45 protein-coding genes, 1 tRNA gene, 2 pseudogenes and 1 riboswitch (2 of these 49 running past the window's edge) are annotated in these 57671 nt (G+C 66.2%); of the genes and pseudogenes, 17 read left to right on the plus strand and 31 right to left on the minus strand.

The genetic code is table 11. From position 1 onward, the window contains the following. On the plus strand, positions 1 to 1415 hold the 3' portion of the coding sequence (locus tag Q9Q95_RS19435) for an ATP-binding protein (protein WP_306098813.1). The gene continues 562 nt to the left of window position 1, outside the view; 1415 of the gene's 1977 nt are visible here — the last part of the coding sequence; its start codon lies beyond the left edge, outside the window; it ends in the stop codon at positions 1413 to 1415. 3 nt (positions 1416 to 1418) lie between these two features. On the opposite strand, the gene Q9Q95_RS19440 is transcribed toward Q9Q95_RS19435, so the two are convergent. From Q9Q95_RS19440 to rplU, 4 genes are all read right to left on the minus strand, one after another. Next, entirely contained in the window at positions 1419 to 2003 is a 585-nt protein-coding gene (locus Q9Q95_RS19440) for a TetR/AcrR family transcriptional regulator (protein WP_306098814.1), read from the minus strand. A gap of 131 nt (positions 2004 to 2134) precedes the next feature. Further along, the gene (locus tag Q9Q95_RS19445) at positions 2135 to 2692 is read right to left on the minus strand and encodes a GNAT family N-acetyltransferase (protein ID WP_306098815.1); all 558 of its coding nucleotides are present in this window, start codon (positions 2690 to 2692) and stop codon (positions 2135 to 2137) included. 173 nt (positions 2693 to 2865) lie between these two features. After that, a complete protein-coding gene (gene rpmA, locus Q9Q95_RS19450) occupies positions 2866 to 3135 on the minus strand; it encodes a 50S ribosomal protein L27 (RefSeq protein WP_056614164.1) in 270 nt (89 codons plus the stop codon). A gap of 24 nt (positions 3136 to 3159) precedes the next feature. Further along, positions 3160 to 3540, minus strand: coding sequence for a 50S ribosomal protein L21 (gene rplU, locus Q9Q95_RS19455; protein ID WP_306098816.1), 381 nt, complete (start codon positions 3538 to 3540; stop codon positions 3160 to 3162). Positions 3541 to 3802: 262 nt separating this feature from the next. On the opposite strand from rplU, the gene Q9Q95_RS19460 reads away from it, so the two are divergent. Beyond that, a complete protein-coding gene (locus tag Q9Q95_RS19460; RefSeq protein WP_306098817.1) occupies positions 3803 to 6388 on the plus strand; it encodes a TonB-dependent siderophore receptor in 2586 nt (861 codons plus the stop codon). Between the two features lie 174 nt (positions 6389 to 6562). Here the strand turns inward: Q9Q95_RS19460 and hspQ are convergent, their stop codons facing one another. Then, complete coding sequence (gene hspQ / locus Q9Q95_RS19465; RefSeq protein ID WP_371876813.1) at positions 6563 to 6943, minus strand: heat shock protein HspQ; 381 nt, start codon at positions 6941 to 6943, stop codon at positions 6563 to 6565. Positions 6944 to 7078: 135 nt separating this feature from the next. Here hspQ and Q9Q95_RS19470 point away from each other — a divergent pair. Continuing rightward, positions 7079 to 7168 (plus strand) — tRNA-Ser (locus Q9Q95_RS19470). Positions 7169 to 7488: 320 nt separating this feature from the next. Then, a pseudogene (locus tag Q9Q95_RS21240) lies at positions 7489 to 7569 on the plus strand (hypothetical protein); the annotation flags it as partial. Between the two features lie 178 nt (positions 7570 to 7747). Here the strand turns inward: Q9Q95_RS21240 and kduI are convergent. The 4 genes from kduI to Q9Q95_RS19490 form a co-directional block, all read right to left on the minus strand. Beyond that, positions 7748 to 8590, minus strand: a complete 843-nt coding sequence (gene kduI, locus Q9Q95_RS19475; RefSeq protein ID WP_306098819.1) for a 5-dehydro-4-deoxy-D-glucuronate isomerase — start codon at positions 8588 to 8590, stop codon at positions 7748 to 7750. A gap of 106 nt (positions 8591 to 8696) precedes the next feature. Next, a complete protein-coding gene (locus tag Q9Q95_RS19480; RefSeq protein WP_306098820.1) occupies positions 8697 to 10853 on the minus strand; it encodes a hypothetical protein in 2157 nt (718 codons plus the stop codon). 90 nt (positions 10854 to 10943) lie between these two features. Further along, on the minus strand, positions 10944 to 13700 hold the full coding sequence (locus Q9Q95_RS19485; protein ID WP_306098821.1) for a TonB-dependent receptor: 2757 nt from the start codon (positions 13698 to 13700) through the stop codon (positions 10944 to 10946). 103 nt (positions 13701 to 13803) lie between these two features. Further along, positions 13804 to 14178 (minus strand): hypothetical protein, encoded by a 375-nt coding sequence (locus Q9Q95_RS19490; protein ID WP_306098822.1) that lies wholly within the window; start codon positions 14176 to 14178, stop codon positions 13804 to 13806. Positions 14179 to 14302: 124 nt separating this feature from the next. Between Q9Q95_RS19490 and Q9Q95_RS19495 the strand changes: the two genes are divergently transcribed. Further along, positions 14303 to 14701, plus strand: a complete 399-nt coding sequence (locus Q9Q95_RS19495) for an FtsX-like permease family protein (protein ID WP_306098823.1) — start codon at positions 14303 to 14305, stop codon at positions 14699 to 14701. Between the two features lie 85 nt (positions 14702 to 14786). Here Q9Q95_RS19495 and Q9Q95_RS19500 read toward each other — a convergent pair whose 3' ends face one another. Further along, positions 14787 to 15029, minus strand: a complete 243-nt coding sequence (locus Q9Q95_RS19500; RefSeq protein WP_306098824.1) for a hypothetical protein — start codon at positions 15027 to 15029, stop codon at positions 14787 to 14789. Between the two features lie 2 nt (positions 15030 to 15031). After that, entirely contained in the window at positions 15032 to 16711 is a 1680-nt protein-coding gene (locus Q9Q95_RS19505) for a chloride channel protein (RefSeq protein ID WP_306098825.1), read from the minus strand. 136 nt (positions 16712 to 16847) lie between these two features. Between Q9Q95_RS19505 and Q9Q95_RS19510 the strand changes: the two genes are divergently transcribed. Then, positions 16848 to 17258 carry a MarR family winged helix-turn-helix transcriptional regulator gene (locus Q9Q95_RS19510; protein WP_306098826.1) on the plus strand — a complete coding sequence of 137 codons (411 nt, stop codon included), beginning with the start codon at positions 16848 to 16850 and terminating at the stop codon, positions 17256 to 17258. A gap of 57 nt (positions 17259 to 17315) precedes the next feature. Continuing rightward, positions 17316 to 17852, plus strand: a complete 537-nt coding sequence (locus Q9Q95_RS19515) for a hypothetical protein (protein ID WP_306098827.1) — start codon at positions 17316 to 17318, stop codon at positions 17850 to 17852. 268 nt (positions 17853 to 18120) lie between these two features. Here the strand turns inward: Q9Q95_RS19515 and Q9Q95_RS21245 are convergent, their stop codons facing one another. The 6 genes and pseudogenes from Q9Q95_RS21245 to Q9Q95_RS19540 all read right to left on the minus strand — a co-directional run bounded on the left by Q9Q95_RS21245 (position 18121) and on the right by Q9Q95_RS19540 (position 31116). Next, the gene (locus Q9Q95_RS21245) at positions 18121 to 19572 is read right to left on the minus strand and encodes an autotransporter outer membrane beta-barrel domain-containing protein (RefSeq protein ID WP_371876815.1); all 1452 of its coding nucleotides are present in this window, start codon (positions 19570 to 19572) and stop codon (positions 18121 to 18123) included. Positions 19573 to 19992: 420 nt separating this feature from the next. After that, positions 19993 to 23901: pseudogene (locus tag Q9Q95_RS19520) on the minus strand (beta strand repeat-containing protein); the annotation flags it as partial. Positions 23902 to 24081: 180 nt separating this feature from the next. Next, positions 24082 to 25596 (minus strand): winged helix-turn-helix domain-containing protein, encoded by a 1515-nt coding sequence (locus Q9Q95_RS19525; protein ID WP_306098829.1) that lies wholly within the window; start codon positions 25594 to 25596, stop codon positions 24082 to 24084. A 534-nt stretch (positions 25597 to 26130) separates the two neighbouring features. Beyond that, on the minus strand, positions 26131 to 28824 hold the full coding sequence (locus tag Q9Q95_RS19530; protein WP_306098830.1) for a TonB-dependent receptor: 2694 nt from the start codon (positions 28822 to 28824) through the stop codon (positions 26131 to 26133). Positions 28825 to 28954: 130 nt separating this feature from the next. After that, the gene (locus tag Q9Q95_RS19535; RefSeq protein WP_306098831.1) at positions 28955 to 30046 is read right to left on the minus strand and encodes an ABC transporter ATP-binding protein; all 1092 of its coding nucleotides are present in this window, start codon (positions 30044 to 30046) and stop codon (positions 28955 to 28957) included. Then, positions 30043 to 31116 carry a LacI family DNA-binding transcriptional regulator gene (locus Q9Q95_RS19540; protein ID WP_306098832.1) on the minus strand — a complete coding sequence of 358 codons (1074 nt, stop codon included), beginning with the start codon at positions 31114 to 31116 and terminating at the stop codon, positions 30043 to 30045. The genes Q9Q95_RS19535 and Q9Q95_RS19540 overlap by 4 nt, the downstream gene beginning before the upstream one ends. 131 nt (positions 31117 to 31247) lie before the next feature. On the opposite strand from Q9Q95_RS19540, the gene Q9Q95_RS19545 reads away from it, so the two are divergent. Genes Q9Q95_RS19545 through Q9Q95_RS19565 form a run of 5 tightly spaced genes read left to right on the plus strand, consistent with a single transcriptional unit; the run spans position 31248 to position 36640 of the window. Further along, positions 31248 to 32564, plus strand: coding sequence for a hypothetical protein (locus Q9Q95_RS19545; RefSeq protein WP_306098833.1), 1317 nt, complete (start codon positions 31248 to 31250; stop codon positions 32562 to 32564). Next, the gene (locus tag Q9Q95_RS19550; protein ID WP_306098834.1) at positions 32561 to 33835 is read left to right on the plus strand and encodes an ABC transporter substrate-binding protein; all 1275 of its coding nucleotides are present in this window, start codon (positions 32561 to 32563) and stop codon (positions 33833 to 33835) included. The genes Q9Q95_RS19545 and Q9Q95_RS19550 overlap by 4 nt, the downstream gene beginning before the upstream one ends. Next, positions 33832 to 34713 (plus strand): carbohydrate ABC transporter permease, encoded by an 882-nt coding sequence (locus Q9Q95_RS19555; RefSeq protein ID WP_306098835.1) that lies wholly within the window; start codon positions 33832 to 33834, stop codon positions 34711 to 34713. The genes Q9Q95_RS19550 and Q9Q95_RS19555 overlap by 4 nt, the downstream gene beginning before the upstream one ends. Further along, entirely contained in the window at positions 34710 to 35558 is an 849-nt protein-coding gene (locus tag Q9Q95_RS19560) for a carbohydrate ABC transporter permease (protein ID WP_306098836.1), read from the plus strand. Before Q9Q95_RS19555 ends, Q9Q95_RS19560 begins: the two co-directional genes overlap by 4 nt. An 11-nt stretch (positions 35559 to 35569) precedes the next feature. Beyond that, positions 35570 to 36640: a glycoside hydrolase family 130 protein gene (locus tag Q9Q95_RS19565; RefSeq protein WP_306098837.1), complete on the plus strand. Its 1071-nt coding sequence runs from the start codon at positions 35570 to 35572 to the stop codon at positions 36638 to 36640. Between the two features lie 73 nt (positions 36641 to 36713). Here the strand turns inward: Q9Q95_RS19565 and speD are convergent, their stop codons facing one another. The 9 genes from speD to Q9Q95_RS19610 form a co-directional block, all read right to left on the minus strand. Beyond that, positions 36714 to 37079, minus strand: coding sequence for an adenosylmethionine decarboxylase (gene speD / locus Q9Q95_RS19570; protein WP_306098838.1), 366 nt, complete (start codon positions 37077 to 37079; stop codon positions 36714 to 36716). Then, positions 37076 to 38686, minus strand: coding sequence for an FAD-dependent oxidoreductase (locus Q9Q95_RS19575; protein ID WP_306098839.1), 1611 nt, complete (start codon positions 38684 to 38686; stop codon positions 37076 to 37078). Before Q9Q95_RS19575 ends, speD begins: the two co-directional genes overlap by 4 nt. Continuing rightward, a complete protein-coding gene (locus Q9Q95_RS19580) occupies positions 38676 to 40205 on the minus strand; it encodes a polyamine aminopropyltransferase (RefSeq protein WP_306098840.1) in 1530 nt (509 codons plus the stop codon). Before Q9Q95_RS19580 ends, Q9Q95_RS19575 begins: the two co-directional genes overlap by 11 nt. Beyond that, positions 40198 to 40410 (minus strand): DUF350 domain-containing protein, encoded by a 213-nt coding sequence (locus Q9Q95_RS19585; protein ID WP_306098841.1) that lies wholly within the window; start codon positions 40408 to 40410, stop codon positions 40198 to 40200. Before Q9Q95_RS19585 ends, Q9Q95_RS19580 begins: the two co-directional genes overlap by 8 nt. A 9-nt stretch (positions 40411 to 40419) precedes the next feature. After that, positions 40420 to 40566, minus strand: a complete 147-nt coding sequence (locus tag Q9Q95_RS19590; protein WP_306098842.1) for a hypothetical protein — start codon at positions 40564 to 40566, stop codon at positions 40420 to 40422. After that, complete coding sequence (locus Q9Q95_RS19595; protein WP_306098843.1) at positions 40563 to 41897, minus strand: DUF4178 domain-containing protein; 1335 nt, start codon at positions 41895 to 41897, stop codon at positions 40563 to 40565. Before Q9Q95_RS19595 ends, Q9Q95_RS19590 begins: the two co-directional genes overlap by 4 nt. Beyond that, positions 41887 to 42561 carry a DUF4178 domain-containing protein gene (locus Q9Q95_RS19600; protein ID WP_306098844.1) on the minus strand — a complete coding sequence of 225 codons (675 nt, stop codon included), beginning with the start codon at positions 42559 to 42561 and terminating at the stop codon, positions 41887 to 41889. Before Q9Q95_RS19600 ends, Q9Q95_RS19595 begins: the two co-directional genes overlap by 11 nt. A gap of 4 nt (positions 42562 to 42565) precedes the next feature. Continuing rightward, positions 42566 to 43558, minus strand: a complete 993-nt coding sequence (locus Q9Q95_RS19605; RefSeq protein ID WP_306098845.1) for an SPFH domain-containing protein — start codon at positions 43556 to 43558, stop codon at positions 42566 to 42568. Between the two features lie 63 nt (positions 43559 to 43621). After that, positions 43622 to 44095 (minus strand): Lrp/AsnC family transcriptional regulator, encoded by a 474-nt coding sequence (locus Q9Q95_RS19610; protein ID WP_306098846.1) that lies wholly within the window; start codon positions 44093 to 44095, stop codon positions 43622 to 43624. Between the two features lie 98 nt (positions 44096 to 44193). Here Q9Q95_RS19610 and putA point away from each other — a divergent pair, with 98 nt between their 5' ends. Both putA and metE read left to right on the plus strand, forming a co-directional pair. Beyond that, the gene (gene putA, locus Q9Q95_RS19615; protein ID WP_306098847.1) at positions 44194 to 47823 is read left to right on the plus strand and encodes a trifunctional transcriptional regulator/proline dehydrogenase/L-glutamate gamma-semialdehyde dehydrogenase; all 3630 of its coding nucleotides are present in this window, start codon (positions 44194 to 44196) and stop codon (positions 47821 to 47823) included. A 46-nt stretch (positions 47824 to 47869) separates the two neighbouring features. Next, positions 47870 to 48071: riboswitch (cobalamin riboswitch) on the plus strand. Between the two features lie 103 nt (positions 48072 to 48174). Continuing rightward, on the plus strand, positions 48175 to 50460 hold the full coding sequence (gene metE, locus Q9Q95_RS19620; RefSeq protein ID WP_306098848.1) for a 5-methyltetrahydropteroyltriglutamate--homocysteine S-methyltransferase: 2286 nt from the start codon (positions 48175 to 48177) through the stop codon (positions 50458 to 50460). 41 nt (positions 50461 to 50501) lie between these two features. On the opposite strand, the gene Q9Q95_RS19625 is transcribed toward metE, so the two are convergent. After that, entirely contained in the window at positions 50502 to 50732 is a 231-nt protein-coding gene (locus Q9Q95_RS19625) for a hypothetical protein (RefSeq protein WP_306098849.1), read from the minus strand. Next, positions 50729 to 52087, minus strand: coding sequence for a M28 family metallopeptidase (locus Q9Q95_RS19630; RefSeq protein WP_306098850.1), 1359 nt, complete (start codon positions 52085 to 52087; stop codon positions 50729 to 50731). The genes Q9Q95_RS19625 and Q9Q95_RS19630 overlap by 4 nt, the downstream gene beginning before the upstream one ends. 1076 nt (positions 52088 to 53163) lie before the next feature. Here Q9Q95_RS19630 and Q9Q95_RS19635 point away from each other — a divergent pair. Beyond that, complete coding sequence (locus Q9Q95_RS19635; protein WP_306098851.1) at positions 53164 to 53892, plus strand: hypothetical protein; 729 nt, start codon at positions 53164 to 53166, stop codon at positions 53890 to 53892. Positions 53893 to 53894: 2 nt separating this feature from the next. Then, positions 53895 to 54230, plus strand: a complete 336-nt coding sequence (locus tag Q9Q95_RS19640) for a hypothetical protein (protein ID WP_306098852.1) — start codon at positions 53895 to 53897, stop codon at positions 54228 to 54230. A gap of 78 nt (positions 54231 to 54308) precedes the next feature. Here Q9Q95_RS19640 and Q9Q95_RS19645 read toward each other — a convergent pair whose 3' ends face one another. The 3 genes from Q9Q95_RS19645 to Q9Q95_RS19655 form a co-directional block, all read right to left on the minus strand. After that, positions 54309 to 54767 carry a YaiI/YqxD family protein gene (locus tag Q9Q95_RS19645; RefSeq protein ID WP_306098853.1) on the minus strand — a complete coding sequence of 153 codons (459 nt, stop codon included), beginning with the start codon at positions 54765 to 54767 and terminating at the stop codon, positions 54309 to 54311. Positions 54768 to 55040: 273 nt separating this feature from the next. Beyond that, positions 55041 to 56789, minus strand: a complete 1749-nt coding sequence (locus tag Q9Q95_RS19650; RefSeq protein ID WP_306098854.1) for a DEAD/DEAH box helicase — start codon at positions 56787 to 56789, stop codon at positions 55041 to 55043. 79 nt (positions 56790 to 56868) lie between these two features. Beyond that, the gene (locus Q9Q95_RS19655) at positions 56869 to 57297 is read right to left on the minus strand and encodes a VOC family protein (RefSeq protein ID WP_306098855.1); all 429 of its coding nucleotides are present in this window, start codon (positions 57295 to 57297) and stop codon (positions 56869 to 56871) included. Positions 57298 to 57405: 108 nt separating this feature from the next. Between Q9Q95_RS19655 and Q9Q95_RS19660 the strand changes: the two genes are divergently transcribed. After that, positions 57406 to 57671 carry the 5' portion of a hypothetical protein gene (locus Q9Q95_RS19660; RefSeq protein ID WP_306098856.1) on the plus strand. The gene runs 151 nt beyond the window's last position, so only the first 266 of its 417 coding nucleotides appear in the window; it begins with the start codon at positions 57406 to 57408; its stop codon lies off the right edge, out of view.

A 57671-nucleotide genomic window follows, 5' to 3' on the forward strand; every position in this document is an offset into this window, starting at 1 on the left:
CCGCGGGCGATCTGATCGGCAATTCGAGCTTCGCCTCGCGGATCCTCACCCTGTTCGGCGTGATGATCGTGGTTGGTGCGGTGCTGCTGGGCTGGCTGGCGATTGCTGCGGAAGGCGAACGCGCCGCTGCCGATGCCGAGGCGACCGCGCAACGCGAGCGCGCCGCCGAGCTCCAGCTCGCCGTCGACGCCGCGACCGCCGATCTGCGTGCCGAGGCGCATGAGCGCGCGCAGGCCGAGGCGCAGCTCCGCCAGGTCCAGAAGATGGAGGCGGTCGGTCAGCTGACCGGCGGGATCGCACATGATTTCAACAATATGCTGGCGGTCGTTCTGGGCGGGCTCGAACTCGCCAAGCGGCATTTGCACAATGGCGGGCCCGACGCGCAGCAGCATATCGAAAATGCCATGGAAGGCGCGAACCGCGCCGCGGCGTTGACCCGGCGGCTGCTCGCTTTCTCGCGCTCCGAGCCGTTGCTCCCCGAAGCGGTGGAGGCGGGCGGGCTGATCGCCGGCATGTCCGACCTGCTCGACCGGACATTGGGCGACACGATCAAGGTCAAGACCCGCGATGCGGGCGCCGGCTGGACGGTATGGGTCGATCGCCACCAGCTCGAAAATGCCCTGCTCAACCTCGCGGTCAACGCGCGTGACGCGATGGACGGGCGCGGGACGCTGACGATCGCCACCGGCGGCAGCACGCTCGCCGACCAGGAGGTCGGTGAATGCCCTGCCGGTGACTATGTCACGATCAGCGTGGTCGACACCGGCTGCGGCATGGCCCCCGAAGTCGCCGATCGTGTTTTCGAGCCCTTCTTCACCACCAAGCCGGTAGGCAAGGGCACCGGACTCGGCCTCAGCCAGATCTTTGGATTTGTCCGCCAATCGGGCGGCGAGATCACGATCGACACCGCGCCGGGCAAGGGTACGACGGTGAAGCTGTATCTGCCGCGCCACATCGGCGAGCCCGCGAGCGCGGCGGCGGACGCGCCGGTGCCGATCGCCGCCGTGGCGGAGGAGCCGATCGCCGTGTGCGCCTTCGACATCCTCGTCGTCGAGGATGATCCGCGCGTGCTCGGAGCCACTGTGGGTGCGTTGAACGAGCTCGGGCATCGGGTGACGTCTTGCCCCGATCCGCTGGCGGCGCCCGATGCGGTCGCGAAGATGCCGGCGCTCGACCTGATCATCTCCGACGTGCTGATGCCTGGCCAGACCGGTCCCGAGATGATTGCCGGGCTGGGCGAGCGACTGGACGGCGTCGCGGTGCTGTTCGTCACCGGATTTGCGGGCGAGGCCGACCCCGAATTGTTCGGCGGACGCGCGGTGCTGCGCAAGCCGTTCACCATGGCGTCGCTGGCGCGCGCGGTGAGCGAGGCGGTGGAATATGAAGCGCGGCGGGCGGCGCAGCAGGCGGCGTAGGGCCTAGCCCTGATGGGCGACCGAATGGCGGAGTTGGGCGATCGCGATCTCGCGGGCGCGTTCGCGCGGGAGATCGAGCGCGCGCGCCATCGGACCTCCGAGCAGTGCGTCGCCCAGTGCCATCAGAGTGAGCTGAAGCGTCTCTTCGCGGAGCAATTGCGCGTCCATCGCGTCGGTGCTGATCTCGTCGACCAGACGGTGGATCGCCTCGAGGATCGGGTCGAGCGCGTCCTCGTTGCCGTTGAGGATCATCCAGCTCGCCAGTGCGCCGGCACCGCCCCTGCCGAAGGCGTCGAACGTCAGGTCTACGACTTCCCGCGGATCATGATCGTCGCCGCGCGCGCGCACCACCGCTGCGACGATCTTGGCCGAGACGCTGTCGGCGATGCTCGCGGCGAGCGCCTTCTGCAGCCCCGCCGCCGAGCCGAAATGATGGAGCAGATTGGCATGGGTGCGGCCGATCCGCGCCGCGACTGCCTTCAGCGTGACGGCTTGCGGGCCGGATTCGAGCAGCAGCGCACGCGCCGCCTCGAGCGCGGCGTCGCGCGATTCTTCGGGAGACAGACGCTTGCGTGCACTGGATGCCATCGACGGAAATTTACTCTTGCCCCGGGGATTTCCGGCTTAGGCGACCAGGCACGACGGCGAAAGCGCGGAATGCATTGGGCTTTCCGCGATCGGGACGGCGATTGGGGGAGGCATTGGCGGCGCGGCCGAAGTCACGCCGCCATGCGGGCTCGCGGATCATGGTCGACCGTGCCGGTATCGGCGAGGTCGATCTCGAAGCGCGCCGAAGCCACGGTTGTGCCACGGCCGCGCGAATAGACTTGCGTCACCCGGCCGGTGGGGCGGAAGCCGAGCTTGCGCAACACGCGTCCCGAAGCAGGATTGTCAAGGAAATGCCCCGCGACGACGCGCCGGATTCCCATCGCGCAGGCGGCGCGGAGCACCGCGGCGCCCGCCTCGGTCGCGAGGCCGCGGCCCCAGGCATCGGGGGTGATCCAATAGCCGAACTCGTTGGCTTCCTTTTCGAACGGGCCGATGCCGATGCCGCCGACCAGCCGCAGCGCGCCCTGGCCGTGCTCGAAGATCAGGAAGCGCGGCTCGGCCGAGCCGTCAAAGCCCGCGGCGAAGCTCTCCGCCGCCTCGATCGTATAGGGCCATGGCGCGCGCGCGAGATTGCGCACCACGCATTCATGCCCGATCGCGCGGGCGAGCTCGGCGGCATCCTCGCGCCAGCCGGGCCGTAACGTCAGTCTTTGCGTACGCACGAACATGACCATCTCCTCGGTCTTGCGGTGCCCCTGACGCGTCACTGTGACAGCCAGTTTGCAACCGCATTTCGAGGGAGCAATAAAAAAGGGAGCCGGGGTGACCCGTCTCCCTTTTCAGCTGGTCCGTTCGCCGGACCCGGGTCACCCTGGTGGGCAACCCGTCCGGTTACCCGATGTTATTCGGCAGCTTCCGCAATCATGTCTACCGAGCAGAATTTGCGGCCGAGCTTGCCGACCTTGAACGACACGCGGCCGTCGGTAAGCGCGAAAAGGGTATGGTCCTTGCCCATGCCCACGTTCACGCCCGGATAAATCTTGGTGCCGCGCTGGCGCACGATGATGTTGCCCGCGACCACGGCTTCGCTGCCGAACTTCTTGACGCCGAGACGACGGCCTGCCGAATCGCGACCGTTGCGCGAAGAGCCGCCTGCTTTCTTATGTGCCATTTTGCGTTACTCCTCGTATTTCGCTTACGCTTCCGCGGCCGGGGCTTCTGCCTCGGCGGGAGCTGCGGCCTTCTTCGCCTTGGGCGCGGCCTTCTTCTTCTCTTCCTGTGCACCGATCGCGGTGATCTTCAGGATGGTGTGATTCTGGCGATGGCCGTTCTTGCGGCGATAATTGTGCCGGCGGCGCTTCTTGAAGACGATGACCTTCTCGCCTTTCGCCTGCGCGACGATCTCGGCCGAAACGGTCAGGCCGTCGGTGGCCTTGAGCTCGCTGCCCTCGCCGGCGAGCAGAACGTCGCCCAGCGTGACCGTCGAACCGGCCTCTCCGTCGAGCTTCTCGACGACGATCTTGTCTCCGGCGGCAACGCGATACTGCTTGCCGCCTGTGCGCACGATAGCGAACATGGCGATGTCTCAACCTGTAAAAGCTTGTGCCCGCCGAGGATTACCCCGGCAGGAGGAAGGGCGCAGCTAAGGGAGGACGTGCCGGAAGTCAACCGTCTGTACGTGGGATTGTTGACATTTTGGCGGCAGGCGGCCCCGCCACCGGGCGACAAGAAAATCTATACCGATCCGGAGGAGGTTTCGGCTTCGTTCCGGTCTCTTTCGGGGCCATGCTACGGAAATCAGGGCAGGATGTGCCTGAGGCTTCCAGGAGAGCAAGCCCATGTTTACCCGTATTTCCCCGTTTCTCGCCGGCATTTCGCTGATCGCCTTCGCAACTTCGGCCGCCGCACAGACCGTCGACCCGGTTCCGGCCGCCGAAGAAACCAGCGGCGAGGACATCGTCGTGACCGGCTCGCGCGTCGCCGAACGCAGCGTCGCCGACAGTCCGGTTCCGGTCGACGTGATCGGCGGCGAAGCGCTGACCCGATCGGGCGCCACCGAGACCAATCGCGTACTGCGCGATCTCGTCCCCTCGTTCAACTTCCCCCAGCCCTCGCTGGTCGACGGTACCGATTCGCAGCGTCCTGCGACCTTGCGCGGCCTCGCCCCCGATCAGGTGCTGGTGCTGGTCAACGGCAAGCGCCGGCATCAGTCGGCCTTGCTCAACCTCAACGGGTCGGTCGGGCGCGGCTCCTCTGCAGTGGACCTCAACGAAATTCCCGCGATCGCGATCGACCGGGTCGAGATCCTGCGCGATGGCGCGTCGTCGCTGTACGGCTCGGACGCGATCGCTGGGGTGATCAACCTCCAGCTGCGCCGCAGTGAAGGCGTGCGCGCGAGCGTCACCTATGGCAAGTATCTGACCTCGATGGACGGGGTCTCCGACGTGACCGGCGTCGCCAATAGCGGCGGCATCCCGACCGTGCTGACGCCCGGCGGCGGGGCCAACGACATCCTCCAGCTCAACACCGGCGGGGATCGCGACCGGCACGACGGCGACACGCTGACTCTGGCGACCAATTTCGGTTTGCCGGTAGGTGCCGGCGGCTATCTCAACCTCACCGCCCAGTTCCGCGACCGCGATCCGACCAACCGCTCGGGCGCCGATCCGCGCCGGCAATATCTGAGCGTCGGCGATCCGCGCGAGCTGTCGATCGACCGCTTCACCCACCGTTACGGCGACGGCGAGGCGATCGACTATAACCTCTTCGCCAATGCCGGCTACGAGCTGGGCGGCGGCTTCGAACTTTATGCGTTCGGCAGCTACGGCATTCGCGACGCATCGGGCGGGGGCTTTTATCGCCGCGCGAACGACGTGCGTAATCGCGACTGGTCGGCGTCGACGACCAGCTTCGTGCCGATCTATGCGGACGGTTACCTTCCCTATATCGCCACGCAGGTCGAGGACGTATCGGGCGCGGTGGGCATCCGCGGCGATATCGGAGGGTTCACCGGCGATCTGTCGGTGGTCTATGGCTCCAACCAGCTCGACTATAAAGTGACCAACAGCGTCAACGTCTCGCTCGGCGCGGCGAACAGCCCGCGCAGCTTCAATGCGGGCGGGCTGCGGGCGGGGCAGACGGTGGTCAACCTCGACCTCTCCCGGAAATTCGACTTTGCCGGGCTGCAATCGTTCGGAATCGCGTTCGGCGGCGAATATCGCAACGAGAATTACAAGATCGTCGCGGGCGACGTCGCCAGCTACATCAACGGGCCGTTCTCGGCGGCGCCGTTCAACGCGGCGGGCGGGTCGCAGGTGTTTCCGGGCTTCCGGCCGAACAATGCCACCGACGTGTCGCGCAGCAGCTGGGCGGGCTATGCCGAGGCCGACGCCGATGTGACCGATTTCTTTTCGGTCCAGCTCGCCGGGCGCTACGAGCATTATTCCGACTTCGGCGATACGTGGAACGGCAAGATCGCCGCACGGCTCGAACCGGTGGAGGGAATCGCGATCCGCGGCTCGGCCTCGACCGGGTTCCGCGCGCCGAGCCTCGCCCAGCAATATTTCACGGCGACCTCGACCGTGTTCACCGGCGGCAATCTGATCGAGACCGGCACCTTCGCGGTCTCCGATCCGGTATCGCGGGCGCTCGGCGCGAAAGATCTGGAGGCTGAGAAATCGACCAATCTCGGCGCCGGCGTGGTGTTCTCGCTGGTGCCGGGGCTCACCGTCACCGCCGACTATTACAACATCAAGATTCGCGACCGGGTGGTGCTGAGCGAATCGCTGAGCGGGGCGGCGGTGGTCGCGTTGCTCACCGGGGCGGGGATCACCAACGCGACTTCGGCGCGCTTCTTCGTCAATGGGGTCGACACGCGGACGCAGGGCGTCGACGTGGTCGCGACCTACAAGGTGCCCGAATTCGGCGCGGGGCGCTTCACGTTGTCGGCGGGGTATAACCACAACCAGACCAAAATCACCGATCGCGCGTCCTTGCCGTCGCTGCCCGGGCTGATCGTGTTCGGCCGCTCCGAATCGCTGCGCCTCACGGACGGCCAGCCGCGCGACAAGATCAATGCGTCGGTCGATTGGGATCTTGATCCGGTCGGGCTGACCGTGCGCACCAACCGCTATGGCCGGGTGCTTTCGACCGGCAGCTCGACCGATCTGGCGATCCCGGCGGGGCAGGGCGTCGCCGATTATTGGCTCGAGCCCAAATGGATCACCGACGTCGAGTTGCGCTTCGAGGCGCTGCCCGGCGTGTCGCTCGCGGTGGGCGCGGACAATGTGTTCGACGTCTATCCGACCAAGGCGCCGGCGGGCGGCGTTTACGGCAACAACAATTATTTCCTGCCGTATTCGTCCTTCTCGCCGTTCGGGTTCAACGGGCGCTTCGTCTATTCGCGGATCGCATTCGACTTCTGAGGCAGTAGTCGTAGCTCCCCTCTCTGACAGAGCGGGGAGTTGCACCGCATATTGACCTGCGCTCCTGCGAAAGCTGGAGCCGAGGATCACAAGCGATTCGTTCCGGGCTCTGGGCTCCTGCTTTCGCAGGAGCACAAGAATTGCTCGGTCGGCGCGAGTCCTGGCGATTTCGGCTCAGTGCCGGTGGTGCGGCTTCAGCTTGTAGCGGCCGCCGGCGTAGCGCTCGAACAGTCCGCTGATCGCCGGGTGATCGACGGGCTCGTCGGTGTCGTCGACGACGAGGTTCTGCTGACTGACATAGGCGATATAGCTCGATTCGGTGTTCTCGGCGAGCAGATGGTAGAAAGGCTGGTCCTTGCGCGGGCGGACGTCCTCGGGGATCGCCTCATACCATTCGTCCGAATTCGCGAAGACCGGATCGACGTCGAAGATCACGCCGCGAAAATCGAACAGCCGGTGGCGCACCACGTCGCCGATCGCGAAGCGGGCCGAGGAGACCGGCGGCATCGGGACGGAAGCTTCGAGGGGAAGGCTGGGCATTGGCGACTGCGACATGCCAATAATTTAATGCATATGCTGCGCGGTACAAGCACTGCGCTTGCGGGGCTCGATTCATTGCGCTAATGGCCCGCCCTCATCGACCGGTGCCGGTGTCGGGAACCCCCGAAGATCGGCATCTTAAGACCTCGCGGAGAGGTGGCAGAGTGGTCGAATGTACCGCACTCGAAATGCGGCGTGCCCTCACGGGTACCGTGGGTTCGAATCCCACCCTCTCCGCCAGGGCCTCCACAGGGGTCCGTACCGGGCCACCGGGATCACTTTTGCCTGAGAACCGACGCTTACCGATCAGCTCGGCCACGGCCGTCCGTACCCGTCCCGCCCCGTTCCGGCAAATTCGAGGACTCAGCGTGGTACGTACAGTCGAAAAATCGTGGCACTTTTCAGGAGGCCTACATTGCTCGCCGAAACAAAGGTTCGCGCTGCCCGGCCTCGGGCCAAATCCTGCAAACTGACCGACAGCAACCGGCTGTTCCTGCTCGTCACGCCCCCGGGGGCGGAAGCTCTGGCGGTGGAACCATCACTATGACGGGAAGCAGAAGAGCATGGCGTTCGGCGCCTGGCCGCTAGTCGCCCTCGTCGACGCGCGCGAAGCGGGGCGAGGCCTGCACCGCACTTTGTGAAGGTCACGACCCGTCCCGGGGGCGGCCAAGCGCCGCTGATCCGCGGTTTCGTTTCTTGTTCGGCACTCCCCGAAAGCCGACGTCAACAACGATAAAGGTGCAAGTTGGCAACCGACCGATACTGCTCCGGCCAACTTGCCTATATCTGTTCTGCGCGGGACATCAACGGTCAGACTGGTTACGCGAGCTGACAGATATCGAGGACGTCCATGTCATTATAGTCCTGGTTCTCGCCTGCCATGACCCAGATGAATGCATAGGCGCTGGTCCCCACGCCCATATGGATCGACCAGGGCGGCGAGATCACCGCTTCGCTGTCCGCCACGAGGATGTGCCGGGTAGCGTCCGCCTGTCCCATGAAGTGCATGACGCAGCCATTCGCCGGGTCGTCGAGATCGAAGTAGAAATAGATCTCGCTCCGGCGCTCATGGACGTGCGGCGGCATGGTATTCCACACGCTGCCCGGCTTGAGCACGGTGAGACCCATTGCGAGCTGCGCGCTGTCGCAGACACCCGGAATGATCAACTGGTGAATCCGTCGGTCGTTCGCTTCCTCAAGGCTGCCGCGCTCGAGTACCCTGGCGCCTGCGAGCGACAGCTTGCGCGTCCGGAAAGCACGGTGTGCCGGCGACGAGGCGAGGTAGAAGCGTGCGCCGTCGCCCGAAAATTGCACCTCGGTCGCCCCCATCGTGATGTACAGGCAATCTTTCGGACCCAGCGCAAATGCCTGCCCATCCACGGTCACTGTCCCGTCGACCTCACCGACATTGACGACACCGATCTCGCGCCGCTCGAGAAACGGGTGACCGGCAGCGGATTCGGGCTCCGATTGATCGGGTAGCCGCACGCTGCCGCTTTCGACCAGCACGCCACCGATCACCAGCCGATCGGCATGGGTATAGTTGAGCATGCACTGGTTTGGGCGGAACAGGTTCTGGATGAGATAGCGGTCACGCAGTTCGTCATTGGACGCGCACGTCATCATATTCGGATGGGTACCGTAATAGATTCTATCGAACATGGCTGCTCCGGGGAGAGACAGGCCGGACCGGCGCGCCGACGGCACCGTTCGAGCCAAAAGCCCCCTGCGGCGCCCCGGGGGCGAGCGCTGCAGGGGGCAGGGAGGGTTATTTGCCCTTCGGAAACACCGGCGGGGTGTAGGCGCCGTTGACGGCCACATCCCACACCTCGATGCGCGCCCATTTGCGGCCGCGCAGGTCGACGCGCTTCTCGATCGTGCGGCTGCCGAACGGAGCGGCACCGGTCAGATCGATGCGGTCGCGATAGACCTTGGCGCCGTCGCCGCTGACGATCTCGGCAAAGGCGGGCGGGAAGGTCCATTCGATCTTCGCACGCACCAGCGCATTCCGCCCGAACGCCACCTCTTCGCCGCTCTTCGCGCCGTCGATGGTGAAGTCCGGGATCAGCACTTCGCCGGTGGTGGTGAAGAAGTAGCCGCCGCGCAGCGCATCGAGCACCTTCGGCCAGCCATCGGCATAGCGCGGCAGCGGCCCGTCGAGGCGGAGATAGTTGACGTTCATATGCGCGTACAGCTCGCTGTCGCGGTCGATCTGGAACACGTCGACTTCGCCCGGCGCGAACTTGCGCTCGGAGGGCTTCGCCGCCCAATTGTTCATGTCGTCGAGCGTGTCGAGCACACGCGTGCCAAGCCGCGGGAGCGAATAGTCCGACGGCATGTTCTTCCAGGCGCCACCGAGGAAGCGATCGCTCTTGAAGAAGAAGGTGTCCTTGTGCTGGTCGGGAAAGCCGTACGAGCCCTTGATCCGCGGATGCGCGGTCCACATCAGGCCGTGCTCGGCTTTCATCAGCTCGAGCACATCGTCCTGCGAGCCGACATGATAGACCTTGCCAAGCTTGGGATCGTCCTCGACGAACGGCTGGCCCTCCTTGCGGTCGAGCGTCCAGTAGACCGGCTTGGGAAAAAAGCTGATCCAGTGCCCGCCGAGATGGACATTGGGCTCCTCGCCGGGGAGCAGCAGCAGCTTGTCGTCCGAGAGGCGTTCGGTCTCGGCGTGCATCGTCTCGAGCAGGGTCATGCGATCGCCGGCGCGGTCGAGCGCCTCGCGGCCCAGATGCAGCTCGGCGAGATGGACGATATCGACATTCATGTCCTTGAAGCGCTTGACGAAGTCCGGGGACTCCAGCCCCTCGGGAACGCCGGTAGATTGCTGGAAGCGCGCCGTGTTCAAGAAGGCTTCGGTGTGCTCGATATGATAATGGCTGGTGAAAGTGTGGTGCCCTTCCAGCGGCTTGAAGCGATCGCCGCGCGTGTAGGCGAGCGCGGCCTGCGTCGCGCCGGCGGCATCGCCGCTATCAGGCAGCAGGAACACGCCCATGTCCTGCACCGATCCCGGCGGTGCGTTGACCCACGGCACCCAGCGGCGATCCCCCTCGAGCGTCTGGCGCACGCCGAAGCTCGTCCGGCCGGCGAGCTTGCGATAGTCATTGCCGTACCACGTCGAATTGTCGTTGTTGGCATAGTCGAGCGGGTAGTAGAACTGGTGCGGCGGCGGGACGATGCCGAGCGAGCCGCCCGCGCTGCCTTCTGCGACGATCATGCGCGCGCGAACCTTGGGCGATACCGCGGGCTTGCGCGATGCCTCGCCTTCCTTGCGCACCACCGTATCGGATAAGTCGGTAAAGGCGATCGCACGCCATGGCAGCGCCGCAGCGGACGCGACGCCGAGCCCGGTATCGAAGGTATAGGCGGTCGCCGGGCGCTCGGTCGACATCACCATAGCCGCGCGCACCAGCCGCGAACCCGGATAGATGGTGAACTGGTAGGTGCCCGAGAACGGCCCCGCCGCCGCTCCACCGATAATCACTTTGGTATTGCCGCCCTCCGCGCGCACGCTGATGTCGCTGCGCGCGAGCGTGAACAGGAAGCTCTCGAACGGGCGGTTGCGGGGATTGTCGAAAAAGACCGTCCAGCCTTGCTTGAGGTCGCGCGTGCCGACGGTGACGACGGCGGCGGGGTCGACGCCGCCTAGCACGGTTTTGCCGGCGACCGAGATCGCCTGGATCAGCGGCCTGCCGGTGTCGAGCGAAAGGACCAGTTGCGCGCGCTCGCCCTGCGCGGAGGGCCAGTCGATTGTCACTGCATCCTGCGCGCGTGCCACCCGCACGTCGCCCGGCAGTGCCTTGCCGGGCTGGGTGAAGCGCGTGGTAGCGGTCTGCGCATGTGCCGCGTCGAGTGCGGCAAAGCTGCCGGCGGCGAGCGCGGTTGCCAGCTGCAGCGCCACAAACATCCGTTTCCTGTTCAAGCCATCCTCCTGTCGCCAATCCGGGTCGGCCAATCCTTGTCTCTCCCGGCCCGCGCATTTCGCTGCGCGGGCGGGGGGCGTCGTCTCCGCTCAGAAGTTGAAGCGAACCCCGAGCGAGTAGGTCGTATCGTCGTTGCGTACTTCGCGGACGAAATCCTCGCGCGATTCGAAGTTGCGGGTCCGCTGGCCCGTGACATTCGTGCCGGCTAGGCTCACCGTGACGTTGGGGGTGATGTCGTAGTTGAGGCCGAAATCGAGCCGTCCCGCGGCGCGGATGCCGTTGAGTCCGACCGGGATCGAGACCGGCCGCAGCGAGAGGCCGTTGGTGATGTCGCCGTCGAAATAGCGCGAGCGATAGGTGTAGATCGCCCGCGCCGAGATGCCGTACTTCTCATAGATCAGCCCGGCGTTGAAATTATATTTGGAGACGCCGAGCAGCGGCAGGCCCTCCAGCCGGTCGCCGGGCGTGGTGACTTCGCTGTCGATGATCGTAAAGTTGCCGATCAGGCCCGCGCCATCGAGGCCTTCAGGCAGGAAATCGAGGAACAGCTGGCCGCCGATCTCGAGGCCCTTGATCCTCGCCGAACCGAGGTTGCGCGGGGTCGAGATCACATATTGCAGGCCGTCGATGGTGCGAACCTCGGTGCCGCTGATGATGCGGTCCTTGATGTCGCGATAGAAGGCCACCGCGGAGAGATAGTTGCTCCGGCCGAAATAATATTCGAGCGAGGCATCGAAGCTGTCGGCCTTTTGCGGCCGCAAGTCCGGGTTGCCGCCCGAGCCAGAGTTCTGGATCGTGCTGACATAGGAGACGACGTAGCTGAGGCCGGGATTGAGCTGGCCGAAGCTGGGACGCGACAGCGTCTTCGAATAGTTGAAGCGGGACTGGAAGCCGCCGCCGAACTTGATCCGCGCACTGGCATTGGGAAGCAGATCGGTGTCGGTGGTCGAGCGTTCGACGAGCACGACCCGCGAGGTGCTCGTCGCTGGATCGGTCACCCGGCCCGAACCCGCGATGTCGCGGCTGGTGCGGGTGAGGCGCGCGCCGACCATGCCGTCGACCGAGATCGTATCGCCCAGCGAGAATTTGTACCCGGCCTGCAGGAAGCCGGCGATCGTCCGCTCCTGCGCGTCATAGTCGCGGGTCGGATCGAACGCCGGCGTGTCCGCCGAGATCCGGTACAGGGTACGCAGCTGCCGCTTGATGTCTTCCTGGATCAGGTAATTGGGATCGATCTGCAGGAACGACGCACCGTCGTTCATCTGCGGCACGCCCGGGGCCTGGACGAGGATGTCGTCGGGCAGGCCGGCCGCGTTCAGCGGAGTCGCGAACGAGCCGCCCGGGGCCGGCGGACCGCCGAGATATTGCTCAAACCCGGCCTTGCGCCGCGCGGCGCGGACGCCGCCCTGGACATAGTCGAGAAAGCCGCCGTCGAAATCATATTTCATGTCGCTCATGAACGACCAGAGCGTGCCGCGGCTGCGGTTGATGTCCTCGGTCATGCCGTTGGCGAAAGCGAGGCCCGTCGGATCGTTCATCGGGTTGCCCGGCGTCGTCGCCCGGACCTCGTGGCCGGCGTCGCGGACCTGGACCAGCTCCGCGATGCGCTTGCCGATGTCGACGCGGAAGCTGTTGTTCCGGTTGATCGACGATTCATACGAGATGTCGGTATTCCAGGTGAGCGCGCCGAACTCCTTGTTGAAGCCGGTGGCGATCACATAGATGTCGGTCCGCGCCTTGTTGGCGACGGTGGCGGTGTAATATTCGATGTTGCGCGCGGTGTACCCGGTGGCGTTACACAGCTCGCGGATGGTGGCGCTGCCATTATAGCCGTCCAGACCCACGCCGAAATCCTCGCAGGTGTCGCCCGCGGTTGCTTCGAACGAAGTGCCGGTAAAACCGCGGAAGGTCGGGCGCGCCTGGAAGACATTGCCGCGATAGCCGGCGAACAGCCCCTCGACATAGATTTTGGTAGTGGTGTCGGGCGCCCATTCGAGCGAGAAATTGGCTTGCGGACGCTCGTAATGGCCAAACTCGATCGCCGCGGCGAAGCCCGTCGGCGCCTGCAGGTTCGGCGGAGAGCCGGCAGGGGCAGCGCTGGTTGCGCGGGTCCAGTCATTCCACGCGACCGGTCGGGCATATTTGTTGCGCTGATAGGAGATGCCGATCATCGCGGCGATGTCGCCGATGCCCGTCGACCAGCGGTCCGCGACGAGCAGGCTCGCGGCCGGGTTGAGCGTGTTGTCGGAGCCGGCTTCCTGCAAATAGGTCGCCCGCGCGCTGCCGGCGATCGTCAGTTCCTTGAAATCGAGCGCGCGCCGCAGGCGCATGTTGACGCCGCCGGCCACGCCCCCTTCGACGCGTTCGGCCGAATTGGACTTGTAGACGTCGACGCCGGCGAGCGCTTCGGCAGGCAGGTCCTGGAACGAGAAGCCGCGCCCGACGCCGGTGAAGATCTCGCGGCCGTTGAGCGTGGTGATGATGTCGTCGAGACCGCGGATGCGCGCGCCGACGATCTCGTTGTTGCCGCCGACCACCACCTGCACGCCGGGCACGCGCTGCAGCGCCGAGGCGGTGGTCAGATCTGGCAGTTTGCCGATGTCCTCGGCGACGATCGAATCCACCACCGCGGTCGACTCGCGTTTGATCTCGGCGGCACGCGCAAGGCTCTGCCGGATGCCGGTCACGACGATCTCGTCCGCCTCCTGCCCATCCGTTGCTGACGGATCGGCCCCGGTTGCCTGGCCGATTGCTGGATCCTCCGGTGGGGCGGTCTGCGCCGTTGCTAACGGAATGCTGCCGACGAGCGCTATCAGCGCCACCGAGCCGCGAAGACAAGCTTTCATGTTTCTCTCCCTCGAGATATCATATAAGCTGATTGATCTTACTATTTTTTTGAACGTAGCTTTATGCGGCTGGTCTTCAGTTTTCTGCTGCAGTCGGGCTGGTTCAGCCCATATGAAGGGCGATCGCCAGCAAGTCGGGAGGCTCGCGCCGTCGCATAGCGCATCCGCGACCGCGCGTCGCGAGCCGTACGGTTTCGCGATTGCGGCGCACGCGAACGTCGCGGCCGAGCATTCCGGCCAAGTTGTTGAATTGCAGGCGCATATTTCTCGGATCGTGTCCGCTACGACGCTTGAGCACAGCCGGCAGCCAAACCTCGGTGGGCAACCTCGCGCGCAGATTGTGCATGAGGACAAACTCGCAGATGCCGCGGGCGGGCGCCTGGCGTCGCCTGCTGATCACCTGCCATTCGTCGGGTACGGCGTTGCTGCCTGCTGGCCCCACGATCGCTCTCCCAGTGCCAGCGCCGTTCTGCGCCATGCAGATCCAGTGTACAGAGTCTTAGTGATATGACAACTTAAATAAAATCATTTTATAATGGGAGGCTGGTCGCTCCGGCCGGCGGGTCGGGTCCTGCGAGTCGGGCGGGCGAAGGAAACCCCGCGTGTCGCTGCACGCACGGGGTTTCACGCGCCGATCGAGCGAAAATTCGTCCCGGAGCACATCGAGGCGCTGTACCAGGATCCAGGATCTCGACCGCCGTACCTGGATGTTCGGGCCCTTCTCCGGTGTCGCGGCACTGCTCGCCGCCACGGGGATCGCCGGAATGGCCATTGCCACCGTGGAGCGACGCACCAAGGAGATCGGCATTCGCAAGGCACTCGGCGCACGTGCGGACCAGGTGCTGATCCTGTCGCTCGCCCGGCTGAGCCGCCCGCTGCTCTGGGCGAACTTGATCGCTCGGCCGTGTGCGTGGTGGCTGATGCGAGATTGGCTTAACGGCTTCGCGTCCGCGTGCCTCTCGATTTGTGGCTGTTCCCTGCCGCGGCGCTGGTCGCCCTGACGATCATGGTGGCCAGCGCGGGCATTCAGGCACTGAATGTCGCAAGAAGGCGCCCGGTTGAGGCCCGAGTGAGTTTTAGACTCACTCAATCGATGCGCCGGATCAGTTCGCCGGTTGCAGGCACTTCGAAGGTGCGGCCGTCGACGATGCGGAGCGCGTCGCCAAATTGAAGCCGCACCTCGCGCGGTCCCAATCGGCGCCTGACCATTCCGGCACGCTCATGACATTCGACCAGCCGATATTCGATCACCACCAATGGAGACTCGTCGTCACCGACACATCGGTAGCGTCCCACCTCCTCGCGAATTGTCCTCGGCAGCGGATCCATGGCTAGCTCCGGTCGAGCTCGGCGTGTTTCCGCGCGCTGCGCACTTTCAACAGATCGTGCCGCGAGAGGATGCCGACGACCTTGCCGTTTTCCTCATCGATGATGGGGATGCGGCCGATGCCGGTCTCAACCATGATGTCCGCCACGTCGCCGATCGGCGAATGCCGGTGGGCAAAGGGTTGGGAGGGATCGGATAATGCCTCCGCCAGCGAAACGTCGATCGGATGGCCTTCCACTTGCCAGCGCAATGCTTCGGCCCGCGATACGAGGCCGAGCAACCGGCCCGAGGGGTCGACGACCGGATAGCTGCGGTGGGTGGCGCGATCGGCGAAGAATCCCACGACCGCACCGATCGGCATGTCGCCCGGCAAGGTAACGGGATCGGGCGTCATCAATTGCTCCGCCTGCAGGAAATCGAGCGGATCGACGGTGTACTCCTGCAGGATGTGGCGGCCGCGGCGCGCGATCTTTTCGGTCAGGATCGAGCGCGGCATGATCAACACGCTGACCGCATAGGCCGCGGCCGACGCGGCGATGGTCGCCGGCAGGGCGTGGAAATGCCCGGTCAGTTCGACCGCGAACAACGCGCCGGCGAGCGGTGCACGCATCGCGCCGCTCATAATCGCCGCCATGCCGACCATGGCCCAGAAACCCGACGGGCCGGGCAGGAACTGACCGATCAGCGCGCCCAATGCGCCGCCCAGGATCAGCAAGGGCGCCAATACGCCGCCCGACGTGCCCGAGCCGAGGGCGACCAGCCAGACCACGCCCTTCACCACCAGCAGCGCGACGACGACACGCGCCGCGAGCGAGCCATCGAGCAGGGCTTGGATGCTGGCATAGCCGGCGCCGAGCACATGGGCGTCGATCAGCCCGCCGAGGCCGACCACGACTGCGCCGATCGCGGGCCACCACATCCAGTGCACCGGCAGCCTGTGGAAGACGTCCTCGATGCGGTACAGCAATGACGATAGCAAGGTCGCCTCGAGTCCGACGATCAGTCCCAGTCCGACGGCGATGCCGCTCGTCTCGATTCCGATCGTCGTTGCCGGAAAGGGAAAGACGGGCCCGGCTCCCAGCAGCCACGGGCGCAGTCCGAGCGAGACGAGCACCGCGACCACCACCGGCACGAAGCTGCGCGGCTTCCATTCGAACAGCAGGACCTCGATCGCGAGCAAAATCGCCGCGAGCGGCGTCCCGAATATGCCGGTCATGCCGGCCGCGGCACCGGCGACGAGCAGGGTCTTGCGCTCCGCCGCGCTCAGCTCGAAGCATTGGGCGAACAACGAGCCGATTGCGCCGCCGGTCATGATGATCGGCCCCTCGGCGCCGAACGGGCCGCCGCTTCCGATCGAAATGGCCGATGAAAGCGGCTTGAGGACCGCGACCTTCAGAGACAGACGGCTCTCCCCGTAGAGGATGGCCTCGATCGCTTCGGGGATGCCGTGCCCCCGTATCTTCTCCGATCCAAAGCGCGCCATCAGGCCGATGATCAGGCTTCCGATCACCGGGATCGCGACCACCGCCAGCCCGACATCGGCGGCGGCGATATCGGCCGGCGCGGCCGACAGCCGGCCGAACCAGAACAGATTGGTCGCGAGCGCGATGAGCTTCATCAATGCCCACGCTCCGCACGCGGCGCCGGCACCGATGACGATTGCCGCACCGGCCAGCGGCACCATGCGCCTGTCCACACTGTGATCGGCGAGGCGTCGTGGCTTAGGGCTGGTGGCGATGTATGGCATAGGGGCGTCCCGGCAGGATTTGCCGGCGCATTATATCGCGTTACGATATAATTCAACGGGAGGACCGAGGTCGATGGCGGTAAGGGAAGAACTGACGGATGCGGACTATGTCGCGCTGGCGGATTTCCGCCACACGCTCCGGCAGTTTCTTGCGTTCAGCGAAGGACGCGCCGCCGAATGCGGGCTGACCCCGCAGCAGCATCAGGCACTGCTCGCGATCCGCGGGGCTCCGGGCGGGTCGGTCAGCATCGGCTATGTGGCGGAGCGCCTGATACTGAAGCCGCATAGCGCGAGCGGGCTGGTCGATCGCCTCGAGGCGCTGGGCCTGGTGACGCGACGATCCTCGGCCGAGGATCGCCGGCAGGCGCTGCTCGCACTGACTCCCAAGGCCGAGACGTTGCTGGGGCAGCTATCGGCTGCACATCGCGAAGAGGTGGTCCGGCTGCGCCCCTTGCTCACCGGATTGCTCGACCGCCTTCGCTGAGCGCGCATTGCTATTTATATCGAATCACGATATAAATAGGTGACAGGAGTCGCCGTAATGCACACGGTCCTGATGATCGCCGCTCCGATCGGCCTCGTTGCCGGCGGCTTGGCGCTGACTGTCCTCCTGAGCTGTCTGCTCTGGCAGGTGTTGAAGCCTGTTCGACATCCCGAATGGGCGCCGATCGTGATCGTCGTTCTCCTTGTCCTTGCCGTGACAGGCGTGCTGCCCCGCAGCGATCTCCTCAACATGGTGCTCGCTTTCTCGGCAGTCGCTACGATCCCGCTGTGGATCGAGGGCCGCGCCTGGCGCAGACGCCGTCCAGAGGCGGGCAGATCGCGGCGACGAGCGGTGCCAGCTCCGAAGCCATTGCCGGTCGCGACCGGCGACAGGTCCTATCCCCTGTATCCAGCGATCACCGCGTGTCTTTCGGAAGGTCGCCGGCCGGATCATGACGAAATACGAATAGTGGCGTCGCGAATGTGGCGGGAGGGTTTTGCGCTCCGCTTTGCGCCGCATGCACAGACCGCGAGCTTTGCAGCGCGGCGGTTATTGTTGCGAGCGACAAAAGCAGCATTGGCTGGGGCCCAATAGCAGCGAAGTTGATTGCGATGGATTCCGTCTCGAGCATGATGGCTTAGCCAGCGCAACTTTACCCAAATAGTCTCCGCACATAGGCACAGACTGCACGATGGCGGCTATGCGCCCCAATCTCAGTCATTAGACCGGTCGAGACCCAATCCCGAAAGCCGTCGTTCGTTTAATTGGTTTAGCGCGACGCGGAGGACGACAGCCTGGTCGGTAGAAAGAAAAGGCAGCGCGCAGGGTGCGACGCGGACAGAGTCAGAGCAGCGAATTTGGTCTAGAACCGCAGGCTGACCGATGCACGCGCTCCATGATCTGCCGTACGCGCGCCATAGGCACCGGTGTACGACACCCCTAACGTCGTACGCTCGCCGAGATCGAGTTCGATGCCGGCATCAACCACGCCGCTGGTGCGATCGAGCGGTACGCCCCGGACCTGGAACGACTGGTCGCTGCCAAAGCGCAGGTCGATCACCGGTACAAGATCCCCAATCTTTCGGCGTAGCGCCGCCGAGCCTGCGAGCCGCAACTCGGTCTCGCCGAGATCGAAGGCGAGCTTCGAGCGCAGCCCGATATTGCCATAGGTCACTTTGACGCCCTCCGCACCGCCCGAGAGCGCAGCGGAACCGCCATGCTCGGCGATGGCCCCGTCGAACAGCGTGACATGCGCCACCCCGACAAAGGGATCGAGTTCGAGGCTGCCGATATCGACCTTCGCACCCACTTCGCCGAAGAGCTGGAATGTTCGCGCGTCGTAATTGTCGCTCAGGGCCTGGGAGAGAGCGCCGAACGCGACGCTGCGCTGCGACCGGACGTCGTTCCAGCTATAGGCGGCGCCCAGCTGAAAGCGAACCGGACCATAGGCACCGATCACATGGCCGCCGGCGCTGTAGCTGTCGGCTTTGTGCGTGGCGTTGCCGGTGCGCAGCTCGCTATTGGTGTAACCGAGCGTCACGCCGACGCGCCAGTTTGCGCCGAGCGAACCGTCGAAGCCGGTGCTGAAGCCCTTGATTGAGCGATCGTAGCCCTGCGCCTCGGCATTGCCGTCCATGCTGTTCCACGAACCAATCGCGCGGCCCCAGACCGAGAGGCCCTCGACCCCGGCAAGATCAGTGCGAGCCAGCATTGCATCGCGCAGGAAGCGGCTGTCCTCGATCAGCTGGCCGCGCATGCTGGCATAATCGGAGCCGGCGAGCTGATCGAAAGCCCCTCGCGCCCCGGCTTCGGTCAGCGCGGCGACGGCGTCGTGCACCGAATTGCCCATGCCGAGCGCCTCGATCGCCGGGGCGATGGCGTACTGGTTGGCGGTCTGCGCGACGGAGACGAAGTCGACGGCGTTGCGCTTGAGGCTGAGCGTCACGGCGGTGGGGCTGTAGCTCAGGCTGGGCGTGAGGAAGGCGAGGTTCGAGGTCACGCCGGAGAAGGTGCCTGTCAGGCCGCCTGCCGCGGTGAGGATCGTGTAATTGGTGTTGAGGCCATATTTGCCGGCCGCCGCCAGCACCCGGACGGTGGCGCCGCTGGCGATCGCGGCACTGCCGCCTACGGTGATCTTGTCGCTCTCGCCGGCGACATTGGCCTCGACCTCATAGACGCTGCCCGAAAGGAGGCTGAGATCGCCGGTGACGGTGAGCGTGCCGATCGAGTTGCCCGGTGCGATCGTGCCGGCAATGCGGGCCGAACCGATCGTGCCGGTGCCTTGGAGACGACCGCTCGAAAGCACATCGACCATGCCGCCGAGCTTGCCGTTGACCGACAGCAGGCTGCCCGTGCTCGTCGTGCCGGCAAAGGCCGAGCTGTCGCCGGTCAGCAGGATCGTGCCACCGCCCTGGAAGGCGACGCTGCCTGCACCGGTCAGCACGCCGGAATAGTTCCCATTGATCGTCTGGTTGAACACCAGGCTGGTACCTTGAGCGAGGTCGGCATTGCCGGTGAACAATGTGGTGGTCGAGACCAGGCTGCCGGCGGTGACTTGCCATTTGGTGGCGTTGGCGCCGGTCAGGGTAAGCGCGCCGGCGCCCGACTTGGTGGTCGTGCCCGCGCCGGTGACGCTGCCCGCATAGGTTGCGTTTGACGCTTGGTCGAACACCAGCGCGCCGGCATTGGCGACATTGCCCTGGATCGAGCCGGCATTGCCGATCAGCGTGCCGGCTTCGATCACCGTGCCGCCGGTGTAGCTGTTGGCGCCGGTCAGCACGAGCGTGCCGAGGTCGGTCTTGACCAGCGTGGACGCGCCGGTGAGTGCAGAGGCGATCGTGGCGGTGAAGCCAGAGCCTGCCACGGTGCCGTCACCGACGCGGATGGTCGCGCGGTCGCCCGACAGCGCCAGCGGGCCGCCACTTACCGTATAGCCGTTGGTGGCGAACTGCATGCCGGTGGCGGTGACCGGGCCGTCGATCGTGACGGTGCCGCCGGTTCCCTGGAACACCGCGAAACTGGGGGTAGGGTTCATCGGGCCGTTCACGCCGCCGTCCTGCGTGGTCCAGTTGCGGCCGCCGGTGCCCCAGATGCCGCTGCCGCCGTCGATCGCGCCATTGTCAAACGCCGCTGCATTGCCGCCGTCCCAGAAGGACAAGGTTGCGCCAGCGACGTTGATCAGGTTGACCTGCCCCGCCAACGCGGTTTGCAGGGAGACGCCAGCGATCGGGTCGACGAATTCGAGGCCGTTGTCGGTGAGGTTGCCGTCATAGCTGAACAGCCGGTAGACGCCCGCGCCGAAGTTCGGGGCAGTGGTGACGTTGAGCGTGCCGTCGAGCGTGAGGTTGCCCGCCACGTCGAACATCGCCGCGGCCGAGTGCTGGGACAGCGAGACATCGACGACCGCGCCAGCGCTCAGCACCAGCGAGCCCATCGACAGCGTGGTGCCCTGCGTGCCCGCAAGATGTGCGCCGTCGGCGATGCGGACCGGGCCGGCGATGCTGCCGGTGCCCGACAGCGTGCCCTGGTTGACGCGCACGTCGCCGCCGATCTGGCCGGTGACTACAAGGCCGCCACTCGAGACGATGGCGGTCCCGGTGAAGGCCGAGCTGTCGCCGGTAAGGGTCAGCACCCCGCCGCGCTGGATGACATAGCCGTTGCCGGAGAGCGCGCCGGCATAGGTCACTGCGTCGCTGCGGTGGAACACGAGATCGCCCTCGGTCGCGATATTGCCTGTGAAGCTTCCCGAAGTGCCGCCATCGCCGATCTGGAACGACCCGTCCTCGACCCGCGCCGTCACGCCGGTGGCGTTGCCGCGCAGGATCGAGCTGCCGCCCGCCTGGACGAGCGTGCCGCCACTGAGATTGGCGTCGATTGTCGCGTCGACCAGTTCGTAGCCGGTCGCCGAAAGCGTGCCGGTGCCGGAGAGAGTTCCATCCAGCTCCAGCGAACCGATGGTGTCGTCAAAGCCTTGGATATCGAGGGTCGTGCCAGTGCGGACGCGGACCACGGCGGTATCGGCAAGCCGGTTTGCCGCGCCGAGGCGCAGCGTACCGCTTCTGACAGTCACATTCTGCGCGCCAACGCTGCCGTTCAGCACCGAGGTGCCGCTCGCCTGGGTGAGATCGCCCGTGCCTAGATTGGCGCCAAGCGTGGTGCCGCGCAGCGTGTAGCTGCCGGCCGTCAGCGTGCCGGTGCCCGAAAGCGTGCCGGCAAGGTCCAGCGTGTCGACCGTGTCGTCGAACGCGCCGAGATCGAAGGTGCCGTCTGCCAGGACACTGACTGCCGAAGTGGCGGCGATGGCATCGTTGACGCCGAGCCGCAATGTACCGCCCGCGATTTCGGTCGCGCCGCTATAGGTGTTTACGGCGGAGAGGATCAGCGTGCCGTTGCCGGTCTTGTCGAGGCCCGCGCCGCCCTGGATGGCCACGCCGATATCAGCGGTGATGCCTGGGCTCACATCAATGATCGAGAAGCCGCCGGTGGTGGTCAGGCGGGCATTGCCGTCGAAGGGGCGCAGCACATAGCCGTCGGTCTCGAAGCGCAGTTCCTCGATAGGCTGGGTGCCATCGACGGTGACCGTGCCGCCCGCCGCGCCGGCGAACACACCGACCTGACCCCGCCAACTGTCGTTGATCGCGTAACCGGTCGGGCTGGTCCAGTTGGTGTTGGCGCTGTTCCAGGCACCCGCTCCACCGGTGACGCCCACGGTGGCGCCCATGTCGGCGCCATCCCAATACTGGATGGACTGGGCGCCGCCCAGGCGCACGTTCACCTGGCCGTTGATGTTGGTGCGCACCTCTGCGGCGAGGCCGCCGGCAATCGATCCGATGGCCAGACCATTGTCGGTCAGCGTGCCGCCATAGTTGAACAAGCGGTAGTAACCGGGGCCATAGCCCGCGCCGGAGGCGATCATGTTGAGCGTGCCGTCGAGCGTCAGGCTGCCGCCGACATTGACCAGATCGTTGCTGGCGCCCCCCGGCGTACCCGGTTCGCCCAGCTCATAGTTGAGGATGCCGCCTGCGCCGAGCGCCAGGTCGCCCGCAATGGTCAGCGTGCCCGCGCCGTTGCCGGGGTTGAGCTCGGCGTAGTCGAGGTAGACATTACCGTGGAAGGTACCGCTGCCGCCGAGCGAGGTTGTCGTGCCGCCGCCAGCGGCACCCCAAAGCAGCCGCAGTATCGCCCTGTTGTTCACCACGTCACCGAAAGCGCCGTTGATCACCAGCTTGCCCGTGAGCACTTCCATCTTGCCGGTGAAATTGTCGGTGCTGGTGTTCGAACCGGTCAGCGTGATCGTGCTGGCGGAATCGGCTTCTCCGCTGACGATGCCGGCGCCGACGATCCTGCCGCCAAAGCTGTAATCGGTGGCATTCCGGAAGATCAGCACGGCAGGCGTAGTCGCGCCCGAACGCGCGCTGTCGAACCGGACGTCGCCGGTTCCCAGAGTGCCCTGCGTGACGACAAGCTCGACATTGGGGCCGATCAGCGTGTCACCATAGGTGTTGGCGGCGTTAAGGAAGAAGGATGTCCACATATCGGGCACCGAAACGCTGCTCATGAAGTGGGCATTGCCCCCGCTGATTACGCCTTTCAGATTGGTACGGAAGCTAGCGCCGTCGAAACTCGCCGTGCCCGCCGGCGCGATCCGGACCTCGTTGTCGATCGTAAGGGTCGTGCAGATGCAGGTGGCATTGCGCAGCGTGGTGCCGTCCGCCAGCTTGATTATGCCGGTGCCCGCCGCGAACGTGCTGCCCAGAGCGACCGTGCCGCCAGTGACATTGATGCCGCCGGCGCCCGTGCCTGTCCGGGAACGGTCTTCGATCAGCAGCGTGCCCGATCCGGCCTTGGTCAGCGCGCCCTGGAAGTCGACCGCGCCCGACATGTCGAAATTGAAGGCGCCGGTGTCGATCGTGCCGCCCCCGGCATGGATCGTCACATCGCCATATAATCTGCTGTGCGCGATCGTGCTCAGCGTCGCGCCATTGTCGATTTCGACCAGATACGCCCCGCCGAACCCGAACCTGCCGACCGCCAGCGTTCCGGCCTGGATCGAGAAGCTTCCGAAATAAGGGCCGCGGCCGGTCATCTGGCTGTCGAGATTGTCGCCGCTCAGCGTCAGCGTACCCGCGCCGAGCTTGGTTATCTGCCCCGTCCCCGCGATCGCGTTCGCGACCACGATATCGTTCGACCGGTTGAAGACCAGGGATCCATCGATCAGCGCGATATTGCCGGTGCCGAGCGAGCCGGTGGTTCCACCATTGCCGACCTGGAGCGTGCCGGCGTTGATCGTCGTCGTACCGGTGTAGCTGTTGACACCGGCGAGGGTCAGCGTGCCCGTGCCGACCCTCAGCGAAGACAGGTTGGTGACACTGCCCTGGATCAAAACCTGCCCGCCACCCGTGGTTATCAGGCCGAAACCGCTGCCGATCAGGGAATTGCTCAGCAACAGCGTTGAGGTCGCCTCCGATCGGATCGTCGCGTTTGCCGCCAAGGTGACGTTGCCATTGAGCGTGTTGTAGCCTGAGACATTTCGGATCGCGCCGCTGCCGGCGGTGCCGTCGCCGCTGATCGTCACGGTGTCGTTGCGCGATACGTCGCCCTGCAGCTCCAGCGTTTGGCCGCTATTGACCACCGTCTGGGCCATAGCCGGCGCAGCGGCCAGCAACGCGGGCGCCGATACGCCGGCGATCAGGAGGTGCCGCAGGAGCGCGGACTTGCGCGGGCTGGAGGGGCAAACGGACAAGGCGGGCTCCGATGAAAGAACAGTCGAGCCGGCGCTATCAGGCGATTGTTTGTGCAATATTTGAAAATTGCGGGAATCTCCTCAGGCCGGGGCGATGCCTGCGAGGACGAAGGGCGGGATGATGCCGGGCCCGTGCAGCGCGGTCAGCTGCGCGAGGATGCCCTGCAGGATATTGGCGCGGGCACGCGTCTCGGTGAGGTGGCGGACCGAGGTCATGTAGGTATAGGCGATCGCGTTGCGTGCGCCTTCGGGGCCGGCGGCGACCAGCACGTCGCGAATCGCCGGGGGCAATGGCTTGCCGGCCGGGGTGACCATTGCGGCGATCATCGCGTTGAGGGCGTTGGGCGCGTGCGGGCTGGCATGGGCATAGGCGGCGGCCTTGAGCGCTTCGCGGTCGCCCGCCGCGAGCAGCGCGATGCATTTGAGGACGCGCATGTGCGTCTCGAACTCGGACTCGGCATCGGCCATCTCGATGCCGCGATCGAAGAAGGCGATGGCGGCGGCGAAGTCGCCGCGGGCCTGGCGGAGCTGACCGAGGATCGGCAGGGCGGCGGCGAAGTCGGCGGTGCGGGCGAAGGCGCGCTCGGCCAGGTCCTCAGCGAGGTCGAGATGGCCGCGATCGATGAAGTAGAGCAGCTTGGCCGCGGCAAGCATCAGCAGCGGGTTGCTCTCGATATGCGGCAGGCATTCGAGCGCGGTCGCTTCAATCTCGCTCTCCAGGTCGTCGCGCTCGGGCGGGCTGATCCCGGTGAACGGATCGGTGAGGACCAGGCGGGCGAACAAATGCAGGCACCATTGCAGCGCGAGGTCGGCACTGGCGGGGTTTTGCTCGCGGGCGGCGCGGAGCTGCAGGCCCTTTTCGAGCCAGGCGGGGTTGGAGGCGGACAGCAAGGTGCTCGCCTTGCGGAAGCGGATCTCGAGCGGCTGGTTGGTGGGCGTGCCGAGGCCTTCGGAGGCCTCGGCGCGGTTGCGTTGGATCGCCTCGAAGACATCGGCGGCGGCGCGGTCGATCGCGTCGGCGGGCTCGATGCGCAGCGCGCGGATGATGCGGCGGGACTGGACTTCGCGGAGCGTGGCGGTGCAGCCAGTGCCCTGGAAGCGCAAAGTCAGCAGGTATCGGGTGGCGGCGGCGTCCTCGCTCGCCACGAGGGTGACACCTTGGCCGGTGAGGGCCTTGATCCGTGCGCGGATCGCCTCCGCGTGCGGCGAGGGGGTGTAGGGGAGTATCGCCAGCAGGCCATGGGCGCGCGCGCTATCAGGTTTCGGCGCAGCGGCGGGCAACGAGTCGGCGATCCAGACATAGCCCTCGCCATATTGCGTGGCGATGAACTTGGGGGCCCTGGCGCTGTCGCCGAGCTTGGCGCGCAGCCGGTTGATCAGGAAATCGACATTGCGATCGGAGATATCCGCGTCGGTCGAAGCAATCGCGTCGAGCAACTGACTGCGCCGCATCAGGTTGTGCGGCTTGGCCGACAACATCAGCAGCAGCGCGCGCTCGCTGCGGGTGAAGCGGATTTGCTTGCCGTCGCGGTGCGCGAACAGGCAGCTACGATCCAGCACGACATCGCCGAACACCAGACCTTCCGACTGCACCATTCCGTTCGCCCCGCCAGTTTATGGTATGTTGCTTACCCACAGGAAGCCAAGGTCGCCATGCGTGCTGGCGGTCAATGCTATGGTGCGGGCCGTCGATACCCGCAATGGTCAGGTGAGATACATTTAGACTCGTTTTGAGCTGGCCCTGAATGAAGGCTTTTGGGGCGCAAAACCGACCCGTCGCTCCGCGCAGCCTGACCGGCAGCTTTCGGCGTGAGCCGACATATCAAGCGTTGGATCGGAAGGGCGTATCCTGGTCGACAGCTGCCGTTCGGGGATGTCTGGCGCCAACGGCAGCTATAGCGCGATCGCGGTCCCAAAGCGGACTGACGGCTAGCGGCCCAATTCCGGCCACAAAAGAGATTCTGAGGTCGGGAGCGGGAAGGGCCCGAAGGATCGGTTCCGGGTTCCTGCGGATGCGACGCGGCCGATCGGTTGCGCGCACATACCGTTGCGTATGTGGAGTCTCGCGCCTGCCATCCGCGCGGCGCGGGAAGCAACGTCGCACCGCCGCTCCCCAAGGCGCCCGAGATATCAGAAATTGGCGCGGATGCCGATCGCGTAGCGGGGGCCGTAGCTCTCGTAGCTGATCACCCGCTCTTGATAGACCGAGTAGAGGAAGGTCTTTTCGTTGAACAGGTTGAGCCCCTGCGCGAACACCGTGAAGCGGTCGTTGAGCGCGAGGTTGATGCTCGCGTCCCAGATCCCGTAGGCGGCGACATTGACCGGCTGGCCGCGATTGCCGCGCGCGGTCTGCTCGTACGCATCGCGATGGTTGTAGGCGAGCCGCATCTGCAGCGGGCCCTTCTCGTAGAAGCCGACCACGTTGAAGGTGTTGCCCTCGTCGCCGACGAAGCTGACATTCCCCTGGACGCCGAGGCCGTCGAACGGCGCGGGCAGGCCGGTAAAGGTATATTGGCCGGAGAATTCCACGCCGCGGATCCGATCGTCGCCGACATTCTCCGGCCGGGTGCGCCGGAAATCGAGGCCGAGGATCTCGACGGTGGTGGTGACAGACTCGCTGAGATTCTTCAGGTCCTTCTGGAACACGGCCGCGCTCACATAGCTCGAGCGGTCGATGTACCAGGTCAATGCGGCGTCGTAATTCCATCCGACCATCGGCTGGAGGCCGGGATTGCCGTCGGTGATCGCGCGCTCGCGCGGCCGCGGGTTGATGTTGCGGATGAGCAGGAGGTCGCTCAGCGTCGCGCGAGTCAGCGTCTTGGCGACCGCCGCCTGAAAGACGACGTCGTCGAACACGTCGAACTTGACGTTCGCGCTCGGCAGCCATTCGTCATACGAGCCCTTCTCGCTGATCGCCTGTGGCGGGGAGAGGTTGACGATCGGATCGAGCCCGGGCGGCGTGGTGATGCTCAGGATCTCCTGCCCGAATCCGCGCGAGGTGACGTTGGTGCGGGTGTAACGCAGTCCGATATTGCCCGACCATTTGCGCGCGCCGAGATCGCCGGCGAACGAGGCCTGGACGAAGCCGCCGATCGTGCGCTCCTGCGCCGAGCCGCTGTTGCTCGGGATCAGCGCGACGCCGAAATCGCCGCCGTTCGCGGCGAGCGCGGCGCGGGTCGCGGCCGGGTTGGCGCTGGCGTTGATCGCGGCGTCGGTGAGCAGATATTCGGCGAGGTCGGACGCGCTATAGGCGGGGAAGCCATTGGGGAACATGTCGATGCCGAAGAAGTCGCTGGCGTCGGCGACTTCGCCGAACACGCTTTGGGGCACCGGCACGCCGCCGAACACGCTCTGCAGCGCATCGGGAGTCTTGTAGGAGAAGCGCTCCTTCTTGCGGTCCGAATAGTTGAAGCCGGCGGTGATCGCGCGCAACGGCCCGGCCGCGGCCTCGTATTTGAGCTCCGAGTTGATCTGGTAGATCTCGTCGGCGACGCTGACGCCTTCATAGGTCAGATAGCCGGCACGCGCATTCGATGTGTCGAAAGCGCCCAGTCCGGAATAGACCGGCAGCCCGTTCTGCAGTTCGAAGCTGACCCCGACGGGCGAATAGCCCGGCGCGGCGAGGTTGCTCTCGAACCAGGCCTGGTTGCCGCCGGTGTCGTCGGTCGCCCGCGACCAGGACAGGTCGAGGAAGCCAGAGAGCGGGCCGCTCCCTTTCCACTCGAGGTTGCCGCCGACCTGATAGGTCTGGGCGAGGCGCGGGCGGATCTGGTTGGTGAACATCGGCCCGGAGGCGATGCCGGTATAGCTGGTCAACGTGTTGTTGGAATCGACCGTTCCGGAGCGCACGTCGCCCGGCCCGCCATAGACGAAGAACACCTTGTTGTCGTCGTTGACGTCGAGCTTCGAATAGAGGCCGTCGATCGTGAAGACGAGGGAGTCGGACAGCCGCGCCTGGCCGGTGAGCAGGCCGGAGATGCGTTTGCGGTTGGTCTCGTTGACGCCATATTCGACATAGGTCGGGAGCGACACGCCGGTGAACTCGGGGGTGCCGTCGCGGTTGAAGTCGAGGCTCTGATTGGCTTCCCAGCCATCGGTGAAGATGCGGCGGCCCTCGATCTTACGGTCGATGTACGAGAAGGCGCCGAGGATGCCGAAATTGCCGCCGCCGAAGGTCGTGCTGAACAGCCCCGAGGTCTGGGGCGAGATCTCGCCGCGCATCTTGTCGTAATTGCCCTGCGCCGAGACGACGAGCTTGGTCTTGCCGAAATCGAACGGGCGGGCGGTGTACATGTCGACGGTCGACGCGATGCCGCCCTCGACTTGCGAAGAGGTCGGCGTCTTGGAGACGTCGACGCGGTTGATCAGCTCGGCGGGCAGGATGTCGAAGCTGAATTCGCGGCCCTGATTCTCGGTCGCGAGGATGCGGCCGTTGTAGAGCGCGGTGCTGAATGCCGGGCCGAGGCCGCGGACGGTGATGAACTGACCCTCGCCATTGTCGCGCGAGATGGTCACGCCGGGGATGCGCTGGATCGCTTCGGCGATGTTCTGATCGGGAAGCTTGCCGATATCGTCGGCGACGATCGAATCGACGATATTGTCGGCAGAGCGCTTGATATCGGTCGCCCGGCGAAGGCTCTCGCGCAGGCCGGTGACGACAATCGCGTCGTTTTCGCCTTCGGCCTGGGCGGTGCTGTCGGCCGCCTGGCTGTCCTGCGGCTCGGCCTGGCGCTCCTGGGCGGCGGCTGCGGGCATTGCGGCAGCGCCGAGGATCGTCGCCATTGCGGTCATGGCGATCAGGCGGAATCGTGCGTTGCGCTTCATGAACCATCCTCCTCTGAGTCCCGGCGGCATGCCCGTCTGCGCGGGCAATTTTCTCTTTCGGGACAATGACGTTTAACGATCAACCAAATATCTATCAACCCGCGCAATCATGCATGTTCCCGGCGGTGCTTCAGCGGGTCGCGGGCGAGATGGCCTGGCCTGCCGCGTCGAACAGCAGGACGCGCCGGGGATCGGCGTAGAGCGTCAGCGTTCCGGGGACCGGCACGGCGTGATGCCCGTCGAGCTTCGCGCGGAACTCGCCCGCCTGATCGAGAGTCGCATAGACGAAGGTCGAATGGCCGAGGGCCTCGACTGCCTCGACCGTCAGCGGAAAGGCGATTCCGTGGGAGCCCGGATCGGTGCCGAGATGCTCGGGGCGCACGCCGACGGTGATGCGATCGCCTGCGCGGAGGCCGTCGCATGGCGTGGCGAAGCGGATGCCGCCGGCGATTTCTAGCAGCGCTTCGTCGCCGCGCCGCTCGATCACGCGCGCGTCGAGCAGGTTGATCCGCGGGCTGCCGATGAAGCCGGCAGTGAAGACGTTGGCGGGGTGCTCATAGATTTCGAGCGGGGTGCCGACCTGCGAGATGCGGCCGCCGTCGAGCACGACCAGCCGGTCGGCGAGCGTCATCGCCTCGACCTGGTCGTGGGTGACGTAGATCATCGTGCTGCCCAGCCGCTTGTGCAGCCGCGCCAGCTCGTGGCGCATGCGGACGCGGAGGTCGGTGTCGAGGTTCGACAGCGGCTCGTCGAACAGGAAGATCGTCGGATCGCGGACGATCGCGCGGCCGATCGCCACGCGCTGCCGCTGCCCGCCCGACAATTGGTGCGGCAGGCGGTCGAGCAATTCGCCGAGTTCGAGAACCTCGGCAGCGTGCGCGACCTGGGCGGCGATCTGCGCGCGCGGGACGCGCATGTTGCGCAGCCCGAAACTCAGATTCTCGCGCACCGTCATGTGCGGATAGAGCGCGTAGGACTGGAACACCATCGCGACGCCGCGCGCGGCCGCGGGCGCATAAGTGACGTCGCGGTCGCCGATCCGGATGGTGCCGGCGGACACGTCCTCGAGGCCCGCGATCATCCGGAGCACCGTCGACTTGCCGCACCCCGACGAGCCGACCAGTACGACGAATTCTCCCGCTGTGACCTCGAGGTCGATGCCGCGGATCGTCTCGACGCCGTCATAGGATTTGCCGAGCCCCGCGAGCGTCAATGCCGTCATTCCGTACGCAGCTCCCATGCTTCGGCGGTGCTGTCGCCGATCACGAACTCGGCCTCGATGCCCGCTTTGAGCCCTGCCGCGCCGCCTTCGCGCAGCAGGATCTCGGCCGCCTTGCGGCCCTTCTCGAATGCGTTCTGGCGCACGGTGGTGAGCCGCAGCGCCTCGGGCTGGCGGCCGGGCGGATCGAGCCCGTCGAAGCCGGTCACCGAGATGCGCTGCGGCACGGGCAGCGCGTGCCCTTGGCAGTGCGCGATCGCGCCGCGCGCAAGGCGGTCGGAAAAGCACACCAATGCCGTCAAATCGGGGCGGCGGCGCAGCAGCCGCTCCGCCGCGCGCTGCCCGCCGTCCTCGCTGTTGACCGTCTCGCACACCAGCACATCCGTCTGGATCAGCCCGGCCGCGTCGAACGCGTCGCGGCAGCCCTGGATGCGTTCGCGCACGACGTAATTCTCGTCCGGGACGTCGCGATCGAGCGCGAAGATCTCGCCGTGATCTTCCGAAAAGGGAAAGGTTACGATGGCGATCTGGCGGTGGCCCAGCGCCAGCAAATGGCCGACCGCGGCGCGCATCATCGCGCGATCGTTGGTCTGCACGCTGGCGAGATCGGGCGCGTCGAAATCGACCACCACGGTGGGCAGCCCGCGTGCCAGCGCCATGCGGATCGTCGGGTGGCTCTTGTACGGCGCATTGAGGATATAGCCGTCGACGATCGCGGTGAGGGTGTCGCGCTGCTCGGGATGCTTGTCCTTGAGCGGTATCAGCACGAGGTTCGCGCCTTCCTCCTCGCACACCGACGAGATACCGCGCAGAAAGGTAATGTCGTGCGCATCGGTGAAGGCGTAGCTCAACTGATCGTTGAACAGCACGCCGATCGCGCCGCAACGGCCGGTGCGCAGCGATCGCGCGGCGGGGTGGGGGCCATCGTAATTGACCAGCCGGGCATGCGCGATGATGCGGTCGCGCAGCTCCTTCGAGACCTTTGCCGGATTGTTGTACGCGTTGGAGACCGAGGTGGGCGTCACGCCGAGCTCGAGGGCGATCGACTTGAGAGTGGCCCGTTTCGCCCGCACCAATTCCTTTCTCCCGGCTCGTTTGCTATCGTTGGACGCGAGCCTAGCCCGCCAGCTTGACACGCACAACCGCGCCTGTTTATCGTTTAACCAGCCACTTGTTAATCAGGGGCAGGAGGGGTCCGCACCTGATGGTCAGCGCGTCCGAGGCTTCGCAAGGCGGCAGCGCTGCAGCGCATCGCTGGCGCAGCGCGACGTTGCTTTCCGCGCTCGCATTGTTCGCCTGCGCCGTGCCGCAGCGCTCGGTCGAGCCCGGTGCTCCTGCAGCTGCGGACAGCCGCGCGTCGCGGATCACGCTCGATCATTTCGACCATCTTTTCGCCGAGGCCGATGTCCGCGGCGAGCGGGTGGGGGTGCTCAACATCTACAGCACCGCACCCGACTTCGCCTTCGCGATCGAACCCCGCGAAGGCTATGCCTGTGTCGACGACGTCGCGCGGGCGATCGTGCTGCTCGCGGCGGAACCGCATCCGGACGCACGGCGGCTGCGCCAGATCGAGCTGATGACTCGTTTCGTCGTGCAGATGCAGGCCGAAAACGGCTATTTCCACAATTTCATCTGGGCTGGCGGCCGGATCAACCGCGAGTATCGCACCTCGCTTGCCGAGCTCAACTGGTGGTCGCTGCGCGCGCTCTGGGGTCTCGAGGCGGCGCTGTGGCATCTGCGTCCGGACTCCTCCACTGCCGTCCGCGCACGCGCCGCTGCGGATCGGCTCGTCGTCAATCTCAAGCGGGACTTGCCGCTCGACCGCCGCGCGCTGGAAACGGTGGAGGGAGTGGAAGTCGCGACCTGGCTTCCGTTCGGCGCAGGTGCCGACGCCGCGTCGACTGCGATGCTCGGCCTGCTGCCGCATTACCGGCGTACCCGTGACGCCGGGACGCGCGCGCTTATCGAGCGGCTGGGCGAAGGTCTGGTCCAGATGCAGGCGGGAGATGCACGCACCTTTCCGCACGGTGCGCATCTGAGCTGGCGCAACCGGTGGCATGGCTGGGGCAATGCGCAGGCCTATGCGCTGCTGCGCGCGGGCGCCGCGCTCGGCCGGCGCGACTTCATCGCCAGCGCGCTCCGCGAAGTCGATCTTTTCTACCCCTATCTGCTCGAGCACGGTATGCTTTCGAGCTTCACCTTGCGGGTGCGTGCAGGGCGCGCCGAAGCGGTCGAGGTCCAGCGCTTCCCGCAGATCGCCTATGGGATCAGCCCGATGGTGCTCGCCGCGACCGAGGCCTATCGGCAGACCGGGCAGGCGCGCTATCGCGACACCGCGCGCCGCCTCGGCGCCTGGCTGTCGGGCGCCAACGATGCCCGGCGCCCGGTCTATGATCCCGCCAGCGGCCGCGTGCGCGACGGGATCAACGGTCCCGGCTCGGTGAATCCCGATTCGGGCGCCGAATCGACGATCGAGGGATTGTTCGTGCTGCGCGCGCTCGAAGGAACCCCGCTGCCATGACCGCGCGTCGCGACGTGCTGCAAATGGCGCTCGCCGGCGCGGCGCTGCTCGCCGGCTGCTCGCCGAGGCGCACAGAGAAGCGCACCGACCGGATCCGCTTATGGGTTGCGCCCAACGAGGCGGAGGAGGGGTTCTGGAAGATCGCGGTCGCGCGCTGGAACGCGCTCGGGCGCGGCCTGCCGGTCGAGTTTACGACGATCCCGACCGCGGGGAGCTCCGAGGACACGGTGCTTTCGGCGTTGGTCGCCGGCACGGAACCCGATCTCAGCACCAACATCTTCTCGGGCTTCGCGGTTCAGCTCGCGGCGCTTGGCCAGATCGAGGATCTCGCCGCGATGCCCGGCTATGCCGAGCTGATCGCCCGCCGGCACATGGCCGGGATCGTCCCCGGCTGGACGCAGGACGGCAAGGTCTGTGCGCTGCCGATCTATTCGAGCCCGACCTTGCTCTGGTGGCGGGCCGACTTGCTCGAGAAGCACGGCCTCGCGGCGCCGCCGCGCACCTACGATCAGGTCTATGCCTTTTGCGAACGCTACGGCGTCGCGCGGTCGCGCTATGGAATGCAGGTCGTCTCGGGCCGCTCCTGGGCCGATCGCTGGTTCGACTTCATCTCCTTGTACTATGCCGCGTCGAAAGGGCAGCCCTATCTCGCGGGTGCGCACGCGCTCTACGACAACGAGGCCGGGCTCGAGACGGCGACCTTCATCGACCGGATGTTCCGCAAGGGCTGGACCGCGCTCGACTTCGACGCCGAGGAGCCTCTGGTCTCGGGCCTCGCTGCCGGCGCGGTGCGCGGGCCGTGGGACGTCGAGCGCTTCGCCAAGATCTACCCCCGGACGCTCGCGCGGATCGAAGCGGGGCCTATGATCGCGCAGACGGCATCGGACTCGACCTTTTCGGACAGCAAGGGCGTGGTGATCTTCAAGACCAGCCGGGTGCGGCGCGAGGCGTTCGATTTTCTCGCCTGGGTGCTCGGCGAGGAGGATCTCAACTTGCTCTGGCTGCGCCGTACCGGCCTTTCCCCTGCACGCGGCGACCTGCTCCAGAATCCGCGCTTCGCCGATTATTACCGCGGCAACCCGATCGCACAGGCCTATGCCAGGCATGTGGCCAGCGCGAGGCCGCCGGCCTTGTCGGAGCACACCATCGACATCCAGAAGATCATGACCTCGAAGCTCGTCGAACCGCTGATGACCGGGCAGCGTTCGCCCAGGGCCGCGCTCGCCGAGGCCGTCGCGGCGACCGACCGGATGCTCGCGGTGCGCGCATGACTCGTCGCCGCCGCCTGTCGCGCGAAGCGTGGATCGGGCTATCGCTCGCGCTTGCCTATCTCGCCTTCGCCGCACTGTTCTGGGCCTATCCCTTCCTGTGGCTCGCGAGGCTGTCGGTCACCCAGTGGCGCTTTTTCGACGAGCCGGTGTTCACCGGCGCGCGCAACCTGGTGCTGACGGTGCAGGACCCGCAATTCCTCCAGGCGCTGTGGAACGTGCTCCGCTTCCTCGCGATGTACGTGCCGATCGCGTTCGGCGGCGCATTGCTCGTCGCGTTCGGGCTCCAGTATGTCGGCCGCGGCAAGGCGTTCGTCGCGCTCTGCTTCCTGCTGTCGAACGTTTCCTCGGGCGTCGCCCTGGCGCTGGTGTTCACCAAGATTTTCAGCTCGACCGGGCCGCTCAACGCGCTGCTGCACGCGTGGATCGGCATCCGCATCCCCTGGACCACTCACCCGACGCTGGCGATGCTCGCGATCGCGCTGGTCGTCGCGTGGAAGTTCGTCGGCTATTACGGGCTGATTCTCTATTCGGGGCTGCTCACCGTCCCCAACGAGATTTACGACGCGGCGCGGCTCGATCGCGCCGGACCGCTCACCCGGCTCGTCCGCATCACGCTGCCGATGATCAACGCGCAGCTGATGATGGTGCTGGTCTTCGCGATCCTCGTGTCGTTCGGACTGTTCACCGAGCCGTTCCTGATCACCGGCGGCGGCCCGGCCGACAGCACCGCAACGCCGCAGATGATGATCTACGAGACCGCGTTCCGCCGGCTCCAGCCGAGCCATGCGGCGATGATGAGCATCCTTGTCGCGATGGCGACCTATCTGCTGGTCGTGATCGCCCGGCGTCTGTTCGAGAGGAAGGTTGTGCTCGCATGACCCGGATCAGGACTTTCCTGGGGTCGCGGACTCCCGGCGGCTGGGCCGCGACGATCGGCATCTACGCGCTCGCGCTGACCTGGCTCTATCCGTTCGTTTGGATGGTGGCCGCCTCGCTCAAGCCGACCGCGCAGATCTACACCACTGCGCTGTTCGAAGGTGATTTCGGCCTCGACAATTTCCGCTTCCTGTTCGCCACTGCCGACAAGCTCGATCGGCCCTTCCTCCAGGCGCTGGGCATCTCCGCGCTGGTCACGCTCACCGTGACCGCATCGGTATTGATCTCGTCGGCGTTCATCGCCTTCGCGCTGGCGCGGCTGCGCTTCCCGGGCCGGAAGCTGTTCGGCGACTTCCTGCTGCTCCAGATGGTCATTCCGACGACGATGTTCATCCTGCCGCTGTTCGTGCTGATCAAGGAGCTCGGGCTGCTCAATTCGCTGGGCGCGCTGATCTTGCCGTACGCAATGTCGGGCTGGGGCATCTACATGATGTCGCAATCGTTCAAGGCAATGCCCGAGGAATATTTCGACGCGGCTCGGCTCGATCGCGCGAGCCTGTGGCAGACGGTGATGCGGGTCGTCGTCCCGCTCAACAAGTCGATCGTCGCGATCGTGGCGCTGTTCACCTTCACCGGCACCTGGGACAATTTTCTCTGGCCGCTGATCGCGATCTCGGACACCGACCGGATGCCGCTCTCGGTATTGCTCGCAACGTTCAGCAAGCAATATGGCGGCTATGCCGGCCCGGTGATGGCCGGCGCCGTGCTCCAGACGCTGCCGCTCGTCCTGCTGTTCGTGCTGTTCCGGCGCCATTTCCTTCAGGGCATGTCCCTGACGCTCAAATAAGGAGGCGCGGCGTGCTCAAGCGTTGGCCGGGCAATCCCGTCATAGCGCCCGAAGATGTCCGGCCGAGCCGGTCGGGCTGGCAGGTCGACGGCACGTTCAATGCCGGCGTCGCGCGCATCGGCGACGAAGTGATCATGCTGGTGCGGGTCGCCGAGAGCGTCGCGGGCGCAGGGCCAGGCGAGGTCCACGTGCCGGTGCTCGAGCAGGACGGCGCGGGCTGGCGCTGTGCCATGCGCACCTTCCGCGCCGACGACCCCGACTATGATTTCTCGGACCCCCGCATCGTCCGCTCGCGGGCCGACCCGCGCCATGTCCATCTCACTTCCATGTCGCATTTGCGCGTCGCCCGCAGCAGCGACGGGGTGACCTTCACCGTCGCCGACACGCCCTTCCTGTTTCCGGCGGATCCCACTGAGCGCTACGGCTGCGAGGATGCGCGGCTCACCGTGATCGAGGGGACCTGCTACATCAACTACACCGCGGTCTCCGACCTCGGCATCGCCACTGCGCTCGCGGTCACCGACGACTTCGTCAGCGTCGAGCGGCTGGGCATCATCCACGCGCCCGACAATCGCGACGTCTGTCTGTTCCCGCGCCGGATCGGCGGGAGCTATTGGTGCCTCCACCGCCCCGCGCCGCTCCATTTCGGCGCACCCGAGATCTGGATCGCGCGCTCACCCGACCTGATCCACTGGGGTGCGCATGAGCGCCTCGCCGGCTGCACCGCGCAGCCTTGGGAAAACAACAAGATCGGCGGCGGCGCGCAGATGCTAGAGACCGACAGGGGCTGGCTGCAGATTTACCACGGGGTCGATGCCGGCCAGCGCTACAGCCTTGGCGCATTGCTGCTCGATCTGGAGGATCCGCGCATCGTCAAGGCGCGGCTTGCCCGCCCGCTGGCCGAGCCGGTCGAGCCTTATGAAGTGCGTGGCTTCTTCGACAATGTCGTTTTCACGTGCGGCGCGCTGATCGAAGGCGACGAGCTACGCGTCTATTACGGAGCCGCCGACCGGGTGATGGCGCTCGGCAGCGTCGCGCTGGCCGACTTGTGGGCAGCGATGGGAGTCCAGCCCTCGACTTGATTCAGAGAGGAAGCAAGGTGGATCATGGGGCGACGGAAGATCTTGCCCGATCGAGCTTTCAGGCACTCGCCACTTACCCCCCGGACTGATCCTTGCCGATACTGCGGGTCAGCAGCGTGCGGCGCGCCACCTGCGCGCCGAGACGCTGCACGATCGCGTCGAGTGCTGCCTCGAGATCGTGGCTTCGGCCGCACATGAAGAGGTCGACGCAGGCGCTGCCATATTCGGGCCAGGTGTGGATCGAGATGTGCGATTCGGCGAGCATCGCCACGCCGGTGACGCCCATGCCGGGTCCGAAGCTGTGCAGGCGCACTTCGAGCAGGGTTGCGCCGGCAGCGGCGGCGGCCGCGATCAGACAGGCTTCGACATGCGCGACGTCGGCCAGATGCGCCGCATCGTGCAGGTCGGCGATCAGATGCTGGCCGTCATAGCTGGTCACAACAGGCTCTCATGCGGGTGGCCGAGCAGCGCCATCGCCCGCTCGGCGGCGCGAACGCCGTGATACTGCGCCTCCTCGAACAGCGACAGGCCGCTGAGATCGGAATGCGCGAGGAACAGCGGCGGCAGGGGCTCGACGGCCGCGCCGCGCCCCAGGAAACCGGGCGTGGGGCGGATCATCGCATGGCCCCAGCGCCATAGTTCGATCCGCGCGATCGCATCCTCGAGCTCGGGATGCATCGCGAGCAGATCGTCGCGAACGATGCGCTTCCATTCGTCGGCGGGGCGCTCGACGAGCAGGCGTCGCGCCTGAGCGGGTGGCATGCTCGACAAAGGCAGATACCAGGTGAGCACCGTGCCCGCGTTGATGGCGTCGGGTCCCTGGTGCGTCGCGACGACGTAACCGAGCGAATCGCTGGTGCTCGAGACGTTGTCCCAAGCCAGCGGCACCCCGCGCCCGCGCGGCAGGCGGTCGACGGTGACGTTGGCGACCAGCCACGGCGCATAGCTGAACCCGGCTGTGTCGCCGAGCTCGCCGCACAGGCGCGTGGCAACGAAGTGCGGCGTGGCGAGAATCGCCGCGCGCGCGCTCGTACGGACAGTGAGGTTGGCCGCGACATCGAAGCTGTCGACGAGAATGCGTTCCCCTTCGCGGGTTACGCGGTGGACGATATGCCCCGCGGCAATCTGCTGCGGGAAGAAGCCGGCAAGGCGCGCGGTGAGACGGCCATTGCCCTCGGGCCAGGTGAGTTCGTTTTCGCCGGCATTGTTCGCTGCCCAGCCGCGACGGGCGGCGAAATAATGCACCCCGGCCCATGCGGAGACCTGATCGGGCTCGGTGCCGTAATCGTCGCGCATCGCATAGCGGACATGCGCGCGCAGCACCGGCGAGCGCCAGCCCTGCCGGTCGAGCCATGTAGCGAAGCTCAGCGTGTCGAGCGCGACCAGATCGATATCGCGTGAACTATAGGCCATCGGCACGGCGAAAGCGGGCTTGCCGTCGCTGCCGACCCGTTTCGAGAAGGCCGCCATGGCCATTTCGAACGCAGCGAGATCGCTGCGGTCCTGCGCGGTGATGCCGGTGCGCGGGATCAGTCCTTCCTGCCAGCGGCCCTGCCAGAACAACCGTTCCTGCATATCGGCACAGAGTTGCTCGGGATCGTAGACCGGTACGCCGTCGCTATCGCCGGTAATCATGCCAAGCTGGCGCAGCAGATGCAGGAGCGCCTTCGCCTCCTTGTTGGCGACCGGAAGGTAATGCGCACCGAGCGGATAGGCCGAGACATGGTTGCGGCCGCTGCGGGCATTGCCGCCGACCTGGTCCTCGAGTTCGAGCAGCCTGAACCGGTCGAACCCCGCCTCGGTCAGCCGCCAGCCGGCCGACAGACCCGCGACGCCGCCGCCGGCGATGATCAGATCGACTTGCTCGAACCGGCTGGGCGCTGGGAAACCGCCGGTCCTGAGGCGGTGGCCGCGTTCCATATCGGCGCCGGCCAGCCTGCCGCCCGGCAGCGGCGCTTCGCCCTCCAGCGCATAGGCCAGCCCGCCGCCGGCTGCGGCCATTGCTGCGGCGCCGAGGCCGAGCACCGCGCGGCGATCAGCCTTCATATTTGTCCCACGCGTCGGCGAATTCGCGAACGAGGACCTGATTGTCGAGTCGATTCACCGGAGTCGGACGCCGCGCCATGTCGGGCGGGAAATCGAACAGGCGCTGGTCGATCACGGGCGTGAGGAAGCGGCCGTTGGTGATCTTGCCTTGCGCCGGGATCGGACCGGCCGACGCGAGAATGAAGCCCCATTCGCCGAAGCTCGGCACATAGACGTGATAGCCGCGGGTCTGCAGCCCCGCAGCCTCGAGCGTCGAGGCGACGGTCCAGAAGGCATTGGGCGCGATTAGCGGCGACGTGCTCTGCACCACCATCATCCCGCCGGGCGCGAGCAGCTTGCGCGCCGCGCGGTAGAAGGTATCGGTGTAGAGCTTGCCTACCGAATAATCGACCGGGTCGGGGAAATCGACGATGATCGCATCGTACTGCCCCTTGGTCTCGCGCGCCCAGCGGAAGCCGTCGGCGTTGATCACGGTCATCCGCGGATCGGTGAGCGAGCCGCGGTTGAGCCGCGACAGCATCGCAGTGCGCGTGAACAGCCTCGTCATGTCGCCGTCGAGATCGACGAGGGTCAGGCGCTGCACCTCGGGGTGCTTGAACACCTCGCGTGCCGCAAGGCCGTCGCCCCCGCCGAGGATCAGTACGTTGCGCGGGTTGGAGACGCGGCCCAATGCCGGGTGCACCAGCGCTTCATGGTAACGATATTCGTCGCGCGACGAGAATTGCAGATTGCCGTTCAGATATAGCCGGACATCGTCGTCGCGGCGGGTGAGCACGATCCGCTGGAATTTGGTGCTGGTCGCATAGATCACCGGCTCGCCATAGCTCGCCACCTCGGCCCAGCGCTGGAGCCGGTCGGAGGCGACGAAGCCGGCGACCAATGCGAGCAGTACCAGCACCGACGCGACTTTCTCGGTGCGGTAGCCGGCACGCGGCAGGGTGAACAGCAATGCCAGCGCGACGCCGGCATTGAAGATGCCGAACAGAAAGCCGGTGCGGATCATGCCGAGATGCGGCATCAGCAGCAAAGGGAAGAGCAGGCTGGCGACGAGCGCGCCGACATAGTCGAAGGTCAGCACGTTCGAGACGGTCTCGCGGAAGTCGAAGCCGCGCAGGATGCGGATGAGCAGGGGGATTTCGAGGCCGACGAGAAAGCCGATCGCCAGCACGAGCCCATAGAGCGCGACCCGAAAATGATCGACGACCGGGAAGAGCAGGAACAGCGCGCAGGCCGAGCTTCCGCCGAGCAAGGCGATCAGCAATTCGACCCGCACGAACAGGCGGAGTTCGCCGCGTTTCACATAGCGCGAGCACCAGCTGCCCACGCCCATCGCGAACAGATAGCTGCCGATGACGGTGGAGAATTGGGTGACGCTGTCACCGAGCAGATAGCTCGCCAGGGTGCTCGCGAGCAGCTCGTAGATCAGCCCGCAGGTCGAGACGACGAAGGCGGACGCGAGCAGCGCCGCGGTGGATCCGGACGCTCTGACTTTGGATTGCGCTGGATCGGCTTCAGCCATGGATGGCGGCGGCGACGATGATCGCGAGCCCGATCGCGACCGCGCCCGCGAAGATCGCCACGGCGACGTTCTGCTTCTGCTCGATCTCCTGCCAGAGCTTGCCCGGGGTGAGCAGGTCGAGGATCACGAAGCCGATGACGAATATGACGATGCCGATGACGGAATAGAGCAGGGTGCTCAGCACGGCGGGCAGGGTGGTGACCATGTCGATCTCCTATTTGTGGGTGGGGCCGTAGAAGCCGGCATGGGTGCGCGCCCGACTCCCTTCGGCGAAGGGGGACCAGGCGTAAATGGTGCACAGGATGAACAGCCCCGTCACGCCGAGGCACCAGAGCGCGTAGAGAAAAGTCCGGGTGCTCACTCGTCGTCATCCTCTCCTGCGGGAGCGAAGTCGCTTTCGCCCTTGCGCGCGGCTTCGAAGGCGATGTGCCGAATGAGCGCGAACAGCAGAGGAATTGCGATCAGGATCAGCGCAATCAGCAGATTGGAAGCATAGAGCACGCCTTGGCGCATTTCGACCTGCACCTCGGGCAGGTTCGCGGGATCCATCCAATCGGCGGCTTCGGTCGAATAGCTGCCGGTGCCCGTCCAGCGATTGCCTTTATATTCGACCACGAGGTCATAGATTCCCCCCGGCACGCTGGCGATCGAGACTTCGGTGCCGCGGCTGCCTTCGCTCCACGGCCCGTCGGAATCGCTTCCCGAATAACGCTCGGCGGCGCCATAGACTTCGTAGACCTGCTGCGTCTTGCGGTCGACGAGGCTGTAGTCGAGATCGACCCAGCCATTTTCGAGCCGGGGCACGTCGGCGCGCAGATGCACGCTCTGATACCGGCGGGGCAGGGTGATCGGGCCGAGCGTCACGCTCTGCTCGCCTCCGTCGGCGCGGACCGCGAAGCTGCCGGCGGCCGACCATTGGCTGCCGCCGAACAGGATCGCGAAGAGCAGCAGAAAGGCAAACGCGGTCGCGCCGAGCTTGAGCCCCGTCCCGAGCCATGCGCCCCAGAGCGAGGGCTGGTGCGGTAGCGGCGGCCACGTAATTTGTCGCGTATCGACTCCGAAGGCCTTCGCGATTTCAGGCCGCGGCAGCCACGCATTGCGCGTCCAGCTGACTTCACTGGCGTTCGCTTCGCGCGAGAGCATCGCGCCGGGACGGGCCCAATCGGCGGTGGCGACCTTCTCGCCGACCGCGACACGCCAGTAGAATTCGCCGAGGACGTAATCGACCCGCGCCTCGCCGTCGGCGAAGAAATGGGTGTAGGCCTCCGAACCGACGCCGAGCCGGTCGTAGGACAGCCAGTCGGGAGTGACGGTCAGCGTCTCGCCGAGGCTCCAGCCGCCGCGGACCTTCACCAGCCAGCGATAGCCGTGATAGGGATTGAACAGCAGATATTCTTCCCAGCCATAGGCCCCGTTCTCGGAGCGCTGGAGATAGCCGATCGCCTCCCATTCGACGCCGCGCAGCACGCCGCGGGTGCCGAGCGGAATCTCGAGCTCGGCCATGTGCAGGCTGTATGCGGCGACCAGCTTCACCTGCGGATCGGTGACGTCGAGGATCGAGCTGCAATATTGGCAGGCGACATGGACGGTATAGCCCGCCGCGCGCAGCTCCACCCCGCCGCCGCACGACGGACAGGTCAGCGCCTTGGCGGCGGGGGCGGGCTGGGTCTGCAGGGCGGTGTCAGGCGGCATAAGAAGGAAGCGCCCAGCCTTCGATCGCGCGCAGACCGCGCGGGGCCAGTTCGGCGAGCGTCACGTAACGACCCTGGTAGAAGGTGGTTTCCTGATCGTCGCGCTGGAGCGTCGCGCATTCGCCGCTCCGTCCGCGGAGGTCGACGCTGTAGAGCGTCCAGCCGGTGGCGGCGGTAAACGGCAATTCGCCTTCGGCGGCGATGCAGACGACGTCACGGGCATCGGCGACGACGAGCTTCCGCTTGTCGATCTGGGCCTCGGTGCCCGGGATCGCCCGTTTGCCGTTGATCATCTCGCGCATCGTCCGCGAGCGCACCTTGCCGATCGGTTGCTGCCAGAGCAGCATGAACTGGCCCATCGCCTCGCCGAGCCACGCGTTGGTCCCGTCCTCGAACAGCAGCAGCCATTCGTTCCATGCGCCGTCGGTCCACGCCCAGCGGACTCGGCCGATCACTTCGAAGCCCTTGCCGTCGGCGCGCCCGCGCATGCCGATCTGGACCGGGCTCACATCGAACGGCAGGGCCGCGACTTCGCCGATTTTGGCGACGCCCGAATCGCTGCGCACCAGCATCGAACGGCAATAATCACAGACGCGGTTGGGCAAGGCCGGCGAGCGGAACACGACATCGGCGCCGCAATTCGGGCAAGGAAAGCGAAGGCTCATAGGCTCAGCGGATGCGGCCCAGCAACTCCGCCTTCTTGGCGTCGAACTCCTCCTGGGTGATCGCACCGATCGTCACGAGCTTATGCAGTTTCTCGATCTGCGCATAGGTATCCTCGCCGGGTGCGGCAGCCGGGGCAGCGGCTGCGGAACCGATCCCGCCGGTCATGCTCTGGCCGATCGCCAGGCCGGCGGCCATGCCCGCGCCGGCACCGGCGACGCCGCCCGATTGGCCGGCAGCGGTCTCGATCGCCTGCGCGCTCTGGAAACGGACGAAGCGGTCGAGATCGCCCACCACCCGCATCGAGCTCGCCTTGTCGAGATGGGCCTGGACTTCCTCGGGAAGCGACAGGCTCTCGATGAAGAAGCTGGTGCAGCTGAGCCCCCACCCGGCGAAGGCGGGCTCGACCGCGGCCTTGAGCTTCTCGGACAGCGCGCCCTGGTTCGCGGCGAGATCGAGAAACGCGATTTCGCCGGTGCCCAGCGCCGAGGCGATCGCGGTGGCGATCGCGCCGCGCAATTGCGGCTCGAGATCGGCGACGGTCAGCTTTTCCAGCGAGCCCATCATCTTGATCGCAAAGGTCGGCACGCTCTCGATGCGGAACGAGTAAGAGCCGAAAGCGCGCACCCGCAACGGGCCGAATTCCTTGTCGCGCACCGTGATCGGCTGCTGGGTGCCCCATTTGAGGCCGGTCTGCTCCTTCTGGCTGAAGAAATAGACGTCGGCCTTGAAGGGCGAGGCGAAGCCCTTGTCCCAATTGAGCAAAGAGGTGAGCAGCGGCAAATTGCCGGTGTCGAGCGTGTAGAGCCCGGGGAGGAACGCATCGGCGAGCTTGCCCTCGTCGTAGAACAACGCCTTCTGGCCCGCGCGGACGGTCAACTGGGCGCCGGTCTGGATCTCGCGATCTTTCATCGGATAGCGGATCGCCAGCGTGCCCGGCTCGTCCACCCAATCGATGACGTCGACGAACTGCTTCGAAAGAAAGTCCAGAATGCCCATAAGCCCTCCCGTTCCCGGCAAGGATAGTGGCTTTGCCGGCGCTTCGAAACAGCAAAGCGACAATCAGCTGCGCACGGTCTCGCGGATCGTTTCCATCGAGATGTAGGTCGAGGTGCTCGCGACGTGCGGCAGGCTCGAGATGCGTTCGCCGAGGACGATGCGGTATTTGCGGATGTCGGCGGTGCGGACCTTGAGCAGATAATCGAAATTGCTCGCGATCATGTGACATTCCTCGACCTCGGGAATGCGGCGGACTGCGGCATTGAATTCCCCGAGCGCCTCTTCGCGCGTGTCGGAGAGCTTGACCTCGGCGAAGGCGACATGATCGAGCGCGAGTTTCGCGGGATCGATCAGCGCCGTGAAGCCGAGGATGACGCGATTCTCGATCAGCCGCTTGAGCCGCTGCTGGCACGGCGTCTTGGAAAGCCCGATGCGCTGGGCGAGTTCGGTCACGGTGATCCGGCCGTCCTCGCGCAGGACGGCGAGGATCTTGCGGTCGTACTCGTCCAGATCGACTGCGTTCGTGGCATTTTCCATGCTTATCGACTTCCAGAAGGGAGAAGCGTGGGCATTTGCATAGCCGATCTGGGCAAAGTAAGACAGATCGACTTCGTGCTTTGGTCTATGGACCGAGCATGTCAACCAGCTCTGCCTTCGCGGCCTTCGCGGCCTTCGCCCCGCCGATCCGTCCCCAGACCCCGCTTCGTGCGGCGATCACCCAGGCGTATCGCCGGCCCGAGCCCGAGTGTCTCGCGCCGTTGCTCGAAGCCGCGACCCTGCCGGCGGCAGTGCGCGCCTCGGCGGAGCGAACCGCGCGCAATCTGATCGCGGCGCTGCGCAGGGAAGGCACCAGGAGCGGCGTCGAGGCGCTGGTGCAGGAATATACCTTGTCGAGCGAGGAAGGCGTGGCGCTGATGTGCCTCGCCGAGGCGCTGCTGCGCATCCCCGACGATGCCACCCGCGACGCGCTTATCCGCGACAAGATTGCCGATGGCGACTGGCGCGCGCATCTCGGCGGCAGCCGCTCCTTATTCGTCAACGCGGCGACCTGGGGGCTGGTGGTCACCGGCAAGCTGGTCGACAGCGCCGACGACAAGGGGCTGGGCGCGGCGCTCACCCGGTTGATCGCGCGCGCCGGCGAACCGGTGATCCGCCGCGGCGTCGATCTGGCGATGCGGATGATGGGCGAGCAGTTCATCACCGGCGAGACGATCGCCGAGGCGCTCAAGCGCGCGCGCAAGGAAGAGGCGCGCGGCTTCGGCTATAGCTACGACATGCTCGGCGAGGCGGCAGCGACCGCGGAGGACGCGGCAAGCTATTTCGACGATTACACGCGGGCAATCCACGCGATCGGCAAGGCGGCGGGCAAGCGCGGGATCTATGAAGGTCCGGGCATCTCGATCAAGTTGTCGGCGCTGCACCCGCGTTATGTGCGCGCGCAGGCCGAGCGGGTGATGGGCGAATTGCTGCCGCGGGTGCGGGCGCTGGCGGTGCTCGCCAAATCCTATGACATCGGCTTCAATATCGACGCCGAGGAAGCCGACCGGCTCGAACTCTCGCTCGACCTGCTCGAATCCTTGGCGCTCGATCCGGCGCTTGCCGGATGGAACGGGCTGGGCTTCGTCGTGCAGGCTTATGGCAAGCGCTGCCCGTTCGTGATCGACTGGATCGTCGATCTCGCCCGCCGCGCAGAGCGGCGGATCATGGTGCGGCTGGTCAAGGGTGCCTATTGGGACGCCGAGATCAAGCGCGCGCAGGTCGACGGGCTTGCCGATTTCCCGGTCTATACCCGGAAAATCCACACCGACGTCGCTTACGTCGCCTGCGCGCGGCAGCTGCTCGCGGCGAAGGACCTGATCTTTCCTCAATTCGCGACGCATAACGCGCTGACCCTCGCGACGATCTATCAGGTGGCCGGCCCCGAGTTCGCGGTCGGCGATTACGAGTTCCAGTGTCTCCACGGGATGGGCGAACCGCTCTATCGGCAAGTGGTGGGCGCGGACGGGCTCGGCCGGCCGTGCCGCATCTATGCGCCGGTGGGCACGCACGAGAAGTTGCTGGCCTATCTTGTTCGCCGGCTGCTCGAGAACGGAGCCAATTCCTCGTTCGTCAACCGGGTCGCCGATCCGGCGGTGTCGATCGACGAGCTCGTCGTCGATCCGGTCGCGCTGGTGCGCAATGCGCCGCAGCCCGGAGCGAAGCACGACGTGATCGCGCTGCCCGCCGACCTCTATCCCGATCGCCGCAATTCGGCGGGGATCGATCTGGCGAACGAAGCCGCGCTCGCCGCGCTGGGCGAGGCATTGCGGGCGAGTGCAGCGGTGCAATGGCGCGCGGCGGCAGGGGAAGGCGTGGAGCGTCCGGTGCTGAATCCCGCCGATCATCGCGATGTCGTCGGCAGCGTGGTGGAGATCGCGCCGGAGGCTGCGCGGGCTGCAGTGGCGCGGGCAGCGGCCTCGGCATGGTCGTCGGTGACGATCGCAGATCGTGCGGCGATGCTCGAGCGCGCGGCGGATGCGATGGAAGCGCGCATGCCGATGCTGATCGGCCTGACGATCCGCGAAGCCGGCAAATCGGCTGCCAATGCGATCGCCGAGGTGCGCGAGGCAGTGGACTTCCTGCGCTATTACGCCGTGCAGGCGCGGGCGTTAGGGCCCGACAAGTCGCCGTTGGGGCCGGTGGTGTGCATCAGCCCGTGGAACTTCCCGCTGGCGATCTTTACCGGACAGGTCGCGGCGGCGCTCGTCGCGGGCAATCCGGTTCTCGCCAAGCCGGCCGAGGAGACGCCGCTGGTCGCCGCCGAAGCGGTGCGTCTGCTGCATGCGGCCGGAGTTCCTGCCGATGCGCTCCAGTTGGTCCCTGGCGATGGCACGATCGGTGCGGCATTGGTCGGTGCGCCCGAGACCGCAGGCGTGATGTTCACCGGCTCGACCGAGGTCGCGCGGCTGATCCAGAAGCAGCTCGCCGAGCGGCTGTCGAGCGATGGCAAGCCGGTCCCGCTGATCGCCGAGACCGGCGGGCAGAATGCGATGATCGTCGATTCCTCGGCGCTCGCCGAGCAGGTCGTGGCCGATGTCATCGCCTCGGCGTTCGACAGCGCGGGGCAGCGCTGCTCGGCGCTGCGGATATTGTGCCTGCAGGACGAAGTCGCCGATCGCACCCTGGCGATGCTCAAGGGCGCGCTCGCCGAGCTTCGCATCGGCAATACCGATCGGCTGGCGGTGGACATCGGCCCGGTGATCACGGCCGAGGCCAAGGCCAATATCGAGAAGCATATCGAAGCGATGCGCGCGCGCGGCCGCCGGGTCGAACAGCAGGAGATGCTGCCCGAAACCGCGCACGGTACTTTCGTACCGCCGACGATCATCGAGCTGGACAGCATCGCCGATCTGGAGCGCGAGGTTTTCGGGCCGGTGCTCCATGTGATCCGCTACGCCCGTGACGATCTCGATGCGCTGATCGACGCGATCAACGCCACCGGTTACGGGCTCACTTTCGGGCTGCACACCCGGCTCGACGAAACGATCGCGCAGGTTACCGGGCGGATCAAGGCGGGCAATCTCTACATCAACCGCAATGTCATCGGCGCGATCGTCGGCGTCCAGCCGTTCGGCGGGCGCGGGCTTTCGGGGACCGGGCCCAAGGCGGGCGGGCCGCTCTATCTGCCGCGGCTGGTACGCGATGTCGCCCCGGCACCGCGGGGTGAGGCGGTGGTCGATCCGGCGCTGACAGATCTCGCCGCCTGGCTCGACAAGAATGGCGAGAAACAGGCGGCGATGCTCGCGCTCCAACTCGACGCGGCGTCGCCGCTCGGCTGCGAACTCGAGCTTCCCGGCCCGGTGGGCGAGCGCAACCTCTATGCGCTTCATCCGCGGGGCACGATTCTGCTCGCGCCGGAAAGTCGGGCAGGATTGTTCCACCAGCTCGCCGCCTGCCTCGCGACGGGCAACGACGCGGTGGTCGAGGCCGACGCAGCGCTGATCGCAGTGCTGGCGGAATTGCCGGCGAGCGTGCGAGCGCGGCTCCGCAGCGATGTTGGCCAGATTTCCGGAGCATTGGTCGAGGGCGCAGCGGATCGGGTGACCGGACAGCTGCGCACTCTCGCGGCGCGGCCGGGGCAGATCGTCCCGGTGCAGGCGGCGGCGGGGGCGGCGCTGGCCAAAACGGACGCCTATAGTCTCAACCTGCTGGTCGAGGAGGTGTCGGTCTCGATCAACACCACCGCCGCAGGCGGCAATGCGAGCCTGATGATGCTCGGAGTATGATATAAAGATTTCTTTATATGATGCTTGACGGTTCTGCCGGTCGGTGCGATCTGGAGAGGGTCAAGGTTCTTCGTCCGGGGCTTCCCCCGCGTCGGAGCTAAGACGGGAAGCCGGTGAGATGCCGGCGCTGCCCCCGCAACTGTAAGCGGTGAGCTGTGGTCCAACATGTCACTGGGGTTCGCCCCGGGAAGACGGACCGCCGCGCTGACCCGTGAGCCAGGAGACCTGCCTTCGACGCGATAACGTCCACCGGCGGGGTGCCCGGATCGGCCGCTTGCGTGCCGGCCGGTCATGGCCGCGCCATGCCTGCGTCTGCTCCGCGCGCTTCGCCCCTCTTCGGGGTTGAAGAACATGACCATTACCGTTGCTACCTTGGGATTCCCGCGGATCGGCCCGCGGCGCGAACTCAAGCACGCGCTCGAAGCCTATTGGGGCGGCAAGACCAGCGAGGCGGATTTGCTCGACGCTGCATCGGGGCTGCGCACCGCGGCCTGGGCGCGGCAAAAGGCCTTGGGCGCCGACTGGCTGCCCTCGAACGACTTCTCGCTCTACGATCACGTGCTCGACACCAGCATGATGCTCGGCGCAATCCCCGAGCGCTATCGCAGCGCCCATGGCGAGGCCGATCTCGCCACCTATTTCGCGATGGCGCGCGGCACCACCGGCGACCAGCATGACGGCTGCGGCCATGCCAGCGTCACTGCGTGCGAGATGACCAAATGGTTCGACACCAATTATCATTATCTCGTTCCCGAGCTTGCCGCCGGGCAGAAGCTGGCGCTCAACCGTTTGAAGGTGGTCGACGAATATCGCGAGGCGAAGGCGCAGGGTTACGAGACGCGGCCGGCTCTGCTCGGACCGGTGACATGGCTGAGCCTCGCCAAGGGCCGCGACGTCGATCCGTTCGACTATCTCGACGAGGTGCTCGGGCTCTATGCGGCGATCCTCGGCCAGCTCGCGCATGCCGGCGCCGAATGGGTGCAGATCGACGAGCCGGTGCTGGTGCTCGACCTCGACGAGAAGCAGCGCCGCGCGCTGACCCGGGCCTATGCCAAATTGTCGCGTTCGGGGCCGAAGCTGATGCTCGCCACCTATTTCGGCGGGCTCGGCGACAATCTCTCCTTCGCCGCCGCGCTGCCGGTGGCGGGGCTGCACGTCGATCTGGTCCGCGCACCCGGCCAACTCGACGCCTTGCTCAAGGCCGCGCCGAAAACACTGCTGCTCTCGCTCGGCGTGGTCGACGGCCGCAATGTCTGGCGCGCCGATCTCGACGCCTTGCTCGACCGGCTCGAACCCATCGCGGCGACCCGCGATCTGGTGCTCGCACCTTCCTGCTCGCTGCTCCACGTGCCGGTCGATCTCACGCTCGAGAAGAAGCTGGGCGATGTGACCGAATGGCTCGCCTTCGCAGTGCAGAAGGTCGAGGAGCTGGCGGTCCTCAAGCGCGCGCTCGACGAGGGGCGCGGCAGCGTCGCGGAGGAACTGGCCCGATCCGCGCAGGCCAATGCCAGTCGGCGGGCATCGCCTTTGGTGCACAATCCGCAGGTCGCCGCCCGCGCGGCGGCGGTGACCGATGCGATGTACGAACGCGCGACGGGCATTTCCGAGCGGAGCGTCGCGCAAGCGGCGGTGCTCGGTCTGCCGGCCTTCCCGACCACCACGATCGGCTCGTTCCCGCAGACCAATGAGGTGCGGGGTGCCCGCGCCCGGCGCAACCGCGGCGAGCTGGACGCGGCGGCCTATGAGCGCTTTTTGCGGGAAGAGACGGCGCGGACGATCGCCTGGCAGGAGAAAGTCGGGCTCGACATGCTCGTCCATGGCGAGTTCGAGCGCAACGACATGGTCCAGTATTTCGGCGAGCAGCTGTCGGGCTTCGCGTTCACCGTCAACGGCTGGGTCCAGTCCTATGGTTCGCGCTGTGTGCGGCCGCCGATCCTCTATGGCGACGTCTCGCGGCCCGCGCCGATGACGGTCGAATGGTGGCGCTATGCCCAGAGCCTGACGCCGAGACCGGTCAAGGGCATGCTCACCGGGCCGGTCACCATCCTCAACTGGTCGTTCGTCCGCGACGATCAGCCGCGCGCCGAGAGCTGCAAGCAGATCGCGCTCGCCATCCGCGACGAGGTGGCCGATCTCGAAGCGGCGGGATGCAAGGCGATCCAGATCGACGAGGCGGCGCTGCGCGAAGGCCTGCCGCTGCGCCGGCGCGACTGGGAGACCTATCTCGAATGGGCGGTCGCCGCGTTCCGGCTCTCGGCGGCGGGGGTGGCGGACGCGACCCAGATCCACACCCATATGTGCTATTCGGAGTTCAACGACATCTTGCCGGCGATCGGCGCGATGGACGCCGACGTCATCTCGATCGAGACCGCCCGCTCGCAGATGGAATTGCTCGAGGGCTTCGCCGCCTATCGCTATCCCGGCGCGATCGGGCCGGGGGTTTACGACATCCACGCGCCGCGGGTGCCCGGCGAGGCGGAGATGGTGACGCTGATGCGGCTCGCCCAGCAGCATCTCCGCCCCGACCAGCTCTGGGTGAACCCCGATTGCGGGCTCAAGACCCGGAAGTGGGACGAGGTCAAACCCGCGATCGAGGCGATGGTCGCCGCGGCGCGGACCTTGCGCGCAGCGGCGTGAGGCGGGCCGGCGCGCAGGGGTTGGGCCCTGCGCGCCGGCTTTCATTCGCCGGTGACCAGCGGGTGCCGTCCGCGGAAATCGTCGAGCAGGCGCTCGATGATGGCGTTCTCGCCATTGCTGCCCGAGGGGGCGACCGACCAGTTGCAATGCGGGTGTGTCTCGGCGCTGTACACCCGCACCTTGCCCAAAGCCGCGCGCCAGTCGCGCTTGCTGCCGCCGGCCCGGCGCACCAGCGCCGTGACCAGAAGATCCTGAAGCTCGCTTGCGGTCATTCGGTCGGGCGGCCGCCCGGCTTCCATTCGGGCCGGGCCTTGCTGTTCGCGAGGCTGGCGAGCGGGGCGACCAGCGACTGGATCGCGCGCGCCATGAACGGCAGGTCGAGCCGCTCGATCACATCCTCGGGGGTGTGATAGGTCGGCACCGTCGCCCAGCCCGACACGGTGTGCGCGACCACGCCCTTCAGCGCCAATGCATAATTGTCCGAGCGCTGGAAGAAGTTCTGCTCGGGATACGGATCGGTGGTGACCAGCGCGCCATGCGCCTTCAGCGTCTCGCCGAAGGTCGAGCGCTCATACCCGGTCATCATCATCGTCCCCGCGGGCAATTTGGGGTCCTGCTGGCCGATCATCTCGATCTCGAGATTGGCGACCATTTCGCCGAGCGGCACCGGCGGATGCTCGGCGAACCAGCGCGCGCCGAACCCGCCGGCTTCCTCGCTGCCATAAGCGACGAACAAGATGCCGCGGCGATGCTTCTTGCCGACGAGGGAGCGCGCCAGCTCGAGCACCGCGGCGGTGCCCGAGGCGTCGTCATTGGCGCCGTACATCACCTTGCCGTCGGGGCGGACCCCGAGATGGTCGAGATGCGCGCTGACGAGCAGCACGCCCGCTGCCGGATCGGTGCCGGGGATATAGCCGAGCGCATTGGTGGTGACCTGCGCCTGCTCGACCAGTCCGGGCAGTTCGAGCGCGATTTGGGCGCCGTCCTGCGCGGCGAGCTTGTCGAACGCAGCGTCGTCCAGCGCCACGACGGTCGGGCGGAGCCGCGGGGTCTCGCCCTTGATAGTGCGCGGCAGGCGGGGGCGGCCGCCGATCCGGTCATAATATTCGCGCAACTGGGCATTGGCGCGCAGGATCACCAGCTTGACCTTGGTCGGGTCCACGCCGCCGGCGAACTGGAGCCCGTTGACCCCTGCGCCGGTGACGATCACCGCGTCGGCGGCGGGAACGGCCCTGGGGTCGGTGCCGGCATAGACGGCGAGCTTGCCGCGGACCGGCTGGCCGGTCGAGGAGAAGAGCAGGGGCGCCGCGACGGGCGCGCCATTGGCGGTGAGCACCGGCGCGCCGTCGAGCCGCATGCTGACCAGGTCGACCGGCTGGGTATAGCCGGTCATCCCCGGTGCGGGGGCGAGGCCATAGCCGCGGAACATCGCGGCGACATAGGCCGCGGCGGCGGCCTCGTCGGGCGTCGCGCTGCCGCGGCCGCGCAAGCCCGGGCCGGCGAGAATGTCGACATGCGCGCGGACATGCTCGGGCGTGATCCTGGCGGGCGCGCGCTGGGCCGAGGCCGGCGCGGCGAGGCCCGTCGCCAGCGCGCCGGCGAGGAGGAGGGTCTTCAGTTTGTGCATGTTGCCCCGGTGGTTGGATGTGGGAGCGAGCTTAGGAAGCGGCGGGACGGAGGGCAACGGGGCGCGAGTGACAAGATCCGAATTGGTTGACACGGTTGACACGATATCGCGTTTGTCCGGCTGCGGTTGACACGATAAGTTGTTGATATCATTCAACGTTGGCTGGCGGCCCCGCTTGCGACGGGACACCGACGCGGCATGCGCGCGCCACCGACGCGCCACCTGGGTCACACCGACGCGACGCGTACGCGACGTCTGCGCGACACTACGGCCGCATCTGCGCGACTGTGATGCGTCCGCGAAGTTGCGATCATCGATCCCGACCGTGTCAAAGGGCAAGCCGGCAAAGCCGGCCGCCCGAGGCAAGCAGGTGAAATCCTATTTTGCAAGGGGATGGGCGAGACGGATTGCGAGCGGAACGCATTCGCCATCAGAACCGGAAGCGAGCGGAAGCTGGATCGCGGCTGCACATGACGGTGAGAGAAGGCGCCTTGGCGGCGGCATCATGAACTGTAGGCGGATGCACACCTGCTCGCGGATCGGGCGAATCAGATGGTTCTGGCAATCATCCTTTTCGGCGATATTCCTGCTCGCCGTGACTGTCTTCTTGCCCCGATTGCTCCTGCTGCAGTGGGCGCTGGCTGCTGCTGGCCTCGATTTGGTTCGGGCAGCACCTCAAAGGGTGGCGACTGCCGCCGACGACCTCCGGGTGATGCGCACCGAGCAAGGACCCAGCTTGACTTGTAGGAAAGTTCTTGTTTTGTTCCATATCGGAGGTGGGGCTTATGCAAGGACGAGAAACGGATTTCGGCACTCTGGCGCGGATAGCTTTTCGTTTTTATCTCCGCACCGGCCGCAGAATAGCACCGAACACAGCGATCGAACTGAAGTTCAATCCTTACCACGATCCACGGAATGGCCAATTTACCTTCGCGCCGGGAGGTCAGCTCTCGCTTCGGAGCGGGGCATTGTCGCCCCGAAACTATGCATCCGCACCCCCCGGCGGTCCCACCGGCCGGGGTGGTCGCGGGGGGCGGGGCCGGCGTTCCAGCAACAGCGAAGCCTTTCGAGACCCTATGCTGTTGCATCAGGTGTTTCCGGGTCTGCAATCGCCGGCAGCGCGCTCGATAATCTCAGCGGCGGATTATTTCTTCGATCTCACCGGTCCGGCGAGCGTACTGAATGCGGAACTCAGTTTGCTGAGGGCGAACGCCCTGCTGGCGCAGATTCAAAAGATCGACCCCAATTATCGTGTTCGCAGTCGCGGGATGACCAATCCCGAGACGGCGGCGGGCTGGAAGACCTATCTTGCCGGGTTGCGCATGGATCGTGCTGCCGCTCTCTATGGCGCTCGCGGTGAAACCGGACCTTTGCAAGTGGAGACTTTGCGGTTTCTGCAGGAGCGCGTCGACGCTGCCTATGCGGAGGGCCTGAAGAGGCTGAAGGCTGGAAAGATAGATACCCGCCTTTCGGACCGTGTCGGTTTGGGGAACTTTATCGACCTGACCGTACGAAAGGAGCTGAGGGAATTTTACAATATATACGGCATTCAGTTGACAAAGGCGTCCCCGGTTCGCGTAGTCCCGAGGGAGTATTGGACCAAAGGAGAAGAAAGGACGTTCTCGATACCGGATTCTCGCGTTGGAAGAGTGGCATTTGATATGACCCTTCATCAAAAGACGCTTGGAACTCCGCAAATAAGAAATTTCTTTGGAAGTGATTTTCAGCCAGATGTCATAATAATAGTGAGGCCAACGCAGTTGGGTCGTGGAAGTACATATGCGATAACCCGCCCAAGGAGCTGAGCATGGAATCATATAAGCCCTATGTTCCGCAGGATCTGGATGAACTCACCGATCTGATCGGATCGATGGTGTTGGGTTCTCCCAATTTTGTTGATACTTCCGGTTATTTTCCTGACAGGACGATAGAATCCGAGTATTTCGCGCTCAGCGAAGCACTCAAGGTCGTTCGAGCCGATCTGGGCGAGGAACGATATACCAAGCTGGTCGCGATGATGGACCGAACCAAAGCCTTTTTCACCTCACCGGTTGACGAGGATTCAGACGAGGTTTGGGTTGGAAGAAACCTGCTGCTCGAGATGTTGGAGCTGGTTGACGAGGCGATCCGCTCGCAGGGATAGCGGTATTGTCGGCCTGCCACCGCCGCGTCAGCGACGCTGGGGTGACGGAAGGGGCCGCGAGAGAAGCGCAGCCTTGATCTAGACGCCCCGCTTGACCGCCACCACCGCCGCATCGAGCGCCTGCAGGAAGCGCGAGCGGTCCGCCGCCGCGAAGGGCTTGGGACCGCCGAGCTGGTCGCCGCCGGCGCGGAGGTCGGCCATGATCGCGCGGGTCGCGATGGCGCCGCCGATCGAGCTGGTGGTGAAGGGCTTGCCGGTGGGGGCGAGGACGCGGGCGCCGGCCTTGAGCGCGCGGTCGGCGAGGAGGATGTCGGCGGTGATCACGATCGCGCCGGGGGCCGATTGTTCGGCGATCCAGTCGTCGGCGGCGTCGAAGGCGTCGCTCACCACCTGCCGGCTGAGCAGGGGGTGGACAGGAACGCGCAGATGCTGGTTGCTGACCACGATTACGGGGACCTCGTGGCGCCACGCGACCTTGTAGATCTCCTCCTTCACCGGGCAGGCATCGGCGTCGACGAGGATGCGGGGGGTGGTCATGGGCTTCCTTCTCCGCTTTTTCTCGTTCTCGTTCTCGTTCTCGTACTCCTGCGAAAGCAGGAGCCCGGGGCCGCATGCGGGCCGCCCGTGACTCTGGGCTCCTGCTTTCGCAGGAGCGCAAGGGCAAGACACGCCTCGCGTCGCGGACCGCCCCTCAACGCCGTTCGTGCTGCGCTTGTCGAAGCACCATTCTTCCAACCCAGGCAGAAGCTCGGCCCCTTCGACACGCCCAGGGCGAACGGGGAGAGGGCCGGAATCCCGACGCCTGCGGGGTCAGCCGCGCGGCGGGCCCTTGCGGTGGGGTTTGGCCTTGTAGGGCGCGGGCGGGCGGTTGGGGCCGCCATGGCCGCCGCGCGGGCCGCCGCGGGCGGCGCTCTGGTGCGGGGCGCGGCCGCCGCCGCCATGGCCGCCATGCTGGGGCGGGCCGTCGCGCGAGGGCTCGATGCGGACGTCTTCGTCGCCCTCATGGGTGCGCGCGACCGCGGCGGCGAATTTGGCGGCGATCGCGCTCGGGACCTGGAAGAAGGTCTCGTTCGGACCGATGCGGATCGCGCCGATCTCGTTCTTGGTGATGTGGCCGCGGCGGCAGATCAGCGGCAGGATCCAGCGCGGATCGGCATTCTGGCGGCGGCCGATATCCATGTGGAACCACGCGATGTCGTCGAAGCCGGGGCGATGGCGCTCCTGCTGCGCGGCGCGGCGACCCTCGGGGGTCTGCTCGATCATTTCCTCCGGCTGCGGCATCGCGGCGCGGTGCGCGTGGACCAAGGCGGCGGCGATCTCCTGCGGCGACTTCTCGGCGAGCAGGCGCTCGGCGAGCGCCAGATCCTCTTCGTCGGTCTCGACCGGCGCGAGCAAGGCGGCGAGCAGGCGCTCGCGATCATTGGCGCGGATCGCCTCGGGGGTCGGCGCCTCGATCCACTCGGCGTTGATGCGGGCGCCGCGCAGCATCATCTCGACGCGGCGGCGGCGCGGATAGGGGACGAGGAGGACCGCAGTGCCCTTCTTGCCGGCGCGGCCGGTGCGACCCGAGCGGTGCTGGAGCGCCTCGGCGTCGCGCGGCAGCTCGACATGGATGACGAGGCTGAGGGTGGGCAAGTCGATGCCGCGCGCGGCGACGTCGGTGGCGACGCAGACCCGGGCGCGGCGGTCGCGCAGGGCCTGCAGCGCGTGGTTGCGCTCGGACTGGCTGTGCTCGCCCGAGAGAGCGACCGCGGAGAAGCCGCGCTCGACGAGGGTGGCATGCAAGTGGCGGACATTGTCGCGGGTGGCGCAGAACAGGATCGCGGTCTCGGCCTCGTGGAAGCGGAGCAGATTGATCACCGCATGCTCGATGTCCGAGGGCGAGATGGTGACCGCCTGATAGGCGATGTCGCCATGGCCGCGATCCTCGCCGACGGTCGAGATGCGCAGCGCGTCGCTCTGGTAGCGGCGGGCGAGCGCGACGATCGGCTTGGGCATCGTCGCCGAGAAGAGGAGGGTGCGGCGTTCGTTGGGGGTGGCGTCGAGGATGTGCTCGAGATCGTCGCGGAAGCCCATGTCGAGCATCTCGTCGGCTTCGTCGAGCACCGCGGCGCGGAGCGCGGAGAGGTCGAGCGCGCCGCGCTCGAGATGGTCGCGCAGGCGCCCGGGCGTGCCGACGACGATGTGCGCGCCGTGGTTGAGCTGGCGGCGCTCCTTCGAGGCGTCCATCCCGCCGACACAGGTGGCGATGCGCGCGCCGCTCTGGCCGTAGAGCCACATCAATTCGCGGCTGACCTGGAGCGCGAGTTCGCGGGTGGGGGCGATGATCAAGGCGAGCGGCTCGCGGCTGGGGACGATCCGGCCGTCCTCGCCGATCAGGTCGCCGGCCATTGCGAGGCCGAAGGCGACGGTCTTGCCCGAGCCGGTCTGGGCCGAGACGATGAGGTCGCGGCCCTGCGCTTCGGGTTCGAGCACGGCGGCCTGGACGGGGGTGGGCGCGGCATAGCCACGCGCGGCGAGCGCTTCTGAAAGAAGCGCGGGGAGGTTCTGGAATTCCATGGAACCGCGCACATGGGGGTGCGGACGAGGAAGGGCAAGCGATTTCGGGGTTAATTGCGGCAAGCCCTGAGGCGGACGGCTACATCTCGAAGTCGATTTGCACGCTGGGGGCGGAGCGCTGGTGCGGACCGTGATGGACTGCCTCGACATTGTTGCCGTCGGGGTCGAGCAGGAAGGCGGCGTAATAGCCGGGGTGGTAATTGGGGCGATCGCCGGGAGCGCCATTGTCCTTGCCGCCCGCGGCGAGCCCGGCGCGGTAGAAGGCGTCGACCATGGCCTGGTCCTTCGCCTGGAAGGCGAGATGGTGGCGGCCGGTGAGCTTGCCGGCGGCTTCGGGGCCGTCTTTGGTCGAGACGAAGAGCTCGTCGTACCAGAAATGGCTGTCGGCGCTGCCGCCTTCGGGGATGCCGAGCACCTCGAACACCGCGGCGTAGAAGGCGCGGCTGGCGGCGAGGTCGGCGACGACCAACTGGACATGGTCGATCAGGCGACCGCGGTGGAGTTGCATGGCTTCCATGCTTGCAGGAACCTGCAGGCGCGGATCTGGTTCCGGGCGCGTAATTAAGCGGGGGTTCAGCGGCGGGGGGCGAAGCTCGGGCTCGCAGGGAGAATAGCCATGCGCATGCTCGCAATCGGAATCACCGCGTTCGTCGTCACCGCGGCACTGCTCGTCACCGCCGCGCCGGCTTCGGCGCAGATTGCCGGATCGATGCGCGGGCTTTCGGGAAGCCCGTCGATCCGCGGCGACATCCTCCGCGCGCCGCCCGCCGATCCGGGACTGGTGCAGCGCGTTTCGATCTCGCGCGAGATGGGCGGGATCCGCGATGCGATCCGCGGCGGGCGCGCGGCGGGGCAGCTCAGCCGAAGCGAGGCGCGGGCGCT

The organism is Sphingomonas sp. DG1-23, from assembly GCF_030730875.1.
Classification (GTDB): Bacteria; Pseudomonadota; Alphaproteobacteria; order Sphingomonadales; family Sphingomonadaceae; genus Sphingomonas.

What these genes read in the sequence shown, in the direction of transcription:
- Q9Q95_RS19440 (WP_306098814.1), bottom strand. Translation starts at nt 2,003, where the DNA reads ATGGCATCCAGTGCACGCAAGCGTCTGTCTCCCGAAGAATCGCGCGAC.
- Q9Q95_RS19445 (WP_306098815.1), bottom strand. Translation starts at nt 2,692, where the DNA reads ATGTTCGTGCGTACGCAAAGACTGACGTTACGGCCCGGCTGGCGCGAG.
- rpmA (WP_056614164.1), bottom strand. Translation starts at nt 3,135, where the DNA reads ATGGCACATAAGAAAGCAGGCGGCTCTTCGCGCAACGGTCGCGATTCG.
- rplU (WP_306098816.1), bottom strand. Translation starts at nt 3,540, where the DNA reads ATGTTCGCTATCGTGCGCACAGGCGGCAAGCAGTATCGCGTTGCCGCC.
- Q9Q95_RS19460 (WP_306098817.1), top strand. Translation starts at nt 3,803, where the DNA reads ATGTTTACCCGTATTTCCCCGTTTCTCGCCGGCATTTCGCTGATCGCC.
- hspQ (WP_371876813.1), bottom strand. Translation starts at nt 6,943, where the DNA reads ATGTCGCAGTCGCCAATGCCCAGCCTTCCCCTCGAAGCTTCCGTCCCG.
- kduI (WP_306098819.1), bottom strand. Translation starts at nt 8,590, where the DNA reads ATGTTCGATAGAATCTATTACGGTACCCATCCGAATATGATGACGTGC.
- Q9Q95_RS19485 (WP_306098821.1), bottom strand. Translation starts at nt 13,700, where the DNA reads ATGAAAGCTTGTCTTCGCGGCTCGGTGGCGCTGATAGCGCTCGTCGGC.
- Q9Q95_RS19490 (WP_306098822.1), bottom strand. Translation starts at nt 14,178, where the DNA reads ATGGCGCAGAACGGCGCTGGCACTGGGAGAGCGATCGTGGGGCCAGCA.
- Q9Q95_RS19500 (WP_306098824.1), bottom strand. Translation starts at nt 15,029, where the DNA reads ATGGATCCGCTGCCGAGGACAATTCGCGAGGAGGTGGGACGCTACCGA.
- Q9Q95_RS19505 (WP_306098825.1), bottom strand. Translation starts at nt 16,711, where the DNA reads ATGGTGCCGCTGGCCGGTGCGGCAATCGTCATCGGTGCCGGCGCCGCG.
- Q9Q95_RS19510 (WP_306098826.1), top strand. Translation starts at nt 16,848, where the DNA reads ATGGCGGTAAGGGAAGAACTGACGGATGCGGACTATGTCGCGCTGGCG.
- Q9Q95_RS19515 (WP_306098827.1), top strand. Translation starts at nt 17,316, where the DNA reads ATGCACACGGTCCTGATGATCGCCGCTCCGATCGGCCTCGTTGCCGGC.
- Q9Q95_RS21245 (WP_371876815.1), bottom strand. Translation starts at nt 19,572, where the DNA reads ATGGTCGATGTGCTTTCGAGCGGTCGTCTCCAAGGCACCGGCACGATC.
- Q9Q95_RS19525 (WP_306098829.1), bottom strand. Translation starts at nt 25,596, where the DNA reads ATGGTGCAGTCGGAAGGTCTGGTGTTCGGCGATGTCGTGCTGGATCGT.
- Q9Q95_RS19530 (WP_306098830.1), bottom strand. Translation starts at nt 28,824, where the DNA reads ATGAAGCGCAACGCACGATTCCGCCTGATCGCCATGACCGCAATGGCG.
- Q9Q95_RS19535 (WP_306098831.1), bottom strand. Translation starts at nt 30,046, where the DNA reads ATGACGGCATTGACGCTCGCGGGGCTCGGCAAATCCTATGACGGCGTC.
- Q9Q95_RS19545 (WP_306098833.1), top strand. Translation starts at nt 31,248, where the DNA reads ATGGTCAGCGCGTCCGAGGCTTCGCAAGGCGGCAGCGCTGCAGCGCAT.
- Q9Q95_RS19550 (WP_306098834.1), top strand. Translation starts at nt 32,561, where the DNA reads ATGACCGCGCGTCGCGACGTGCTGCAAATGGCGCTCGCCGGCGCGGCG.
- Q9Q95_RS19555 (WP_306098835.1), top strand. Translation starts at nt 33,832, where the DNA reads ATGACTCGTCGCCGCCGCCTGTCGCGCGAAGCGTGGATCGGGCTATCG.
- Q9Q95_RS19560 (WP_306098836.1), top strand. Translation starts at nt 34,710, where the DNA reads ATGACCCGGATCAGGACTTTCCTGGGGTCGCGGACTCCCGGCGGCTGG.
- Q9Q95_RS19575 (WP_306098839.1), bottom strand. Translation starts at nt 38,686, where the DNA reads ATGAAGGCTGATCGCCGCGCGGTGCTCGGCCTCGGCGCCGCAGCAATG.
- Q9Q95_RS19580 (WP_306098840.1), bottom strand. Translation starts at nt 40,205, where the DNA reads ATGGCTGAAGCCGATCCAGCGCAATCCAAAGTCAGAGCGTCCGGATCC.
- Q9Q95_RS19585 (WP_306098841.1), bottom strand. Translation starts at nt 40,410, where the DNA reads ATGGTCACCACCCTGCCCGCCGTGCTGAGCACCCTGCTCTATTCCGTC.
- Q9Q95_RS19595 (WP_306098843.1), bottom strand. Translation starts at nt 41,897, where the DNA reads ATGCCGCCTGACACCGCCCTGCAGACCCAGCCCGCCCCCGCCGCCAAG.
- Q9Q95_RS19600 (WP_306098844.1), bottom strand. Translation starts at nt 42,561, where the DNA reads ATGAGCCTTCGCTTTCCTTGCCCGAATTGCGGCGCCGATGTCGTGTTC.
- Q9Q95_RS19605 (WP_306098845.1), bottom strand. Translation starts at nt 43,558, where the DNA reads ATGGGCATTCTGGACTTTCTTTCGAAGCAGTTCGTCGACGTCATCGAT.
- Q9Q95_RS19610 (WP_306098846.1), bottom strand. Translation starts at nt 44,095, where the DNA reads ATGGAAAATGCCACGAACGCAGTCGATCTGGACGAGTACGACCGCAAG.
- putA (WP_306098847.1), top strand. Translation starts at nt 44,194, where the DNA reads ATGTCAACCAGCTCTGCCTTCGCGGCCTTCGCGGCCTTCGCCCCGCCG.
- metE (WP_306098848.1), top strand. Translation starts at nt 48,175, where the DNA reads ATGACCATTACCGTTGCTACCTTGGGATTCCCGCGGATCGGCCCGCGG.
- Q9Q95_RS19625 (WP_306098849.1), bottom strand. Translation starts at nt 50,732, where the DNA reads ATGACCGCAAGCGAGCTTCAGGATCTTCTGGTCACGGCGCTGGTGCGC.
- Q9Q95_RS19630 (WP_306098850.1), bottom strand. Translation starts at nt 52,087, where the DNA reads ATGCACAAACTGAAGACCCTCCTCCTCGCCGGCGCGCTGGCGACGGGC.
- Q9Q95_RS19635 (WP_306098851.1), top strand. Translation starts at nt 53,164, where the DNA reads ATGCTGTTGCATCAGGTGTTTCCGGGTCTGCAATCGCCGGCAGCGCGC.
- Q9Q95_RS19640 (WP_306098852.1), top strand. Translation starts at nt 53,895, where the DNA reads ATGGAATCATATAAGCCCTATGTTCCGCAGGATCTGGATGAACTCACC.
- Q9Q95_RS19645 (WP_306098853.1), bottom strand. Translation starts at nt 54,767, where the DNA reads ATGACCACCCCCCGCATCCTCGTCGACGCCGATGCCTGCCCGGTGAAG.
- Q9Q95_RS19650 (WP_306098854.1), bottom strand. Translation starts at nt 56,789, where the DNA reads ATGGAATTCCAGAACCTCCCCGCGCTTCTTTCAGAAGCGCTCGCCGCG.
- Q9Q95_RS19655 (WP_306098855.1), bottom strand. Translation starts at nt 57,297, where the DNA reads ATGCAACTCCACCGCGGTCGCCTGATCGACCATGTCCAGTTGGTCGTC.